We start from the raw sequence: 54,727 nt of genomic DNA, 5'->3' as shown, positions 1-54,727 counted from the left end.
CGTCGCCACGCTGGACGATCTTTCGGAGGTCGGATCGCTGCCGCTGATCGCGGGGGAGGGCGCGGACCGGCAGGTGCCCGAGGCGCTGGCGCTGATCGAGGCGGCGGCGCCCATCGCCGATCGGCTCGTGGGCCTCACCCGGGTCGGCAACCGGCGCTGGGACGTGATCCTGACCGGCGACCGGCGCATCGCCCTGCCGGAAGAAGCCCCCGCCGCCGCGCTCGACCGGGCGCTGGCCATGCATGCGGCGAAGGACGTGCTGAACCGCGACGTGACGGTGGTCGACCTGCGGCTGCCGCACCGCCCTGTCCTGCGGCTTTCGGAGCCTGCCCGCACGGAGCTTCGCCAGATCCGGGATCTCGAACGCCTGTCCTACGCCGAGAGGAAAGAATGAGCCGATTGTTCCGAGCCCAGCGGGCGATGCGCCGCACCCGTCAGGCCGCGCTCCAGCGCGGCGTCGTCGCCATCCTCGACGTGGGAACGTTCAAGACCTCCTGCCTCGTCCTGCGCTTCGAGGAGAACACGCCGCAGGGCGAGGGCGTGGGCCACATGGCGGGGCAGTCGAACTTCCGCGTGATCGGCGCGGCCACGACCCGCTCGCGCGGAATAAGGCAGGGCGAGGTCGACGCCATGCCCGAGACGGAGCGCGCGATCCGCACCGCGGTGCAGGGCGCGCAACGGATGGCGAACATGCGCGTCGATCATGTGATCGCCTGCTTCTCCGGCGGGCGGCCCGCCTCGTTCCCGCTCTCGGGCGAGGTGATGCTCGAGGCGGGGCCCTGCACCGTGCACGACGTGGGCCGGGTTCTCTCCTCGATCGACACGCCCGATCTCGGGGCCGGGCGGGAGGTCCTGCACGCCCAGCCGGTCAATTTCGGCATCGACCACCGCACGACCCTGCGCGACCCGCGCGGCCAGACCGGCGAGATGCTGCGCGCCGACATGCATCTTCTTTCGGTTGACGCGCACGCGATCGAGAGCCTGCTGACCTGCATCCATCGCTGCGACCTGGAGCTCGCCGGGCTCGCCAACGCGTCCTACGCGGCGGCGACGAGCGCGCTGGTCGAGGACGAGAAGGAGCTCGGTGCGGCCTGCATCGACATGGGCGGCGGCACGACCGGGATCTCGATCTGGATGCGCAAGCACATGGTCTATGCCGAGACGGTGCCCTTCGGCGGCGCGCAGGTGACCTCCGACATCAGCCAGGGCCTGCGGATTCCGTCGGTTGCGGCGGAGACGATCAAGACGCGCTACGGCGGCGTGCACGCGACCGGCGTCGACGATCGCGAGATGATCTCGCTGGAGGGCGATACCGGCGACTGGCACCACGACCGGCGGGAGGTCACGCGGACGGAGCTGATCGGCATCATCCGGCCCCGCGTGGAGGAAATCCTCGTGGAGGTCCGCACGGCGCTCGACGCTGCCGGCTTCGGCGAGTTGCCGAGTCAGCGGATCGTGCTGACCGGCGGCGCCTCGCAGTTGCCCGGGCTCGACCAGATGGCGCAGCGCATCCTCGGCAGTCAGGTCCGGCTCGGACGTCCGCTCCGCGTGCACGGTTTGCCCGAAGCGGCCAAGGGTCCGGCCTTCGCTGCGGCGGTCGGCCTCTGCATGCAGGGCGCGGAGCCGCAGGACGAGTTCTGGGATTTCGACCCCGCGCCGCAATACACGTCCGGCCGCTCGCTGTCCCGCGCGCTGCGGTGGTTCCGGGACAATTGGTGAGCGCCGCCGTATTTTCGCCGCAATCGGCGCAAGGCGTCGTTTTTATGATGACGGCTTGGCGCAAAGCCGTTACCTTTCGACAACAACAAGCGGAAAACGCGGCAGATGGCCGAGCAGGCCGAACAGTACAGGTGGACCAAGCACATGACATTGAATCTGACGACGCCGGCCGTGACCGGAGAAGTTGACCTGCGCCCGCGCATCACCGTCTTCGGTGTCGGCGGGGCCGGAGGCAACGCGGTCAACAACATGATCCAGAAGGATCTCGAGGGCGTCGAGTTCGTCGTAGCGAACACCGATGCGCAGGCGCTGCAGCAGAACCACGCGCAGGCCAAGGTCCAGCTCGGCGTGCGCGTGACGGAAGGTCTCGGCGCCGGGGCGCGTCCGTCGATCGGCGCCAGCGCCGCCGAGGAGACGATCGAGGAGATCGTGGACCGGCTGGCCGGCGCGCATATGTGCTTCATCACCGCCGGCATGGGCGGCGGGACCGGCACCGGCGCGGCGCCGATCATCGCGCAGGCCGCGCGCGAGCTCGGCATCCTAACCGTCGGCGTCGTGACCAAGCCGTTCCAGTTCGAGGGCACCAAGCGGATGCGGCAGGCCGAGGAGGGCGTCGACGCGCTCCAGCGGGTGGTCGACACGCTCATCGTCATCCCGAACCAGAACCTGTTCCGGCTCGCCAACGAGAAGACGACCTTCACCGAGGCGTTCTCGCTGGCCGACGACGTACTCTACCAGGGCGTGAAGGGCGTGACCGACCTGATGGTCCGGCCGGGCATGATCAACCTCGACTTCGCCGACGTCCGGTCCGTGATGGACGAGATGGGCAAGGCGATGATGGGCACCGGCGAGGCCGAGGGCGAGGATCGCGCCGTCGAAGCCGCCGAGAAGGCCATCGCCAACCCGCTTCTGGACGAGCTCAGCCTCTCTGGCGCGAAGGGCGTCCTCATCAACATCACCGGCGGGCACGATCTCACGCTGTTCGAGATGGACGAGGCCGCGAACCGGATCCGCAAGGAAGTGGACGAGGACGCGAACATCATCGTCGGCTCCACGCTCGACCCGTCGATGGAGGGCGTCATGCGCGTCTCCGTGGTCGCGACCGGCATCGACGCCATTGCCTCGCGCGATGCCGATCCGCTGCCGCGTCGGCGCATGTCCGAGCCGACCTCCCGCAGGGAGGCGAGGGCCGAGCAGGCCCCGGCGCCCGAGCCGGAGATCCCCGCCGTCGCGGCCTCCGTCGCGCCCGAGCCGTCGAGCCCCAGCTTCTTCGACGCCGCCGATCAACAGAAGGCCGAAGATTCCGACGCCGCCGAGGCGTTCATCTCCGACGAGAGCGACGATTTGCCGGCCCCGGCCTACCGGCCCGCGGCGGTCGCCCCCATGGCGGAGGCGGCCGAGTCGGCGGTGCCGTTCCGGCCCTCGCGCCCGGCGGCGACACCGTCGCCCGAGACGATGGAGCGTCTGCGCGCCGCCGTCCTCAACGGAGAGCGTCGCCCGGCGCCCGAGCCACGGCCGGCGCCGGCCGAGCACCATGCCCGCTTCGGCTTTGGGTCGCTCATTCACCGGATGACCGGAAGCGGCGCCGACATGCCCGTCGAGCGTCCCGCGGCCGCGGCGCCCGAGCCGAAGGCGGACCCCGATGACGAGCGTATCGAGATCCCGGCCTTCCTGCGGCGGCAGGCGAACTGATCCGCGCCGATTCTCGGCGATCACTGGACGAGCGGCGGCCTCCCGGGGCCGCCGTTTTCGGTTTCAAGCCCCGTGCGACCTGACGGGTCGATCACAAGGTTGCCCCTGAAAAATGCCGTCGCGTGCAATGTCGGGCACGCGCAGGGCCCTGCGCCGCTGAGGGAATCGCCGGATTGCGGACCCGTCGGCGTGATTTCGCCACACGGCGCCCAATCCCTGTTTCACTCCGTAACCACCGTTGAATTGAACGGACGCGGGGGCGTGCGTAGCTCACCATCAGGAAAGCGTCCTCGAAGCGGCGCGATGGCAACGATACGGAGCAGTCTCATGCAAACGACGGTCAGGAACGTGATCCGCTTCTCGGGCGTCGGTCTCCATTCGGGCCGAAGCGCGCGCCTGTCGATCCATCCCGCCCCCGCCCATCACGGCATCTGGTTCCGTCGCACCGATTTCGACGGCAACAACATGATCGCCGCGCGCCACGACGCGGTGGAGCTTTCCCCGCTCTGCACGATGCTGGTGAACGAGGCCGGCGTGTCTGTCTCGACCGTCGAGCATGTGATGGCCGCGCTGACCGGTTGCGGCGTGCATAATGCCATCCTCGAGATCGACGGTCCCGAAGTGCCGATCCTCGACGGCTCGGCCGCCGATTTCGTGCGCGCCATCCTGCGGACCGGAACCCGACGTCTCGATGCACCCGTTCATGCGATCGAGGTGCTTCGCCGCGTCCAGGTCACCGACGGTTCGGCCAGCGCCATGCTCACGCCCGCCGAGGAGCTCGAGATCGACGTGTCGATCGATTTCGCCGATTCCGCGATCGGGCATCAGCACAAGGTGCTGCGCCTTTCGAACGGCACCTTTGTCCGCGAACTTTGCGACAGCCGCACCTTCTGCCGCCGCGCGGACGTCGACGCGATGCAGGCGGCGGGCAAGGCGCTCGGCGGATCGCTCCTGAATGCGGTCGTCGTCAACGGCGAGCGGGTCGAGAACCCCGAAGGGTTCCGGCATGCCGACGAGGCGGTGCGCCACAAGATGCTCGACGCCCTGGGCGATCTGGCGCTGGCCGGCGCCCCGATCCTCGGCCGCTACACCGGCATCCGGTCCGGCCACGCGACGACGAACCGGCTGCTGCGCGCGCTCTTCGCGGATCCGCTGGCCTACCGCATCCGCACGCTCGCCCCCCACGAGGCGCGCCTCCTGCCGGGGGCCGGTCTGGAGAAGGACGTCTTCGCGCACCTCTAACCCCGTGGCGCCCTGCGGATTGTGGCGCCCCGCGCTTCACAGCCTCGGGCGGCTCGACTATGGTGCCGCGAGGCCCGCACCGGGCGCGGGCAAGGAAGTGGACGGATGACGGAACGGCGCGTGGCGCGGCTTGGCAAATCTCTGACGGCGCTCGCGACTCTCGCATTCCTCGCGGCCTGCGGTGGCGGCGATACGCTGGCGCTCGAGGATACGGCGCCGGACGCGATCTACCAGCAGGCGGAACTGGCGCTCGCCCAGGGCGATCCCGAGGATGCGGCGCGGCTCTTCGCCGAGGTGGAGCGGCTCTATCCGTATTCCGACTTCGCCAAGCGCGGCCTCATCATGCAGGCCTTCGCCTATCACCGGAACCGCGACTACGAGAACGCCCGCGCGGCCGCGCAGCGCTTCATCGACTTCTATCCGGCCGACGAGGATGCGGCCTACGCGCAATACCTTCTGGCGCTCAGCTACTACGATCAGATCGACCAGGTCGGTCGCGACCAGGGCCTTACCTTCCAGGCGCTGCAATCGCTGCGCACCGTGATCGAGCAATATCCCGACAGCGAATATGCCCGGTCGAGCATCCTGAAGTTCGACCTCGCCTTCGACCATCTTGCCGCGAAGGAGATGGAGATCGGGCGGTACTACCTCAAGCGCAAGCACTATCCCGCGGCCATCAATCGGTTCCGCGCGGTGGTCGAGGAGTTCCAGACCACGACCCATACGCCCGAAGCGCTGATGCGTCTGGTGGAGGCCTACCTGTCGCTCGGCCTGACCGAGGAGGCGCAGACGGCGGGCGCGATCCTGGGCTACAACTTCCAGTCCTCGCCCTTCTACGACGACGCCTACCGTCAACTCACCGGTCGGGGGCTCTCGCCCGAGGCGAAGGGCAGCGGCTGGCTCGTCGACATCTATCGCCGCACCGTCCGGGGAAGCTGGCTCTAGCTGGCACGGTCAGGATGACGCGCGACGCGCACTGGCGGAACGGGCGCGGCCGGATGTAGTTAACGGCCATGCTCCGATCCCTCGACATCCGCGACATGCTCATCATCGACCGCCTCTCGCTCGAATTCGGGGCGGGGCTCAACGTGCTTACGGGCGAGACGGGGGCGGGCAAGTCCATCCTGCTCGACTCGCTCGGTTTCGTCCTGGGCTGGCGCGGACGCGCTGAACTTGTGCGGCAGGGCGCGGCGCAGGGCGAGGTCACGGCGGCCTTCGACCTCCCCCGGGATCATGCCGCCCGGGAGGTGCTCGACCGGCACGGGCTCGGCGCGGAGGATGACGAACTCCTCCTGCGGCGGATCAATACCCCGGACGGGCGCAAGACCGCCTGGGTCAACGGCACGCGGGTCTCGGGCGAGGTCCTGCGCGCGCTGTCCGACACGCTCCTCGAACTGCACGGCCAGCACGACGACCGGGGATTGCTCGACGTGAACGGCCACCGCGCGCTCCTCGACGCCTTCGCCGGGGCCGATCCGTCGGCAGTTCGCCGCGCCTGGTCCGGCCTCGCCGCTGCCCGCAGGGCGCTCCGGGAGGCGGAGGCGCAGCGCGACGCGGCGCGCGCCGAAGAGGACTTCCTGCGCCACGCCGTCGACGAGCTCGAACGGCTCGACCCCAAGCCCAGGGAAGAGGAGGAACTCGACACCCGAAGACGCGTCATGCAGGGCGCCGAGCGCATACGCGAAGACGTGGCCCGGGCGTTGCAGGCGATCGGGCCGCAGGGCGCGGAGGGTCAGATGATGGACGCGACCCGCTGGCTCGACGGCGCGGCGGAAGGGGCGGGCGAGACCCTGAACGACGCGCTCGAAGCGCTGAACCGTGCGATGATCGAGCTCGGCGAGGCGCAGGCTGGCGTCGAGAGCTGCCTCGACGCGCTGACCTTCGACCCTTCCGAGCTGGAGGCGGCGGAGGAGCGCCTCTTCGCGATCCGGGCGCTTGCGCGCAAGCATGGCGTCTTCGCCGACGACCTGCCGGCGCTCGCGATCGAGCTGCGCGGGCGCCTCGATCTGCTCGACGCGTCGGAGGGCGGGCTCGCCAGGCTCGCGCAGGCGGAGAAGGCCGCGGCGGCCGAGTACGATGCGGCGGCGGCCGAGCTGTCGGACCTGCGGCGCGCGGCGGCGACACGGCTCGATGCGGCGATGCAGGCCGAGCTCGCGCCGCTCCGGATGGAGCGGGCGACCTTCAAGACGAAGGTCGCCAACGCCGCGGCCGGGCCCGACGGCGCCGATACCGTGGCCTTCGAGGTCGCCACGAATCCCGGCGCACCGTCCGGCCCGCTCGACAAGATCGCGTCGGGGGGTGAGCTCAGCCGGTTCCTGCTCGCGCTGAAGGTCTGTCTCACGGGCGGCGACCGCTCGCGCACGCTGATCTTCGACGAGATCGACCGGGGCGTCGGCGGCGCGACGGCGGACGCGGTCGGGCGGCGGCTCAAGGCGCTGGCCGATGGCGGCCAGGTTCTCGTCGTCACCCACTCGCCGCAGGTCGCGGCGCTCGGCGCACATCACTGGCGGGTCGAGAAGAAGGTCGCGAACGACGCGACGCTCTCCACCGTCACGCCGGTCGCGGCGACCGACCGGATCGACGAGATCGCCCGCATGCTCGCCGGCGACAGCATCACCGACGCGGCGCGCGGCGCGGCGCGGGCGCTATTGGACGCGGCGGCCTAGAGCAGCCAGAGCGCGGCGAGACCGAGGAAGGCGAAGAAGCCGACGACGTCCGTCACCGTGGTCACGAAGGCGCCCGAGGCCAGCGCCGGGTCCACGCCCACGCGCTCGAGGATCACCGGGATGCCGACGCCGGCGAGCCCCGCGATGACGAGGTTGATGACCATCGCCACCGCGATCACCGCGCCCAGCATCGGCGAGCCGAACCAGACGAGTCCCACGCCCGCCATGATCACGGCGAAGGCGGCGCCGTTGATCGCGCCCGCCGAGACCTCCCGCCGGATGACGCGCCACAAGTTCGCGCCGGTGAGGTCGCGCGTGGCGAGCGCGCGGACGGCGACGGTGAGAGATTGCGTCCCCGCATTGCCGCCCATCGAGGCGACGATCGGCATCAGCACGGCCAGCGCGACGATCTCCGTGATGACGCCTTCGAACTGGGAGATGACCATCGAGGCGAGGATCGCGGTCACGAGGTTCACCGCGAGCCAGGGGAAGCGCCGCCGGACGACGCCGAAGGTCCGGTTCGACAGCGATTCCTCCGCATCGACGCCGGCGAGCCGGAGGATGTCCTCCTCCGCCTCTTCGTCGAGGATGCGAATCGCGTCGTCGATGGTGATGATGCCGAGCAGTCGGTCGTCCGCGTCGACCACGGGCGCGGAGATCAGGTGGTACTGGTTGAACGCGTAGGCCACGTCCTTTTCCGGGTCGGTCGCCTCGAAGGTGCGGAAGCTCTCCTCCTCGATCTCCGACAGCGGCGTTTCGCGCGTCGCGCCGAGCAGCTTGCCCAGCGTGACGTAGCCCACGGGCCGCATCCGCGGATCGGTGAGGATGACGTGGTAGAACTGCTCCGGCAGCTCCTCGGTGCCGCGCAGATGGTCGATGGCCTGGCCGACGTTCCAGAAGGACGGCGCGATGACCACCTCCCGCTGCATCAGGCGACCGGCGGAATATTCCGGATAGGTCAGCGCCTGCTGCACCGCGACGCGGTCGCTGTCGGTCAGCGAGGCGAGGATCGCGTCGGCGCGGCTCTCGTCCTCGAGGTTCTCGATGAGATCGACCACGTCGTCGGTCTCGAGCTCGCGGACGGCCTCGGCCACGTCCTCGCTGGAAAGCTCGCGCAGGATCTCCTCGCGCACGCCCTCGTCGAGCTCCGACAGGATCTCGCCGTCGATGCCGCCCGACCACAGGCGCAGCAATTCGCGCCGCGGCCCCTCGTCGAGTTGTTCGAGAAGGTCCGCGATGTCGGCCCCGTGCAGCGGCTCGATGAGTGCGTCGACGGCGGACGCGTCCTCGTCCTCGATCGCCTCCCGGACGAGCCGAAGCCGGTTCTGGTCGAGCGCGGCCTCTTCCTCGACCTCCTCCTCGGGGCGGGTCGCGAGATCGGCCTCGGTCTGCGGCTCGGTCATGGCATGTCCTCGATCGGGGGGTGTCGGGCCGTCGATAGCGTGCGGGCGGCGCGAGGGGTAGCAGCCTTTTCCGGCGCGGGATAGGGGAAGCCATGACCACGTTGATCCTCGGCCGGACGTTGGCCTTCGATGCCGATCCCTTCGCCGTTCCGCCGGGCGATGCCGCGACCTTCGAGCACCGCGGCGCGGTCGTCGTGGAACGGGGGCGGATCGTCGCGGTCGGCTCGGCCGACGCCCTCCGCGCGGCCCACCCGCAGGCGGATCGGATCGACCACGGCGAGGCGTTGATCCTGCCGGGGTTCGTCGACGCGCATGTGCACTACCCGCAGACGGCGATCATCGCGTCCTGGGGCAAGCGCCTGATCGACTGGCTCGAGACCTACACGTTCCCCGAGGAGGCGCGGTTCGGCGATCCGGCCTACGCGGCCGGGATCGCCGCGCGCTACCTCGACCTTGCGCTGGCCCACGGGACCACATCGGTCTGCAGCTTCTGCACGATCCATCCCGAAAGCGTGGAGGCATTCTTCGCGGCGGCATCGGCACGGAACATGGCCGTCTGGGCGGGCAAGACCTGCATGGACCGCAACGCGCCGGCGAATTTGCGGGACACGCCCCGATCGGCCTACGACGACAGCCGCGCGCTGCTCGAACGCTGGCACGGGCGGAGGCGGGCATCCTACGTCGTCACGCCGCGCTTCTCGCCGACCTCGACGCCCGATCAGCTCGACGCGCTCGGCGCGCTCTGGTCGGAGCACCCCGATTGCCTGATGCAGACGCATCTGAACGAGCAGACCGATGAGATCGCCTGGGTGCGGAGCCTCTATCCGCAGGCGCGGGACTACCTCGACACCTACGAGGCGCATGGCCTGCTCGGGGAACGCGGCCTCTACGGCCACGCCATCCACCTGACGGCGCGGGAGCGGGACCGGCTGGCGGAGATCGGGGCGGCGGCGATCCATTGCCCGACCTCCAACACCTTCATCGGTTCGGGTCTCTTCGACATGGGGCTGGCCGCGCGGATGCGGGTGGGGCTCGCGACCGATACGGGCGGTGGGTCGAACTTCTCGATGCTGCGCACGATGGCCGCGGCCTACGAGATCGCGCAGCTTCGCGGGACGGCGCTTCACCCGGCGCAGCTTCTCTGGCTGGCGACGGAGGGATCGGCGCGGGCGCTGCATGCGGGCGATATCGGCCGGCTTGCGCCGGGCGGCGCGGCCGATCTCGTCGTGCTCGATCTGGCCTCGACGCCCGCCATCGCGCAACGGGTCGCATGCGCCGAGGATGTCTGGGAAGCCGTGTTCCCGACGATCATGATGGGCGACGACCGGGCCGTCGCCCAGACTTACGTCGCAGGGCAGGCGATGCTGCCCCGCGGCTGACTCAGCTCGTGGTCTCGGCTACGCAGGACCCGGTCGACGTATCGAGCGTCGTGCCGGGCGCGCAGGTCACGGTCGCCTCGCGGTGGCCGCTGTAGTCGCAGGCGGCCATGGCGAAGGCCGGCGTCCCGGCGAGGATGGCGGCCGCGAGAAGGGTCTTGGTCGTCTTCATGTCGTCTCCTTTCGATCCCAGGTTCCTCAAAGGTAGCGCAAAGGCCGGCGTTCACGAAGTCACGATCCCGCCTCGCGGCATCGGGTGGCAATCGGTCGCAGACAGCCTTGCGGCAGCCCGCAAGCCTGCTCGCGACGGCGACACGTCGCCTGCGCCGGCGGCCGCATGTATAAAAGAAGCTTTACCTTAACTCTTTGGTAACTTTAATTTTTGATTAAATATGGGACGGAGGGCTGGACGTGTTTGGATACTGGATTTTCATATCGGAAGCCGTGTCGCGGTTTCGCTCGGTCGAGGACGGATTGATCTATCTCTCCGCCAGGTCGAGGAACAGGAAGCTCGGATTGACGGGCTACCTCCATCGCGTGGGGTGGCACTACGCGCAATATACCGAAGGGCCGGTCGGCAACCTCGAGAAGATCGAGGCGCGGATACGCGCCGACTGGCGTCACCGCGACATCCGCACGCTCGAGCGGGGCACGCGCCGGTCCCGGCTGTTCGACGGGTGGGACATGGCCTTCGCCGAGATCACCGAATCCACGATCGGAGGCGCCGGCGAGATCGGCACGTTGCACGCGCCGCTGATGCAGCTCGACGCGGAGGGATTGATCGACATGATGGCCGACGCCATCGAACACCAGAGCGAGCGTCCCGGCCTACAGCCGAAGTTGGCCGTCAACGGAACGCTCGTGGATGCGGAGGCCTATGGCGGCGCGCCCCGCGACTTCGGATCGACCCGCGACCCGCAGACCTCCGGGGAGCGCCCGGCCTGAACGCCTGAGCACTAGCCCTCGGCCGAGCCGAAGACGCGGGCGAAGATCGTGTCGACGTGCTTCGTATGATACCCGAGATCGAACTTCTCCCGGATCTCCGCCTCCGACAGGACCGCGCGGACATCCGCGTCCTCCAGAAGTTCGGTCTGGAAGTCGGCGCCCGCCTCCCAGACCTTCATCGCGTTGCGCTGCACCAGAGCGTAGGCGTCCTCCCGGCTGACCCCGACCTGGGTCAGGGCGAGCAGGACGCGCTGGCTCATCACCAGGCCGCGGAAGCGGTTCATATTGGCGAGCATGTTCTCGGGATAGACGACGAGCTTGTCGATCACCCCGGTGAGCCGCGCCAGCGCGAAATCGAGGGTGATGGTCGCGTCCGGTCCGATCATCCGCTCGACGCTCGAATGGCTGATGTCCCGCTCGTGCCAGAGCGCGACGTTCTCGAGCGCCGGCGTGACCGCGGAGCGCACCAGCCGGGCGAGGCCCGTCAGGTTCTCGGTGAGGACGGGGTTGCGCTTGTGCGGCATCGCCGAGGAGCCCTTCTGGCCCTTGGAGAAGAATTCCTCCGCCTCCAGCACCTCGGTCCGCTGCATGTGCCGGATCTCGGTCGCGATGTTCTCGACCGAGGAGGCGACGATGCCGAGCGCCGCGAAGAAGGCCGCGTGCCGGTCGCGGGGGATGACCTGCGTGCTGATCGGCTCGGGGTAGAGGCCCATCTTCTCGCAGACATAGGCCTCCACGGCCGGATCGATATTGGCGAAGGTGCCGACCGCGCCGGAGATGGCGCCGGTCGCGACCTCCGCCTTCGCGGTCTTCAGCCGTCGCAGGTTGCGATCCATCTCCGCGTAGAATCGCGCGAAGGTCAGGCCCATCGTCGTGGGTTCGGCGTGGATGCCGTGGCTGCGGCCGATGCGGACCGTGTCCTTGTGCTCGAGCGCCCGCCGCTTCAGCGCCGCGAGCAGCGCCTCTGTATCCGCGATGAGCAGGTCGGCCGCGCGGACGAGCTGCAGGTTGAACGTCGTGTCGAGCACGTCCGAGGACGTCATCCCCTGATGGACGAACCGCGCCGCGTCGGCGCCCACGATCTCCGACAGGTGCGTGAGGAAGGCGATCACGTCGTGCTTCGTCACCGCTTCGATCTCGTCGATGCGCGCCACGTCGAACTCGACGTCCTGCGCCTTCCAGACCGCCTCGGCGTTCTCGCGCGGGATCGTGCCCATCTCCGCCATCGCATCGCAGGCATGCGCCTCGATCTCGAACCAGATGCGGAACTTCGTCTCGGGGGACCAGATCGCGACCATCTCGGGCCGGGAATAGCGGGGGATCATGGCGGACCTTCTCAGTGAACGGGCGGCTGGCGACGCCGCCGCGGGCGTCATAGGATGCGGCAGCCGCCCCCGCAAGGAAGCCCGAATGACCCCAGCCTCCCGTCTCGCCGCGCTGGCCGGAACCTGGCGGACGCGGCGCGTGCTGCGGCACGCCGATGGAACCTGGGCGCGGTTCGAAGGCAAAAGCGTCTGGTTCCCCGACGGCGCGCTTCTGCGCTACGTGGAAGCGGGGACGCTCAGTCAGGGCGGGCAGAGGTTCATGGCCCGGCGGGAGACGCTCTGGCGGGCCTCTCCGGGTGGAATCGAAGTGCTGTTCGCGGATGGCCGGCCCTTCCACTGCATCACTGATGACGCCTGGGCCCGCCACGACTGCCCGCCCGACCTCTACTGGCTGCGCTACGATTTCCGGGCTTGGCCCCGCTGGTCGGTGCGCTGGCGCGTGACGGGGCCGCGCAAGGCATACCGGGCTCTGACGCGCTACGACCGGCCCGCAATTCCATGACCTCACCCGAGCGGGCAGGCCTCCCCGGTGTCACGCCAGATCGGCACGTTGAGCGACATCGCGCAGAGCGCCACGAAGGCCCGCCCGCCGACGGACAAACAGATCCGCTCCCCCATCTCCACGCGCCCGCCGGTCGAGTCGGTGCAGTAGCACTCGATCGTTCGCCCGGACGGGGCGGTCGTGTCCGCGACGGCGGGCAGGGCGGCAAGACAGAGCGCGAGCGCGAAGGGTCTCATCGACGGAACCTCCAGACCCTATCCTAGCAGAAAGGGCGGCCTTGACCTAGTCCCGCCCCGGCACCATCACGCCGCCATGACAGCACCCGCCATCCCCGAGGACCGCCTCGACCAGATCCTCGCCCGGTTCGACTATCTCGAGGCGCGGCTGAATGCCGGACCCTCGGCCGAAGAGATCGGCACGCTCACCCGGGAATACGCCGAGATGCGGGAAATCGCCGACCGCGTCCGCGCGTTCCGCGCGCTCGACGGGCAGATCGCAGAAGCCCGCGTGATGCTCGCCGATCCGGAGATGCGCGAACTGGCCGAGGCGGAGCTCGCCGAGCTCGAAGCGGCACGGGCGGCGGGGCAGGCGGCGCTGCAACTCGCGCTCTTGCCGAGGGACGAAGCCGATGCCCGTCCCGCGATCCTCGAGATCCGGCCCGGCACCGGCGGCGAGGAGGCCGCGCTATTCGCCGGCAATCTCGAGGCGATGTATCGCCGCTATGCCGAGGCGCGTGGCTGGCGCATGGAAACCGTCGAGCGTCAGGAGACCGATCTCGGCGGCATCCGCGAGCTCGTCGTCCGGATCGAGGGCGACAACGTCTTCGCCCGACTCAAGTTCGAGAGTGGCGTGCATCGCGTCCAGCGCGTCCCCGCGACCGAATCCGGCGGCCGCATCCACACTTCCGCCGCGACCGTCGCCGTCCTTCCCGAAGCGGAGGCCGTCGATATCGACATCCCCGCCGCCGACATCCGCATCGACACGATGCGCGCGAGCGGAGCGGGCGGACAGCACGTCAACACGACCGACTCGGCCGTGCGCATCACCCACCTGCCGACCGGCATGGTCGTCACCTCGTCGGAGAAGTCCCAGCACCGCAACCGCGAGATCGCGATGAACGTGCTGCGCGCCCGGCTCTACGAGGCGCAGCGCGCCGCCGCCGATGCCGAACGTGCCTCCGACCGCCGCGCGCAGGTCGGCAGCGGCGACCGCAGCGAGCGCATCCGCACCTACAACTTCCCCCAGGGCCGGATGACCGACCATCGGATCAACCTGACGCTCTACCGGCTCGACGCGGTGATGCAGGGCGATCTCGACGAGGTGATCGACGCGCTGACCGCGGACCTGCAGGCGCAGCTTCTGGCCGAGATGTCGGCGTGACCGAAGCCGAGGCGCGTGCGTCGCTGCGGGCGGCCGGCGTTCCCGACCCGGCCCGCGACGCGCAGGTGCTCGCCCGCGCCGCACCCGATGCAGGGACCTTCGCGGTCTGGATCGCGCGACGCTCGGCGCGGGAACCGGTCTCCCACATCCTCGGTCGTCGCGCCTTCTGGAACCATGAGTTCCGCGTGACGGCCGATGTCCTCGACCCCCGTCCGGAGACCGAGACGCTGGTCGAGCAGGCGCTCGCCGCCCCCTTCGACCGCGTCCTCGATCTCGGCACGGGCTCCGGCTGCATCCTCCTGTCCCTCCTCGCCGAACGCCCCGAGGCGTCCGGCCTCGGCACCGATCTGTCCGAGGCCGCGCTCGACGTCGCACGGGGCAACGCCGTGGCGCTCGGCCTCGCGGAACGCGCGGCCTTCCAGCAGGCCGACTGGCTGACGGGGATCGACGAGACCTTCGACCTCGTCGTCGCGAACCCGCCCTACATCGCCGCCGCGGAGATGCCCGGACTCGCACCCGAACTGCGCCGATGGGAACCCGGCCTCGCGCTCAGTCCCGGTGGCGACGGGCTCGACGCTTACCGGACGATCACGCGCGACGTGCCGGCGCATCTGGGCCCCGGCGGGCGGCTGATGGTCGAGATCGGCGCGACGCAGGCCGCGGCGGTGACGGCGCTCTTCGCGGCGGCGGGCCTGACGAATATCGGCGTCCATCCTGACCTCGACGGGCGGGATCGCGTGGTTTCCGGCGAAAAAGCGGCGATGTGACGAGAATCGGCTTGTAACTCCTCGCCCGGGCACCCATAACCGACAGGCATCCAGCGGTTGACGGGCTCCGGCCCGCCCCCGGACGCGACGCCCGACCGATACCGGACCATGACGACCCGCGGGGCGGGTCCGGTTCCCGGCCATGAGACGCCCCCTGCAGATGACCAGCGGAACCTCCCACGCATGAGAAGCAGCAAGTCCCGTTCGCGGAACAAGAATCGCAATCGTCCCCAGGGCGGAAACATCGTCAATCGTGTCTTCGACAGTTCCGGACCCGAGGGAAAGGTCCGGGGCACGCCGGCGCAGGTGATCGAGAAGTACAACCAGCTCGCCCGCGACGCGCAGCTCTCCGGCGACCGTGTCGCGCTCGAGAACTTCCAGCAGCATGCCGAGCACTACACCCGCATGCTCGCCGCCGCCCAGAAGGAGATGGACGCCCGCCAGCAGAATCAGCAGGGCAACCAGCAGGGCGGCAATCAGCAGGCGAACCAGCACGGCGGCAACCAGCAGGGCGGCAACCAGAACGACCGGCAGGGATCGTCGCAGGGCGGCCAGCCAAGCCAGACCGACCGGCAGAACGACCGCCAGCCCGTCGAGGCGCAAAGCGCCGACCGTCAATCCGAGGCGCGCAGGGACGACGAGCGCGCGCCGCGTGCCGATACGCGCGAGAACGCCAGGACGGAACGGCAGGCCATCCAGTCGGACGTCGCGCCCGCGGACACGCCGACCGAGGAGGCAGCGCCGGCCCCGAGCGAGCCGCGCAATCGGCGAAAGCCGGGTCGGCCGCGCAAGACTCAGCCACCCGCGGAACCGGCGAACGCCGCCGACGTCATCGATACGCCGGGCGCCGAGACCGGTCCGGTCGAAACCCCGGAATCCCAAGCCGTCGAGGAGGCGCCGAAGCCCGAGAAGCCGAAGCGCGGCCGGCCGCGGAAGAAGGCCCCCGCTGCCGAAGCACCGGCTGCCGAGGGGGAGACCCCGAGCGCGGCGACGTCGGACAGCTAGGCTTCAGCCGAGCGTCCGGGCGAGCGCGCACCAACCCTCGATCGGCACCTGCTCGGCCCGCTCGGTCGGGTCCAGTCCGGCGGCGCGCAGCCGATCCTCGATATCCGGCGCCAGCCCCTTCAGCGCGGCGCGCAGCATCTTGCGACGCTGGTTGAACCCCTTGGCCACCATGCGCTCCAGCACGTCCGCGTCGGCCGGGAACCGTGGTTCGGGTAGCGCGGTCAGGTGGATCACGGCGGAGGCGACCTTCGGCGGCGGGGCGAAGGCCTCGGGCGGCAGCGTCAGCACGATCCGCACCTCCGACCGCCATTGCGCCAGAACGGCAAGCCGCCCGTAGGCCTTGGAACCCGGCGCGGCGACGATGCGCTCCGCCACTTCCTTCTGGAACATCAGGGTCAGGCTCTCCCAGGCCGGCGGCCAGTCCCGCGGCGTGAGCCAGCGCACGAGAAGTTCGGTCCCGATATTGTAGGGCAGGTTCGCGACGACGCGCCACGGCCGGTCGAGCCGGGCGGTGACGTCCACGTCGAGCGCGTCGCCGGACAGGACCTCGAGCCGCCCGGGATAGGCCGCCGCGATTTCCGCCAAAGCGGGCAGGCAGCGTTCGTCCTTTTCCACCGCGAGCACCCGGCGCGCGCCTTCGGCCAGAAGGCCGCGCGTCAGACCGCCCGGACCCGGACCCACCTCCAGCACGGAAGCGCCGGCGAGCGGCCCCGAGGCGCGGGCGATCCGCGAGGTCAGGTTGAGGTCGAGCAGGAAGTTCTGTCCCATCGACTTCTTCGCCCGAAGCCCGTGCGCGGCGATCACGTCGCGCAGCGGCGGCAGGTCGTCGATCCGGCTCATGTCCGAACCCGCGACCGGCCGCCCGGAGCCGGCGGATCGCTGTGAGTACTTATACCAAGAAGAGGCCTCGTCTTCTTCCTGGCCCGAATACTCATTGTACGGCGGCCTCGCGGGAAAGCCGTTCCTGGCGTCGCCCCGCCATGTCCCACGCCATCCGCAGCGCCGCGACCATCGACGTCGGGTCGGCGCGCCCGCTGCCGGCGATGTCGAAGGCGGTGCCGTGATCGGGCGAAGTCCGGATGAACGGCAGGCCGAGCGTCACGTTGACGCCGCCCGCGAAGTCGATCGTCTTGATCGGGATGAGCGCCTGATCATGATACATGGCGACGGCGGCGTCGTAGGTCGTCCGCGCACCGGCATGGAACATCGTGTCGGCGGGGAACGGGCCGACGCAGCCGAGCTCGGGGGCGAGCCGCGCCACCAGCGCCGCGATCCAGTCCGTTTCCTCCCGCCCCATCGTGCCGCCCTCGCCGGCATGCGGGTTCAGTCCGGCAACGGCGATGCGCGGCCTCTCGACGCCGAAATCACGGCGCAACCCGGCATGGGTGACGCGAAGGACCGTCTCGAGCAAGTCCGGCGTCAGGCAGGCGGGCACGTCCGCGAGCGCGACATGGATGGTCGCGGGCACGACCCGCAGCTCGGGGCAGGCCAGCATCATCACCACGTCCGCGCCACCGGCCAGTGCGGCGAGGTACTCGGTATGCCCGGGATAAGCGAAGGCCGCCCCGTCCTTGAGCGCCTTCTTGTGGATCGGCGCCGTCACGATCCCGCCGGCCTCGCCGGCCTTCGCAAGGTCCACTGCCTGCGCGATGGCGGAGATCACGCCTTCCGCCTGCGCGGGATCGGGACGACCGGGCCGGGCGGGGCCGGGGATGTCATGCGGGAGGATGCAGAGCGCGTCCGTGCCGGCCTCCGCGACGGACGCGACGATCCGCGTCGCGACGCCGAAGCCCGCGAAGTGATCGGGATTGCCGATCACGACGAATGGCAGGTCAGGGACCAATGCGCGCGCCTTGGCGACGACCTCCGGCCCGATCCCCGCAGGCTCGCCGCAGGTCACGACGAGCGGAGCGGGCCCGTCAGCGGATGACGACGGCATCGGCGCGGAGCTCGGCGAGATAGCCGTCGGCAAGGTCTGTCAGGCGCTGGCTCAGGATCTGCTGGCCGATCCGCTCGAACGCCCCCTCCGGCACCGTCGCGTTCCGGCTGCACAACATCACGAAGCGCAGGTGGTCGCCGCGCGTGAGCAGGGTGGACACCTCCCCCGGATCGAGCTTTGCGAGCTCCTGACGCAGATCCGCCGGCAATGTCTCGGGCGCGGCGTCCTGCCGGGTGAGCGTACCCTCCGGCGCGTTCCGGGCCTCCCCGTAAAGATCGTCGCAGACATCGACCCGGGCACGGAGCTCGGCGGCCGCGCGAAGCGCCGTCTCGCTGCGCCCGCCGGGGATCAGATACTCGGCGTAATCCACGCGCTCGATCGCGGGGGCGGCCGCCTGATCGTCGAGATCGCGGAGCAGGAACAGGCCGAAGAAGGTACCCAGATTGATCGGCTCGGTCACCTCGCCGGGCGCGAGCGTGAGCACCTGGCTCGCGATCGGCGGGGCCAGACCGGCCAGCGGAAGCCAGTCGATCCGTCCGCCGGTCCGGGCCGAGCTGGCCCGGGAATAGGTCCGCGCCGCCTCCTCGAAGGCGGCCTGCCCGCGCAGACTGGCCGCAAGCCGCTCCGCCAGGGCTTCCACTTCGGCGCGGTTCTCGGGCGTGTAGGGAAGCGCGATCTCCGACAGCAGGACGCGGATCTCGCCCTGCGGACCGCGATCGACGATGCGCTGCACCTCGCGGTCCTGCGGGCGGGCGAGGTCGCCGAACCGGGCCTGGACGAGGCGGCGCCAGTAGAGGCCGTTGCGCACGAAATCCCGGAACGTCTCGGGGGCGACGCCTGCGCCACCGAGCTCGGCGACGAACGCATCGGACGACAGGTCCGCCCGGGCGGCGAACTCGGTCATGCCCTCGGCAACCTCCTCCTCGGACAGGTCGATCCCCGCGAGCCGGGCCGCCTGCACCTGCAATGCCTCGTCCACCAGCGTATCGGTCACGCTGGCCCGATCGGTGTCGGGCGAGCCGAGGAGCGACAGGAACTGCGACCGCTGATCGACGTCGTAATTGGTCACGGCAATCCCGTTCACGGTCGCGGCCGCGGCGAAGGGTTGCTGCGCGGCGCCGGGGCCGGCTGCCGTCCATAGGGCGACCAGCATCGCCGTCAGAAGTCTCGTCATCGCCCGCTCCCTCAAATGCCGCAGCGCCGCCGTCTCGTGCGGTCGCCATCCGCGCCGAACCCCGCCAGATCCACGCCGAATCCGAACCGGGTGGACGTGTCCAGATCGTCGTTCGAGGTGAAACGCCGCTCCACGTCGAACGCCACGGTCACGCAATCCGACCGGTAGGTCAGCCCGAACCCGGCGCGGCTGGCCTCGTTCGTGACGGCTTCATATCGCCAGTTCACCCGGCCCGTCCAGTCGCGGGTCAGGTCGTAGGCCGCGTCCAGCTCCCATTCGGAGGTGGCGTCCGGCCGGCCGGCGGTCGCGTCTTCCTCGAGCCAGGTATAGCGCGTCTCGAGCAGGTATCTCGCGCCCTGCCAGCCGAGGATCGTCTCGGATTGGGTGAAGTCGAGGGCGTCGTCGAAAAGCGCCCGGCTCTCGACGCCGAAGCGGTCGCCGTCTTCGGCGGAGATCGCAAGGAGCCAGTCGGACGCCGTGCCGTCGAGCCCCGTCCCGTCGCGGAACGGTTCGTTGTCGCGGTCGCGCCAGACCCGGCCGAGCGTCGCCCCCGTCTGCCAGCCCGACGGGTCGAACCGGGTGTAGCTCAACCCGACGTTCAGCCGGTTGCCGAGCTCGCGGCGGTCGCGTCCGGCGAAGCGGGAGACGGCGAACAGGTTCCCCTCGTCGAATTCGGGCGTCAGGCTGTCCTCGTCGGGCGTGCGCTTCACGTCGCTCGGCACGAACAGGGCCTGCGCCACCGGCTCGAACACGTGGCGCGCGCCGGACCGGGACCCCTTGCCGAGCGGCAGGCGCAGTTCCAGTCCGGCATGCGGCACGACGCGGGCGAAGGTCGTGTCGTCCGCGAAGTCGGGATCCTGGCGAACCGAATAGGCGTCGAGGTCGAGCCCGGCGAGCCCGGTCAGGACGAGCCCTTCCGGGGTGATGTGCGTGCGTTGCCAAGCGAGCGCGGCCGACATCCGCTCGACGTCCCGCGCCGCGTCGTCCGGCCCGCCCTCGGGCACGGTGCTGGCCTTGCGCCGCCGGGCATGGGCCTGAAGCGTCCAGACCAGATCGCCCCCGAGCACGGCGCGGGGCTCCCGCCGCTGTCGCTCGATCGTGATGACGGGCGTCGGCTGGAACCGGTTCCGTTCCCCTTCGCGCAGCGTGTCGAAGGTGATGATCTCGGCGAGGAGCCGGTCCTCCCGGTCGATCCGGGTGATCGCGGCCCGGCTGTCGAGCCGGTCCTTCTCGGTGATGTCGTAGTTCAGCAGGTAATTGTCGTCGGACACGCCCTCGAGGTCGAATTCCAGCCGGTAGTCGCGGGGCAGGTCGAAGACCCCTTCGGCGAAGACGTAGCCGCGCGTCTCGCCCGGCCGCACCTCGTCGCGCGAGACGGCACCGGTGACGACGAGGTTCCCCGCATCGAAGGCCTGCCGGTAACGGAAGCCCAGGCTGCGCGTCTCCTGGTTGGTCACGAAGGGCCGCAGCGTCAGATCCCGCGAGGGGCCGAGCGTGATGAAGTAGGGGACCTCGATGCCCGTCCCGAGCAGGTCGTCGGCGGAGAAGCGCGGTGCGAGCACGCCGGTCGTCCGTTCGAGCGTCGGGTCGGGCAGGCGGAGCCGGGGGAACCACGCGACGGGCACGCCGGCGACCTCGAAGCGGGCGTTCTCGAAATAGAGCTGCCGTTCCTCGCGGTCGTGGACGACGCGGCGGGCGCGGATCTGCCAGATCGGCACCGGATAGGCGGCGCAGACCTCGCAGGAGGAGGCGACGGTCTGGTAGAGCTGCGTGTAGCGCCCTTCGGCCCCGGTCGCGACCTCGGTCGCGGCGATCTGGAGCTGCTGGTCGAGGACGAGGCGCGCGCCCGCGACGACCGAGCCGCGCAGGTCGGCGCCGAGTTCGGCGTAATCGGCCACGAGGATGCGGTCCGGCCCGTCGAGGAGGGTGAGCGGCCCCTCAACCGTGATCCGGTCCGTGCTGCGGTCGTAGGTCACCCGCCGGGCGCGCAGGACGCGGCCCTGCGCGAAGATCTCGACATTGCCCTCGGCCGTCAGCGTCGCCGCGTCGAAGGCGATGCGGTCGGCGACCAGCGTCGCCGGGCCGTCCTGCGCCAGTGCGTCCTGCGACAGTCCGGCGAACGGCAGGCAGGCGAGGATCGCGAGAAGCAGCCAGCGCATCATCCGTCCTCCAGAAACAGGATGATCCCGACGGACAGCAGGATCGCGGCGACCGGCGGCGCCCAGGCCGCGAGCATGACCGGCAGCTGCCCGTTCTCGCCAAGGACCTGCGCGAAGTTGCGCAGGAAGAAGATGCCGAAGCCGAGCAATAGCGCCGAGAGGACCATGACCCCCGTCCGTCCCGCCCGAACCTGCCGCATCGAGAAGGCCGCGCCGATCAGGACCATCGCCGTCAGCATCAGCGGGTTGGCGAGCTCGGTCTGCAGCCAGACGCGGTGGGTGAGGCCCGAGAACCCGGCCGCGTCGAGCTGCGCGATGAAGCCCGGCAGCTGGAAGATGGGGATCGAGGAGGGCACGCCAAAGCTGTCGCGGATCTGCGCACGGGTGAGCGATGAGGGTGTCGTGGCCTGAAGCTTTACCCGGGCGTCGCGCTCGGGGTTGTCCGAGGTGCCCAGCGGCCAGGTCTTGGCGTTCCGCAAGAGCCATTCGCCGTCCGACAGGGCCGCGCGCTCGGCGTCGATCCGCTCCACCGGGGAGCCTTCGGCGTCGAAGGCGATGAAGGTCGCCTCGAACAACACGGTCCCGTCGAGCGATGCGCGCCCGGCCCGGATCACCGTCTGCCCCGCCCCGTCGCCCTGCCGCAGCCAGACGCCTTCCTCGCTGACCGACAGCACGCTGCTGATGCCGGTGCGGAATCCGGCAATCTCGCGCTCGTAGGCGGTCTGCGTGGCGGCGACGATCGGGTTGACGATCGCCAGCGCCGCGGCCCCGAGGAGGAGCGCCGTCGCCGCCGGCGCGGCCGCCGCCCGGAGGGCCGAGCGTCCCGCCGCCCGGATCACCACGAGCTCCGAGGAGCGCGACAGCGACAGGAACAGCGCCAGCGTCGACAGGATCACGATCAGCGGCAGGATCTGGTAGAGCGCTGCCGGCAGGTTGAGCGCCGCGAGGCGCAGCCCGTCGCCGATCCCCGCGCCGTCGTCGCTCAGGCGGCGCAGCTGCTCCATCAGGTCGATCGGCACCAGCAGCCCGGTGAAGACCAGCGACACGATCAGCACGAGCCACAGGAACCGCCGCGCGATGTAGTATTGCAGCGTCACGCGGGCACCCCCCGTGGCCGGATCAGGCGCGGTCCGTACGTGCTGCGCCAGACCAGCGCCGCGCCGAGGGCGACCGTCAGGAACGCCGGCACATACAGCATCCACCAGAGTTCCGCATCGTCGCGGGCGGTCGTCTCCGCGACGTTGCCGAGCATCCTCAGCAGGATCGCCGCGACGACGGCGCCGAGGATCTGTCGCCACAGGCCAAGCCGCGAATACCCGCCCAGCATCAGGCAGCCGAGCGCCAAGAGCGGCAGCCCGAAGGCGAAGATCGCCTCGGTGACGCGCACGTGCCCCTCGGCGCGCAGCTCGGCCACATCCGCGCGCGTCACCGCCTGCGTCGCCGCGTCCGCCCGCAGCAGCGCCGCCGTCGGCATCTCCCGCGGGTCGCGCCGGCGGGCATCGCTTTCGCCGCCGGCGAGCCCCGCGAGGTCGTAGGCGAAATCGTCGAAGGTCGTCACGACGAGGCTGCGCGTCTCCACCTCGAGTGTCTGCGCCATGCCGTCGAACATCACGAGCCGCGTCTGCCCGTCCACCCGCACGAGGAAGGCGCGCTCCGCGGTGTAGGAGGTGCGGACCGCGGGGCTGCGCCGGTCCTGCAGGAACAGGCCCAGAAGCTCCCCCTCCGGCGTCACGGCCCGGACATAGACTGTCACGCCGCGCCCGGGATGCAGGAACTCGCCCTCCTTCAGGAACCGCGCGGTGACGTCCTGCGACAGCGCCTCGCCCCGCTCGGCCAGCGCGGTGCGCGACAGCGGTACGAGGACGTGTCCCAGCACCGACACCATCGCCGCGACCGCGAGCCCGAAGATCAGCACCGGCCGCGCGAGCCGCCAGGGCGAGATCCCCGTCGTCTGCGCCACCACCATCTCGCTGTCCGTCGAAAGCCGGTTGAGCCCGTAGAGCGTCGCCACGAGCGCCGAGACCGGCAGGACGGCGTGGATCACGTTGGGCAGGGCGAGCGCGGTGAACTCGAGGAAGGTCAGCACGTTCGAGCCGCCCGCGATCAGGCGGTCGAACAGGCCGATCGCCCGATTGACCCAGTAGACCGCGACGAGGACGAGGCTGAAGAACCCGAAATAGGCCAGGAGCTGTCCCGCGAGATATCGGTCGAAAAGTGTCAACGGGCCCCCGGATGCCGCCCCTGCCATTCTCGCCGGGCGCAGGTGCGAGTTTCCTAGCGGGGTTGGCGCGATGCATCAAACCTTGATCTCGCGCATCGGCTGGAATGTCCCGGGTCGCGGGCATAGGGTCACACCGAACGCCATGTCGAACATGCCAGCCCCCAGCCGAGGATGCCCATGACCACGCCCGCCACAGTCAACTTCGCCCCGACCGATCTCGACGCGCTCGCCTCCGCCGAGGGGGTGATCGCCTGCATCGTGCCCGAAGGCGGCAAGCTCGGCACCGAGGCGCGGCGTCTGAACCGTCTCACCAAGGGCGCGGTGCAGCGCGCCGTCGAGTCGGAGGCGTTCGGCAAGCTGTCCGACGGCGACATGCTCGATCTGGGCTTTCCCGCCGGGCTCGCCGCCAGTGCGGTCGCCATCCTGCGCCTCGGCCCCCGCCCGGACCCGAAGGACGCGCGCAAGGCCGGCGCGGCGCTGGCGCGGCTGCGCGCGAAGCGCCCGCTCACGATCCTCGGCGGCGGACACCGGCGGCTGACCGACATCGCGCTCGGCGCGACGCTGCGCGGCTATGCCTTCGACGCGCACAAGACGTCGAAGGACGGGGAGGGGGACGACCCGTCCGCGCCGGCCCCGATCACCGTGATGGCCACGAAGCCCGAGGAGGCGGAGGCCGCCTTCGCCGATGCCCGCGCCGTGGCCGAGGGCGTGTTCCTGACCCGCGACCTGGTGAACGAGCCCGCCAACGTCCTGACCACGACGGAATTCGCCGAGCGCCTGAAGAAGCTTGGCGAGCTCGGCGTCGAGGTGGAGGTGCTCGACGAGGCGGAGCTCGAGCGGCTCGGCATGCGCACGCTCCTCGCCGTGGGGCAGGGCTCGGAGAGCCCGTCCTACGTCGTCGTCATGCGCTGGAACGGTGGCGGCGAGGAGAACCCGCTCGCCCTCGTCGGCAAGGGCGTCGTCTTCGACACCGGCGGCATCAGCCTCAAGCCCGCCGCCGGCATGGAGGACATGACGATGGACATGGGCGGCGCCGGCACGGTCGCGGGCGTCATGCACGCCATCGCCGCCCGCAAGGCCCGCGCCAACGTGGTGGGCCTCGTCGGCCTCGTCGAGAACATGCCGGACGGACGGGCGCAGCGGCCGGGCGACGTCGTGACCTCGATGAAGGGCGACACGGTGGAGGTCATCAACACCGACGCCGAGGGCCGCCTCGTCCTGTGCGACGTGATGTGGTACACGCAGGAGCGGTTCGAACCCGCGGGCATGATCGACCTCGCCACGCTGACCGGCGCCATCATCATCGGCCTCGGCCACGAGAATGCGGGCGTCTTCTCCAACCACGACGCCTTTGCCGACGCGTTCCTCGCCGCCGCGAAGAACGCGGGCGAGGGGGCGTGGCGCATGCCGCTCGGCAAGGGCTACGACGAAATGCTGAAATCCCGCGTCGCCGACGTGAAGAACGTCGGCGGGCGGCCCGCGGGCTCGATCACCGCGGCGCAGTTCCTCAAGCGCTTCGTCAAGGACGAGACGCCGTGGATCCATCTCGACATCGCCGGCGTGGCCTCCCTCAAGTCGGCCTCCGACCTCGCGCCCGCCGGCGCGACCGGCTGGGGCGTGCGGGCGCTCGACCGGCTGATCCGCGACGGCTACGAGAAGGGCGATGGGTGAGGTCTATTTCTACCACCTGACCCGCAACCCGGTCGAGACGACGCTCGCCACGCTTCTCGCCCGCGCGCTCGCGCAGGGCTGGCGGATCGCCGTCCGGGGGCGGGAGCGGGCGCGGCTCGAACGCCTCGACGCGCGGCTCTGGGAGGGGCCGCCCGAATCCTTCCTGCCGCACGGGCTCGCCGGCGGACCGCACGATGCGCGGCAGCCGATCCTGCTCACGACGGGGGCGGGCGCGAACCGGCCGGACTGCCTGATGTCCGTCGACGGCGCCGAGGTCGCGGCGAGCGAACTGCCCGACCTCAAGCGCGCCTGCATCCTCTTCGACGGCTTCGACGGCGCGGCGCTGGGCCGCGCGCGCGAGCAGTGGAAGATCCTCACCGACCGGGGCTGCGCCGCGCGCTACTGGTCGGAGGAGTCGGGCAAATGGGCGGAGAAGGCGTCGAAGAACGTCTCGTAAGTCGTTTAAGCTCTGGGAAAATTCGCACCCTTTCCAAAAGTATTCCCAAAGGGTCTGAGATCGAGAGGGCAGCCCCCGGCCGCGGGTGGGGGCAAAGCCCCCGCGCATGGGGGCGGTCGGGGGTTGCCCGACGTCCCGTCGGGCGGAACGTTCAATTGCAAGGCGTCGTCCGCTGTGCGACGGATCAAGTCTGCCACCGGCTCCCGCGCCACCGGTTCCTCAACAGCCCGTCACCGCACCAGCTGCAAATGCCCGTCCTCGATCACGATGCGCCCGAAATGCTGCAGGTAGCTCATCCCGAGCAGGCTCTGGAACAGGTCGCCCTCGGTCACCACGGCGCGCACGTCGCGGTCGGTGAGATCGCCGAGCCTGACCTCCTCCAGCGTCACGTCGGCCGTGCCCACCGTGCCGTTCGCCGTATAGGCCTGTCCGTAGAAGCGCAGCTCCGCCGGATCGAACCCGACGCGCGCCGCGTCGTCGCGGCTGAGCACCAGATCGGACGCCCCGGTATCGACGACGAAATCAACCGGCTCCCCGTTGACGGCCAGCCGCATGTAGTAATGCCCGTCGCGGCTCTGCGGCACGTCGATCACCACGCCCTGCTCGTTCGACACGATGCTCTGCCGCGGCAGGGCGGCGCGTTGCACCGCGTCCCAGTTGCCGAAGACGAGGACGGCGCCGACGAAGATGAAGAACCAGATCGCCGCCTGCTGCATCGCCTGGCTGAGCCGCCCGCGGAACCCGAACAGGACCGAGCCAAGGAGCACCACGCCGAGAAGCGTCAGGTAGAAGAGCTGTGCGGTATCGTCGCCGGTCATGCCGGATATCTAGGCATGGCCGCCGGATTTACCACTCACGGATTTGCCAGCCTCTTGCGTCGGTGCCGCCACGCGGCCCCGCTCACACCATGAAATCGTAGCTGCTGTCATCGGTCACGAAGTTCCGGGCCGTGAGGTCGGTGCGTCCGCCGAAATCCAGCACCGGCCGGTCGGACCAGTAGAGGATCCCCGCGCGGTTATCCATCGTCCAAGCGTTCGTATACGGATCGTCCGCGTTCTTCTTGGCGAAGACCAGGTCGGCGGCCCCGATATCGGCGATCAGGACCGTGTCGCGACGGGTGTTGAAGTCGAGGACCTGCCCTTGCCCCGCGATCGCGTAGAGGTTGCTCGTCACGACGATCGTGTCCTTGCCCGACCCGGTGGCGATCGTGTCGATGGCCTGCTGTCCGATGGACCCGTTGACGGCCAGGATCGTGTCGTCCCCGGAGCCGGCCAGGATCCGTTCGGACGCGACCCTGCCGCCGAAGATGAAGTCGTCGCCCTTGCCGCCCTTGATCCGCGCGCCGTGGGCGGACTGGCTGAGCATCACGGTATCGTCGCCGGCCCCGAGATCGATCCTGATGGACCCGAATCCGGAATTGATCGTGTCGGTCCGGAACACGTCGTCGCCGCCCTTCAGGTTGACGTTCAGCGACCGCATGTCGTGAACCTTGAGGTAATTGTCGAGGACGACCATCTCGTCGCGCGCCGAACCGACGATCCGCCCCGTTTCGGAGTGAAAGCCGATCTCGTAGGCGCTCTGCTCGACCGAGACCGTCCGCGTGCCGAACTGGCCGAGCTTGATCTTCGAGGTGTGGACGTCGATCTCGAAGGCGATCGTGTCGATCCCCTTGCCGCCGTTGTAGGTGATGTCGTTGCGGCTGAAACTTGGCCCGGAGGCATCGATGTCGAACCTGATCCCGCCGAGGTGGTCGTCTCCGCCGCCGCCGAGGAACTTGTCGCCGCGACCGAAGGCGTGGAAGACGAAGGCGTCATCTCCGGCCTTGCCGTAGAGGATCTCGTTCTTCCGGCTCGACGCCGTCAACGTATCGTCGAAACGGGTTCCACGCACTTTGGGCATAATCAACTCTCACGTCCTGGAATGCGGGTCTTCTGCATCGAAACCGACGCGTTACCAAACGTTTCTTTCCATGACGCGGCGTTAGCCCGCGCCCGAAATCCCGGCGAGCCCGTCGAGTACGAACTGCACCGCGAGCGCGGCGAGCAGCATGCCGAGAAGGCGGGTCACGACGTTGATGCCCGTGGGCTTCAAAAGCCGCTCCATCGGCGCGGCGAGCTCGAACAGGACGAAGACGACGGCGATCACCGTGAGCATCACGCCGATCGCCTGCGCCGCACCGAGCGGTGCCGCCTCGTCGGTGAGCAGGATCATCGTCGCGATCGCGCCCGGCCCGGCGATGAGCGGGATCGCGAGGGGGAAGACCGACGGGTCGCTGACCAGCCCCTCCGCCTGACCCTCGCGCCGCTGGGTGCGCTTCTCGAACAGCATCTCGAGCGCGGTCAAAAACAGCAGCAGGCCGCCCGCGATCCGGAAGGCGGGCATCGAGATGCCGAGGAAGGCGAGCACCGCTTCGCCCGCGAGCGCGAACAGGATGAGGATGGCCGCACCGACGACGCAGGCACGGATCGCCATGCCCCGGCGGGCGCGCCGCGACATCCCGGCGGTCAGCGCGACGAAGATCGGGGCGAGCCCGATCGGGTCGATGATGACGAAGAGCGCGGTGAACGCGGTGACGAGCTCGGTCGGCGTCATGGCCGCGTCCCACAGCCGTAACACAGCCGTAACACGGCCGTAACACGCGGGTCACACGCCGGGCGGCTCACGCCTCCGCCTTCTCCAGGTTCTCCATCACGTTCATCCAGATCGCCTCCGCCCGGTCGGCCGCCTCCATCACCTCGGCGTATTTCTTGTTCCACGTCTCCAGTTCGTTCGTCCGGCCCTCTTCGTACAATTGCGGATCGGCGAGCTTCTTGGCGAGCTTGTTGCGCATCTCGTCGATCTTCTTCACCCGGGCCTCCGCCTTGCGCGCCTCGGATCGAAGCTCGAGGATGCGGTCGCGGCTGACCGGCACCACTTTCTTCTTTTCCTTTTCGGACTTTGCGGGCCGTTCCTCACCCTGCAGCAACATCTTGCGATACTGCTCCAGATCGCCGTCATAGGGTCCGACCGTCCCGCCCTTTACCAGCCAGAGCCGGTCGGCGACGAGGCTGAGGAGGTGCATGTCGTGGCTCACCAGCACGACCGCGCCGGTATAGGCGGTCAACGCCTCCACCAGCGCCTCCCGGCTCTCGATGTCGAGGTGGTTCGTCGGCTCGTCGAGGATCAGCATGTGCGGCGCGTCGAGCGTCGCCAGCAGCAGCGACAGCCGCGCCTTCTGCCCCCCGGACAACCTGCCCACGAGCGTGTCGGCCTGATCGACGCCGAGCCCGAAGGAGGCCAGCCGCGCGCGCAGCTTCGGCGGCGCGTCGTCGGGACGCTCCCGCCGGATGTGGTCGAGCGGCGTCTCGTCCACGTGCAGCTCATCCACCTGATGCTGCGCGAAGTAGCCGACGCGCAGTTTGCCCGAGGCGATCTTGCTGCCCCCGCAGGCCTGAAGCTTGTCTGCCAACAATTTGGAGAACGTGGATTTTCCCTCGCCGTTGCGTCCCAGCAGCGCGATCCGGTCGTCCTGGTCGATCCGCACGTTGAGACGTTTCAGTACCGGATCGCCCCCGTAGCCCACGGCCGCGCTCTCGAGGCGGACGATGGGGGGCGACAACTCCTCGGGGGCAGGAAAGGTGAACACCACGCGCGCCGCGTCCTCGGGCGCGGTGATCGTCTCCATCCGTTCCAGCATCTTCACGCGCGACTGCGCCTGCTTGGCCTTCGACGCCTTGGCCTTGAAGCGGTCGACGAAGCTCTGCAGGTGCTTGCGCCGCGCCTCCTGCTTGGCGGCCTCTGCGGCGAGCCCGGCGCGTTTCTCGGCCCGCATCCGCACGAAGCTGTCGTAGGGGCCGGTGTAGTAGGTCAGCCCCTTGTCCTCGAGATGCAGGATGCCGCCGACCGCGCGGTTCAGGAGGCCCCGGTCGTGGCTGATGATGATGACGGTATGCGGGTATCGCGCGAGGTAGCTCTCGAGCCAGAGCGCGCCTTCGAGGTCGAGATAGTTCGTCGGCTCGTCGAGGAGCAGCAGGTCGGGCTCGGCGAAGAGAACGCCGGCCAGCGCCACGCGCATCCGCCAGCCGCCGCTATAGGCCGAGCAGGGGCGCGATTGCTCGTCAACCTCGAAGCCCAACCCCTTGAGAATGCTGGAGGCGCGCGCCTCGCCGGACCAGGCATCGATGTCCTGCAGCCGGGTCTGGATCTCGGCGATGCGTGTCGGGTCGGTAGCCGTCTCCGCTTCCGCCATCAGGCTCGCACGTTCGGTATCGGCGTCGAGCACGGTCTGCAGGACGGTCGTCTCCGAAGACGGAACCTCCTGCGCGACACCGCCGATCCGGGCGCGGGACGGTAGGCCGATCTCGCCCGCATCCGGCGCGAGCTCGCCCCGGATCAGGCGGAACAGCGTCGTCTTGCCGGTGCCGTTTCGCCCCACCAGGCCAACCTTGTGGCCTTCGGGAATGGTGGCGCTCGCGCCGTCGAAGAGGGGACGGCCCGCGACGGAATAGGACAGGTCTGTGATCTGCAGCATGGCGGAGCCCATGCGGGGCCTCCGCCCCCTTGTCAACATGCGGTTCCCTTCGTCCGGCGGCGCTGGTAGAGGCCCGCCGGACATTCACGCACGGAGCATACGCATGGCCCTCGAACGCACCTTCTCGATCATCAAGCCCGACGCCACGCGGCGCAATCTGACGGGCGCCATCACCGCCAAGCTCGAAGAGGCCGGCCTGCGCGTGGTCGCCTCCAAGCGCATCCACCTGACGAAGGCGCAGGCTGGCACGTTCTACGAAGTCCACAAGGAGCGTCCGTTCTACGACGAGCTCTGCGAGTTCATGTCGTCCGAGCCGATCGTGGTGCAGGTCCTCGAGGGCGAGGACGCCATCGCGAAGAACCGCGAGGTGATGGGCGCGACCAATCCCGAGGAGGCCGACGCCGGCACGATCCGCAAGGAATTCGCCCTTTCGATCGGCGAGAACTCGGTGCATGGCTCGGACGGACCGGATACGGCGAAGGACGAGATCGCGTACTTCTTCTCGGGCCTCGAACTCGTCGGCTGAATCGCGCGTGGACCAGGAACGGTCAACAAACTGTTAACGCGATTCGATTTCTTTCCGGTCGGGAACGCGGAACCCGGCACTTTGCAGTGTGTTCAGCCCTGCAAGAGGAGCCGTGCGATGACCGATTCAGCGTCGCCGCCTCGTATGGCGGCAGCTATCATGACCGTTCGAAGAGCGGCCGGCAGCGAGGGTTCGCGCCTGCCGGTGGCCGGCACGATCCGGCGGCTGAAACGTGTCCAGTCGGTCGCCTGCGATGCGGTGCACCGGATCGACGTGGATCGCGTGGCCGATCGCGACGTCGCCCTGCTCGTTACGTGGCACGACACGTTGATGGTCCTTCTGGCCGGGCTGGCCGACATGCTTCGGGATCGCAACGCGCGGTCCCGTCCGGAGGTCACCGTTACGACGGCGCTGCGCAGCGAACTTCGTGACCTGACGCAGGGGACGGGTCTGGTCGCCGTGATCGCCGACGGCAGACGATTGCTCGGTGCGATCGACGCGACGGTGGAGGTCATCCGCTGCCCGGCCGACCGCCGGATGCTCCTGCTGGCGCGCGACGCGGTCGAGGAGATCGTCGAAGACGCGCAAGAGCGCCGCTGCGGCTGAGCCGATTGCGTCGGGACGGGCGCTCGCGTACCGCCCGCGCATGCCCGAAACCCTCGCCCGACATCTCTACAGGACCATCGTGCTGGGTCTGCCGCTGGTGGGCAGTCAGGTGGCGCAGATCCTCATCGGCCTGACCGACACGCTGATGCTCGGGCGCTATTCGGTCGAGGCGTTGGCCGCGGGCACGATGGGGCACACGTTCTTCTTCTCGCTCTTTGTTCTCGGCTCGGGATTCGCGGTCGCCTGCATGCCGATGGCCGCCAGCGCGCTCGGTCAGGGGGACGAAGTCTCGGTCCGGCGGGTCGCGCGGATGGGAATCTGGCTCTCGACCCTGACCGCGCTGGCGATGCTGCCGGCCTTCCTGTTCTCGGAGGCGATCCTGCTGGCGCTCGGGCAGAACGCGCAGGTCGCCGGCGACGGGCAGGCCTATCTGCGGATCGCCGGCTGGGGGATGCTGCCGGCGTTGCTGACGGCCACGTTCCGCAGCCATCTCTCGGTGCTCGAACACACCCGGATCGTGCTCTGGGCGACGCTCGCGGCCGTGGCGCTGAACGTGGGCGTTAACTGGCTGCTGATCTTCGGCAATCTGGGCCTTCCGGAGCTCGGCATCCGCGGCGCCGCGATCGCCTCGGTCGCGGTGCAGACGCTGTCGGTCGCGGTCCTCGCGATATACGCCGCGCGCGGGCCGGGCATGGCGCGGTTCGACCTGTTCCGGAACCTGCACCGGCCCGACTGGCCGATCTTCGGCGCGATCTTCCGTATGGGCTGGCCGATCGGGCTGACGCATGTCTCCGAGTCCGGCCTGTTCGCGGCTTCGGCGCTGATGATGGGGGCGCTCGGGACGGTGGCGCTCGCGGCGCACGGCATCGCCATCGGGATCGCCGCACTGACCTTCATGGTGCATATGGGCCTGAGCCAAGCCGCGACGGTGCGGGTCGGACGCGCCTGGGGGCAGGGGGACGCGACGGGATTGCGCCGCGCCGCGGTCGCCGCGCTCCTGCTGTCGGGGGGCGCGGTGTTTCTCGCCATCCTGCTCTATCTCGGTGCGGGCGGAGCGCTGGTCGATCTGTTCCTCGACGCGGACGACGCGGACGCGCCCGTGATCCGCACGCTCGGCATCCGGCTCCTGATGCTGGCCGCATTGTTTCAGCTCGTCGATGCCGGACAGGTCATGGCATTGGGGCTGCTGCGTGGGGTGCAGGACACGCGTCGGCCGATGGTCTACGCGATCGGTGCCTATTGGGGTCTCGGCATCCCGGCGAGCTACCTGCTCGGCTTCCCGCTCGGACTCGGCCCGGAGGGGGTGTGGCTCGGCCTGGTCGTCGGGCTCGCGGCCGCGACGGTGATGCTCATGGCGCGCTTCGCCCGGCTGACGACGGGCGTGCCGCTCACATCGCGAAGCTGACCCCGCAGCCGCAGCTCGACGCGGCGTTCGGGTTGTCGATCGTGAACCGCGCGCCGATCAGCTCCTCGGTGAAGTCGATCACCGCGTTGGACAGGAACGGCAGAGACACCTCGTCCACCACGACCTTCTCGCCGGAACTCTCGAGGATCAGATCGCCCTCGGCCGGCGCGTCGAGCTCGATCTGGTACTGGAAGCCCGAACAGCCGCCGCCCTCGACCGCGACGCGGAGCGCCTTGCCCTGACCGGCGGCGCCGATTTCCGACAGGCGCTCGAAGGCGCGGGGGGTGACCTTGGGGGGCAGCGCGAGATCCATGGGTGAGCCTCCGAGGCACGTGCATCTTCGTTACGATGGGATATATGGGCGGCTGAGCCGCCTGCCAAGAGAGGCCCCGTGCCGTCTGCCACCGTCCCGTTCGCCTGCGACCCCGCCGCGACCCGCGGCCGGCTTCACCCGGAGGCGGAGAGCGCGTTCCGCTCTCCGTTCCAGCGCGACCGCGACCGGATCATCCATGCGAGCGCGTTCCGGCGATTGAAGCACAAGACGCAGGTCTTCATCGAGCACGAGGGCGACTACTTCCGCACCCGGCTCACCCATTCCATCGAGGTCGCGCAGGTGGCGCGCACGATCGCCAAGCATCTGGGCCTCGACATCGAGCTGACAGAGGCGGTGGCACTGGCGCACGATCTGGGCCATCCGCCCTTCGGCCATACCGGCGAGGACGCGCTCGGACGGCTGATGGCGCCCTATGGGGGGTTCGACCACAACGCGCAGGCGATCCGCATCGTCACCCGGCTGGAGCGGCACTACGCCGAATGGGACGGGCTGAACCTGACCTGGGAGACGCTGGAGGGGATCGCCAAGCACAACGGCCCCGTCCTGCCACCGGTCCCCTACGCGCTCGCCGAATACGACGCCGTGCACGGGCTGGAGCTCGAGACGCATGCCAGCGCGGAGGCGCAGGTCGCGGCACTGTCCGACGACATCGCCTACAATAACCACGACCTGCACGACGGCTTGCGGGCCGAGCTGTTCTCGACGGACGAGCTGGCCGAGCTGCCGATCCTGCGGGATTGCTTCGCGGAGGTGGACGCGACCTATCCCGGGCTGAACTACTACCGCCGCCGGCACGAGGCGCTGCGCCGCTTCTTCGGCGTGCTGGTCGAGGACGTGATCGCCGTGACGGAGGCGAACCTGCGTGACCTCGACCCGCGCTCGCCCGAGGACATCCGCCATGCGGGCCGCATGATGGCGCAGTTCACGCCGGCGCTCTGGTCCGACCTGAAGGTGATCCGCCGGTTCCTGTTCGAGCGGATGTACCGCGCCCCTTCCGTCGTGGTCGTCCGCAGGGAGGTGACGCGGGTGATCGAGGAGCTGTTCCCGTTCTTCCTGACCCATCCCGAGGAACTGCCCAAGCAGTGGCGCAAGGACGTGGCCGAGGCGGCGGACGAGGTGGCGCTGGCGCGGATCGTGTCGGACTACATCGCCGGCATGACCGACCGCTTCGCGCTGCAGAGCCACGACAGGCTGATCGGGGGCGTGCAGGACGCGCTGCGCGAGCGGGCGGCCCGCTCGTCGTAACGCCGCGCAGCCCGTCCACCGGCCGCGTTGATCCCGCCCCGCGCCTTCATTAAGGAAGCGGAGCCTCGAAGAACGGACCGATCCCATGAACCTCTTTGCCGATATCCGCGCCCTGACCCTCGATGCGATCGACGGGCTCGTGCGCGACGGCGTGCTGCCCGCGGGGCTCGACACGGCCAACGTGACGGTCGAGCCGCCCCGCGACGCCGCGCACGGGGACATGGCGACGAATGCCGCGATGGTGCTGGCCAAGCCCGCCGGCAAGAAGCCGCGCGACATCGCCGAGCCGCTGGCCGCCCGGCTCGCCGCCGATCCCCGCATCGCGACGGCCGAAGTGGCCGGTCCCGGGTTCCTCAACATCCGCCTCGCGCCCGCCGTCTGGCAGGAGGTGGTCGCCGCCGTGCTCGTCGCCGGGACCGGGTTCGGCCGCTCCGAGATGGGCGCGGGCAGCCGGGTGAATGTGGAGTACGTCAGCGCGAATCCGACTGGACCGTTGCATGTGGGGCACACGCGCGGCGCGGTCTTCGGCGACGCGCTGGCCGCGCTTCTGGAGTTCTCCGGGCACGACGTGACGCGGGAATACGTCATCAACGACGGCGGCAGCCAGATCGACACGCTCGCCCGCTCCGTCTACCTCCGCTACCTCGAGGCGCACGGCCGAGAAGTCGCGTTCCCCGACGGCGTCTATCCGGGCGACTATCTCGTCCCCGTGGGCGCGGCGCTGAAGGAGGAGGTTGGCGCGGACTACGTGGACCAGCCCGAGGATGTCTGGCTCGCCCCGATCCGGGACTTCGCGACCGACGCGATGATGGCGCTGATCCGCGCGGATCTCCTGAGACTCGGCGTGGAGATGGACGTCTTCTTCTCGGAGAAATCGCTCTACGGGACCGGCCGGATCGAGGCCGCGATCGAGGCGCTCCGTGCCAAGGGCCTGATCTACCGCGGCACGCTCGAGCCGCCCAAGGGCAAGCTGCCCGAGGACTGGGAGGCGCGGGAGCAGACGCTCTTCAAATCCACCGAATACGGCGACGACGTCGACCGCCCGATCCAGAAATCGGACGGGAGCTGGACCTATTTCGCCCCCGACATCGCCTATCACTACGACAAGGTGGAGCGGGGATTCGACCAGCTTATCAACGTGTTCGGTGCCGACCACGGTGGCTACGTCAAGCGGATGAAGGCCGCCGTCGCCGCGCTCACCGACGGGCGCGTGCCGCTCGACATCAAGCTCACGCAGCTCGTCCGGCTGACGCGCGACGGCGCGGAGCTGAAGATGTCGAAGCGCGCGGGCACCTTCGTCACGCTGGCCGACGTGATCGAGATGGTGGGCGCCGACGTGACCCGGTTCGTGATGCTGACGCGCAAGAACGACGCGCCGCTCGATTTCGACGTCTCCAAGGTGCTCGAGCAGTCGAAGGACAACCCGGTCTATTACGTGCAATACGCCCATGCCCGCGTGATGTCGGTCCTGCGCAAGGCTGCCGAAGCGGGGACCGACGTCGCCGACGCGCGGCTGCGCGAGGCGGATCTCGGACAGCTCGATCACCCGGCGGAGCAGGCGCTCGCCGCCAAGCTCGCCGAATGGCCGCGCCTGGTGGAGATTGCCGCCCGCACGCACGAGCCGCACCGGATCGCCTTCTACCTCTACGACCTGGCGTCCGGGCTGCATGCGCTGTGGAACCGCGGTCACGACGAGCCGAATCTCCGCTTCCTGCAGGACGACCCGGATACGAGCCGCGCGAAGATCGCGTTGGCCCGCGCCGTTTCCATTGTAATCGCTGGTGGTTTGGGTATCCTCGGGGTCGAACCTGCAAACGAGATGCGTTGAAGACCCAGAAGGGGCGCGGCGCGCAGGTCAGAGCGGTAAAAGGGCAGCGTCGGTTTAACGGCGCGTCCGTCGAGGCGGATACGGGGGGCAGCCCCGGTCCAGAGCAGTGATCACGACCCGCCGGGCTTCGCCGTCCGGCCGGTGGAGGGCAGGCAAATGGCGGATTTCGACTATTTTGGTGCGGATTACGGGGCCGAGGCGCCCTCGCGTCTGGCGGACGCGATCCGCGGTTTCGGGCTGATGAACTGGGCCGGGGCCGTGACTTCGATCGGCCTCAGCGCGGGACTCGCGACCTGGGCGATCGACCTGACGTTTCGCGACGTCTCGACTGTCCCGGTCATCATGGCGCTGGAAGGCCCAATGCGCGTCGCGCCGGAGGATCCGGGCGGCACGGTCGCCCCGCATCAGGGCATGGCGCTCTCCGACATCACCGGTGGCGGCGCGGCCACGCCCGCCCCGGAGGAAATTGTGCTGGCCCCGCCTCCGGTCGCGCTGAACGCGCCCGCGCTGACCGAGCGCGTGGCGGCGGTCGAGGAAGCGATCGAGGATTCGCCTGCCGAGCAGATTGCAATCGTGGAAGACCCGGGCATCGAAATCGCAGGCGTCGAGGATTCGGGCTTGTCGGAGCCGGACGCTGCGGTCACGTCCGACCACGCCGCGTCCAATGTCGAAATGGCCTCCCTCGAGATGATCGAGGCGCCGGACGACGTGGCGTCGGCCGGGACGGAGACGCCCACCCCCGGCGCCATCGAAAGCTCCGTCCAGGCCGCGTTGATGGAGGCGCTCGGCGAGACCGGCGGCTCGGCCACCGAGGCGAGCGGCCACGGCATCTCGACGTCCATCCGTCCGGTCCGTCGGCCGACGAATCTGCGCAGCGCGCTCGCCGCACCGGCCTCCCTGCCGACCGATGCGCCGGCTGCCGGGATGGGCGTGCAGGTCGCCTCGATCGAACCGATGCGTCCGGCCGCGATCGAGGTCGACCCCGCGACGATTTCGGCCGGCACCAGCGTTGTGCAACTCGGCGCCTTCGACAGCGCGAGCGGCGCGCGGGCCGAATGGGACCGTCTCGCCCCACGCTTCCGCGACTATTTCGACGGCAAGAAGCGCGCGATCCAGAGGGCGGGCTCCGACGGCCGCGCCTTCTGGCGCCTGCGCGTCGTGGGCTTCGCGGATGGCGACGAGGCGCGCCGCTTCTGCGCCGAGCTTTCGGCACAGGACTCGACCTGCATCCCGGTGACGGCGCGCTGAGCGGATGGCCGGGGCCTTCATCCTCGGTTGCGAAGGCCCCGACCTGTCGCCGCGCGAGGCGGCGTTCTTCCGCGACGCCGACCCCTGGGGATTCATTCTCTTCGCCCGCAACGTCGATACGCCCGACCGTCTGCGGGCGCTGACGCGCGCGCTACGGGACGCCGTAGGACGTGACGCGCCCGTACTGATCGACCAGGAAGGCGGGCGGGTCCAGCGCATGGGGCCGCCCTTCTGGACACGCTGGCCCCGGCCGCTGACGCAGATGTGCCGCGCGCGCGATCCCGAGCGGGCGATGTTCCTGCGCGCGCGCCTGATTGCCGGTGAGCTTCGCGACGTGGGCATCGACGTCAACTGCACGCCCACGGCCGACATCGCCTGCGACGTCACTCATCCGTTCCTGCTCTCCCGGCTGTACGGCGACAGCGTCGAGACCGTTGCCGCGCGCGCCCGGGCCAATGCCGAAGGGTGCCGCGCCGGTGGCGTGCTGCCGGTGCTCAAGCACATTCCCGGCCACGGACGCGGCAATGTCGACAGCCATCTCGGCCTGCCGCGCGTTGACGCCTCGCTGGAGGAGCTGCGGGCGAGCGATTTCGAGGTGTTCCGCCGCCTTGCCGATCTGCCGCTCGGGATGAGCGCGCATGTCGTCTATTCCGCGCTCGACGACGCGGCGGGCACGGTCTCGCCCGCGGTGATCGCGGAGGTGCGGGGCTGGATCGGGTTCGACGGCCTCATGATGACCGACGACATCAGCATGGGCGCGCTCGGCGGCGACGTGGCCACGCGTGCGGCGCGGGCGCTCGCGGCGGGCTGCGACGTGGTCCTGCATTGCAACGGCGAATGGGACGACATGCAGGCGCTCGCGGAGGCTTGCCCGGCGATGACCAAGGCGGCGGCGGCGCGGGCGGCGCGGGCCCTCGCATTGCGCGCCCGGCCGGAGGCGCTTGACACCGCGGCGGCCCACGCGGAACTTGACGCCCTCACCGCCTGAGGGGGCGTCCGTGGCCGACGAATTCACCGAAGGACCGGCGCGGGACACGGTGGCCGACCGGCTCGCCGCGGAGGCTCTCATCGTCGACGTGGAGGGGTTCGAGGGGCCCCTCGATCTCCTTCTGAAGCTGGCGCAGACGCAGAAGGTCGACCTGCGCCGGATTTCCGTCACCGACCTCGCGAAGCAGTATCTCGACTTCGTGGCGCGGGCGGGCGCGATGCGGATCGAGCTCGCGGCCGACTATCTCGTCATGGCCGCCTGGCTCGCCTTCCTGAAATCCCGCCTGCTGCTCCCGCCCGACCCGGAGGAGGAGGGACCCTCGGCGGAGGAACAGGCCGCGCATCTGGCCTTTCAGCTCGAACGGCTCGAGGCGATGCGCAGGGCCGCGGCGGCGCTGATGGCGCGCGACCGGCTGGGCCGCGACGTCTTCGCCCGCGGTGCGCCGCAGGGCGTCGCGCGCGTGCGCCGCGTGACGCGCACGGCGACGCTTCTCGATCTGATGCAGGCCTATGCGCGCACCCGCACCCGCGACGAGTTCCGCCCCTTCGTGATGGATCGCGATGGCGTCTGGACCATGGAGGAGGCGCTCGACCGCCTGCGCCCGCTGATCGGAAGCCTCGCGAGCTGGGTCGAACTCGCGGCCTTCCTGCCCGAAGGGTGGAACCGCGACCCGGCTCGCCGCCGCTCGGCCACCGCGTCGACCTTCGCGGCGGCACTGGAACTGGCGCGGAACGGCCGGCTGGATCTCGAGCAATCCGATCCGTTCGGCCCGATCCGGATCCGGGGCCGGACATGAGCGACGGCACGCTCTTCGATGCCCCGGACCCGGCGGCACAGGAGCGGATGGTGGAGGCCATCCTCTTCGCCTCGGCCACGCCGCTCACTGTGGCCGAGCTGCAGGCCCGGCTACCGCATGGCTGCGACGCGGCAGCGGCCCTCGGGCGCCTGACCGCGCATTACGCGGGTCGGGGCGTGGAAGTGCGGAAGCTGGGCGAGGCCTGGGCGATCCGGACGGCGCCCGACCTCTCCCACCTGATGACCCGCGAGATCGTCGAGACCCGCAAGCTCAGCCGTGCGGCGATCGAGACGCTGGCCATCATCGCCTACCACCAGCCGGCGACGCGGGCCGAGATCGAGGAGATCCGGGGCGTCGCGGTCTCGAAGGGTGTCGTGGAGCAGCTGATGGAGCTCGACTGGATCCGCCTCGGGCGCCGTCGCGACACGCCCGGCCGGCCTGTCACCTTCGTGGTCACGCGCGGCTTCATGGACCATTTCGGCCTCGCCTCGCCGCGCGACCTGCCGGGCCTGAAGGAGCTCCGCGCCGCGGGCCTCCTCGACGGAACGCTGCCCGCGGATGCCGAGAAGGGCGCGGCAGACCTGTTCGAGAGCGCCGCCGAGGAGTGACGTCAGGCCTTCGGATCGGTGCGCGAGATCAGCGCCTTCGCGTTCGGGACCACCAGGAAGGTGATGATCGGCACGGTCAGGAGCGTCGTGAGGAACGTCCGGACGAAGGTCGGGACGTCGAGATCCGAGGTCAGATAGGTCAGGAGGGTCACGGCCGGGTAGACGGCGAGCCAGATGAGGACCAGCATCATGATCTGGTGCCGCCGCTGGTGCGGATCGCGCCCGGTGTTCACGTCGTCCTGTTCGGTCACGGCTGCGCCCCTGTTCGTCTCTCCGGGGCCAAGATGGGGCGGCGGATCGACGGGACCAGTCCGCAGCATGGCGTCACTTCTCCGACGGCTGCCCCTCGGCGTGGAAGCCCGCGCGGCGAAGCTCCCCGGTCGCGACGCGGCCCAACCAGATGATGATGGCGCCGAAACCCAGCAGTCCGATCACGGCGAGGACCACGCGCATCCGTGTCGCGCCGACCGAGGCGAGCCCTCCGACCTCGCCGATCCAGACCATCGCCAGCGTCCCGGGCGCGAGTCCGATGATCGTCGCGATGACGTAGGGAACCGTCCGGACGGAGGTGAGTCCGAGCAGCCAGTTCTGCGCGGTGAACGGCAGGATCGGCGTGAGCCGCAGCAGCGTGACGAACACCATCGCGTTCCGCCCGATCGCCCGGTCCGCGGCCATCAGCCGCGCCCCGTGCACCCGCCGCAGCAGCATGTTCCGCAGCCAGTGGCGCCCGATCAGGTAAGGCGGGATCGCGCCGAGCACGCTGCCCGCCATCGCCAGCGGAAAGCCCCACCACCCGTAAGCGAGTCCGCCGACCACCGACATCGCGGCCGCCGGCAGGGGCAGGATCACGACGATGATGTAGGCGATCAGATAGGCCAGCACGCCCCAGGCCCCGTGGCTGTCGACCCAATCGCGCAGGAGCGGCACCCACTGGCCCCAGGGCAGCAGCCACATGGCGAAGGCGAGGCCGACGAGGATCGCGGGCCAGAGCCACAGCTGCCAGGCGGGCACGGGAGATGCGGGGGAGGGGGCCATCGCGCGCCCCTATGGTGCGCCCCGATGGTCACCGCAAGGGGCGGCAACGGCTCGGAATTGTATCCGCCCGCCGGACGGCCCATGTTGACGTCGACGAAACCGGTTCGGGGAATGCGCATGTTCGGAGGAAAGGCCAGCCGGAACCGGTTCGATCCGGGCCTCGACACCTTTCCCGACATCATGGTGGACGCGATGGCCGCCGAGATGGCGCTCGACCGCCGCGGCGGCGCCGATGGCCGTGCGGGCGTGCCGCCCCCGGATGCCGCGACGCTGAGCGCGGCCGAGCTCGAGGCGGTGGACGCGGTCCGCTCCGTCCGCCGGCGGGCGCTCGGGCAATACGAGATGGAGCTGCAATCCTACGCCGCGCGCGTGGCCGAGGCGGGCGCCGCACGCGAGCGGGTGCAGATGATGGTGGGCGAGGCGGAGAACCAGCTGCGCAACCTCACGCGGGAGGAGGAGAACCGGCTCGAGAATGCCCGCGCCCACGTCACCGGCATGCAGGCCAAGCTCGACGCCTTCCGCGCGCGCAACCGGCTGGTGGGTCCGCCCCGGGCGGCGGGCTCCGTCGTGCTTGCCGTGGGGCTCATCCTGATCGTCGCCTTGATCGAGACGGGCGCGAACGGCTACTTCTTCGCCGCACAGAACACGCTCGGATATCTCGGCGGGATCGTCGCGGCGGCGATCATCTCGGCGGTGAACATCGCCTTCTCGTTCCTCGCCGGCCATTTCACCCGTTATCTCAACCGCAGGCAGATCGGCTGGAAGCTCTTCGGTCTCCTCGTGTTCGCGGCCTTCCTCGCCTTCGCGGTGACGTTGAACCTCGCCGTGGCGCATTTCCGCGACGCGCTGGCCACGCTCGGCTGGGAGGCGGCGCTCGTCGCGGCCATCGACGGTCTGCGCGCCGATCCGCTCGGCCTGCGCAGCTTCGAATCCTGGCTCGTCGTGGGCTTCGGCGCGCTCGTCTCCATCACCGCCTTCCTCAAGGGGCTGACGCTCCATGACCCCTATCCCGGCTTCAACCGCGTCCACGACGATTACGAGGACGCGATCGACGACTACGCCGAAGCCTATTCCGAGGCGCAGGAGGCGCTCGACGCGGCCTTCGAGGCGGCGCGCGACAAGCTCGAGGACGAAGCCGCGAAGCGGCGGATCGAGCTCAAGTCGGCGGTCGATGCGGTGTTCGCCCGCGGGACGCTGACGCGGAACCTGACGGCTTTCCTCGAGGTCTGCGACGAGGCGGGACGACGGCTTCTGCGGGTCTATCGCGATGCAAACCTGCGCGTCCGCAAGGATACGGGGCCGGCCTATTTCAACGCGCCCTTCGCCTTTCCGGACTACGCCCCGCCCGATTTCGAACAGGGCGACCGCGCCGAGGCGCTGCGCGAGATCGAACGGATCGACGAGGTCGTCCATACCGGCACCGATCGCCTGCTCGCCGCGCGTGAGTGCGCGCTCGATGCCTATCCGACGGTGCGCGAGATCAAGGCGGGCGATGCCGTCCCGCGCCCGCGCGTCGTGCCAGCGGAGCGCAGACGGCAGGGGGCGGCCTGACATGGCGCGGCGGCGGCGGCGCGGCCGGCGGGGGCGGGGGTTCGGGCCGGTCGTCCTCGGCCTGTCGCTCGCCATCGTCGCGATCGCCGCGTTCGGTGCGATCGGCTGGGTCGTGTTCCGCGAATCCGCGCGGCCCGGCCTCGACGCGGCGAGCCTCTGCCCCGAGGACGGCCCTGCCGGCCATCTCGCCGTGCTTCTCGACACGACCGATCCCGTCTCCACGACGCAGCTGTAGGCCGCACGCGCGCGGATCGACGCGATGATCGCCGAGGCGCCGGACTTCACCCGCGTGAGCTTCGCCACCGTGTCGCCCGATGCGGGCCTGCGTGCCGACAGCATCCGTTCGCTCTGCAAGCCGCCCGCCGACGTCTCCGCGCTGACCGGCAATCCACGCCTCGTCGCGGCCCGCTACCGGGACGAGTTCCTCGCGCCGGTCGAGGGGCATCTCGACGGTCTGCTCGCCATCCCCGAAGCCGGGGCCTCGCCGATCATGGAGGCGCTCGCCGAATTCCTGACCGCGATTCCGGGTTTCGCCACGGACGAGATTCCGCACCGCGTCGTTCTCGTCACCGATCTCGTACAGCATTCCGACGCGTTCAGCTTCTATCGCGGCGGCGACTGGCAGAGCTTCGAGGCGGCGGGCGGGACTGCGCGCCTCGGCCGCGCGCTCGACGGCGCGGAGGTGGATGTGCTGCGCTTGCCGCGCGTCGCCGCGCCGCGGGAGGTCGTGGACGATTTCTGGGTCCGGTACTTCGACGCGCAGGGCGTGGCGCGCGTCCGCACCGCGACCCTCGGGGATCTCTGATGCCGCGCGGAACGACACCCTCCTACGGGATCGACCGCTGGCTTCTCGCGCTGGCCTTCGGCGCGGGGACGGGCGGGACGATCGCGCTCAAGCTCCTCGACGCGCCGCAATGGGCGCCCGCCGCCTTCGCCGCCGCCGTGATCCTGGGCTACGCGGCGCTGACATCCTCGCTGCGGACTGCGCGGCTCGAACCCGAGCAGATCGGCGACAACGCCTATTACCTCGGGTTCGTCCTCACCCTCTGTTCGCTTGCCTACACGCTCTGGTCGCTCGGCACGCTCGACGCGGAGACGGCCTTCATCGCGGAGGTCATCTCCGGCTTCGGCGTGGCGCTGACCTCCACCGTCGTCGGCGTGGCGGTGCGCGTGTTCCTGATGCAGTTCCGCGTCGACCTCGTGGCCCGCGAGCGCGAGGCGCAGGCGGCGCTCGCGGACGGACTCGCCACCTTCCGGTCGGAGATCGCCGACGTGATCCGCGGGACGCGCTATCTCGGCGTCGAGATCCGGCAGACGCTGGCCGACCACCATGCGGAGATCGCGGCTGCCGACGCGAAGCGGATGACCGAAGTGACGGAGCGGCTGATCCGTCTGATGGACGAGGCGATGGCCGGCTATGCGGTGCGCACGGGCGAGGTGCAGGCCGGGATCGCGCGGCAGGGCGAGGCCGTGGTGGCCGACACCGCGGCCCGGCTCGAGGCGCTCGCGACACGGACCGACCACGCGACGCGGATGCGGGCCGCGGACGCGACGGAGCGGATGGACGAGGCCACGGCCCGCGCGCTCGACGCCGCCGAGGCGCGGCTCGTCCGGGCCGTCACCCGGTTCGAGAACACCGCGAACGCCGCCGCGACCCGCCTTCGCGCGGCGAGCGACAGGGCGGGGCAAGCGACGGTGGAGGAGCTGCGCGCCCACCGGGCCGACCTGCGCCGGATGCTCGACGCGGAGGGAACCGAGGCCGCCCGCGCCGAGGCCCTCCGCGCCATCGAAGGGGGGCGCTGACATGCCACGTCCCGCCTACGACCGCGCATCGGGCTACCGGCGCGGCACAATCATGGGCCTCACCGTCGCGGAGGCGTTCATGCTGATCGCCTTCGTCCTTCTGATGCTGCTCGGCGTCTGGATGGCGACCGCGCGCGACCGGATCGTCGCGCTGGAAACCCGGCTTGCCGAAGCGGAGCGCTTCGCCGATGCCTTCACCGAGGAGGAGCGCGCCGCTGCGTTGGCGCACCGGGAACAGCTCGCGCTGCTGGGCAAGGATCTCCAGAGGCTCGACAATATCCGCGAACTGACGGCAACGGGGGCCTCGACCAGCGATGCCGTCCGCGCGTTGCAGCTCCTGCCCGCGCTGGCGGAGGGGCACAGCCCGGAGGAGCTGCTCGACCGCGCCCGACTGCTCGACGAGGCGCTGCTGGAGACGCTGGTGGAGGCCGCCGTGGCGTTGCCGCCCGAGGCGCGCGCGGCGCTGACCGATCTCGCCCGGCTCGAGGACTTCCCCGAGCTCGCCGAACGACTGGCCGGACTCGACACCGACACGCTGGCCGCCGATCTTTCCGAGCTCGCGGCCTACCGCGCGACCGGGCAGGCGCCGGAGGCGGTCGGCCGCCTGACCGTGGCGATCAGCGATGTGGCACAGGCCCGGATCGCCGCGGCCGAGGCGCAGGAGACGCTCGCGGCGGCGGTGGTGCGATCGACCGGCCCCGTCGTGGCGAGCCTCGGCGGCGCGGTGCGCGGCGACGGCTCGATCGTGTTCCCCGACACGCTCCTCTTCGAAGCCGGCTCCGCGACGATCACGCCGGCGTTCGACGGCGCGCTCGCGCGGATCTGCCGGCCCTGGATCGAGACCCTGCATGCGCAGCGCGAGGCCCTGTCCGCCGTACGGATCGAAGGTCATGCCTCCTCGGAATGGACCGGGGCCGCCGCCCCGCGGGCCTTCGAGCGCAACCTCGACCTGAGCCAAGCGCGCGCGGCCGCCGTCTTCAAGCGATGCCTCGCGCTCGCCGGCGACGATGCGGTCGCGGAATGGGCGCGGACGCGGATGAGCGCAGTCGGCTTCTCCTCCTCGCGCCCTGTCCTGACCGGCGGGGCCGAGGATCGCGCCGCCTCCCGCCGGGTGGTCTTCGCCATCGATGCCGCGACGCCCGAACTTCCGGAGGCGACGATCGGAAACTAGCGGTTGGCGGGCCTGTTCCTCACTCGTGCCGCGCCGCCCGGCGTGCCGTTACACAAGCAACGTCATCGGCAATCGCCGTGGCGCCTAGCGGGGCAGCCAGTCGCGCAGTGCCGCCGCCTCGGCCGGCAGCCGTTCCGCCAGGTCGCCGGCGAAGGCCATGAGTGCCTCGAGGTTCATCCGGTTGACGCCCACCAGCACGTCCGTCCCCGCCTCGAGCGCGGCCGCGATCACCGGGCGGAAGCCATGCCCACCCGCCTCCTGCTTGCCGAATTTGTTGACGAGTAGGAGATCCGCGCCGGCCGCCAGCCGTGCCTCGGCGACCGCGACGGCGGTTTCGAGCCCCTCCGGGTCGAGCCGGCAGCCGCGCGCTTCGCGGCCGAGCGACTGGCTGATCCGGATCACGGGACCGTCGGGCAGCACGATCGCGTCCATGTCGCAGCGCGCGCAACCCGGACGGTCGCGGTTCACCTGCACGATGCCCGCGACGCGCAGGCCGCGCGCCATCGCCTCCTGCGCGAGGTCGTGAAGGAGCGGGTCGAGTTCGCCACGCCCCTCGGTCATCGTATAGGCCAGCCGCATGACGCTCCCGTTCCATGGCGATGCGCCGCGTGCAAGCCTTGACGCGCCCGTCCGCCCGGGCGACCCCATTCCCATGACCGAGACCTTTCCCCGGATCGAGCCCTTGGGCGAGGCCGCGCTTCTGGTGCGCTTCGCCGCCCGCCTCGACGACGCCGCCAACCGCGCCTGCGTCGCCTTCCGCGCGGCGCTGGAGGCGGAGCCGCTGCCGGGCGTGGTTGAGACCGCCTCCTCGCTTGGCTCCGTGCTCGTGCGCGTCGAGGGCGATCCCGGAACGGTGGATGCGGCACTCCGCGACCGGCTTGCGGCCATGGACTGGGCGCGCGTGCCGCCGCCGCCGCGCCGTCTCTGGACGATCCCGTGCAGCTACGGCGGCGAGGACGGGCCGCAGCTCGCGGAGGCGGCCGGGCTGGCCGGCTTGTCGCCCGAGGACGCCGTCGCCGCCCTGTCCTCGGCACGGGTTCGCGTGCTCGCCTTGGGCTTCGCGCCGGGCATGCCCTATCTCGGCATCCTGCCCGAGGCCTGGGACCTGCCGCGCCAGACCGGGCTGACGCCGAAGGTTCCGGAGGGCGCGCTCGTCGTCGCGGTCCGCCAGCTCGTCCTTTTCGGCACGTCCGCGCCCACGGGCTGGCGGCAGGTCGGACGTACCGCGTTCGGGTGCTTCCGGCCGGACCGCCCCCGCCCCATCGCGCTTTCGCCCGGCGACGAGGTGACGTTTCCCGCCGTGTCGCCCGACGAGCTCCGCACGCGGGCGGAGGCCGATGCGGAGGGCCATGGCGGCGCGAAATGCGAGGTGATGGAATGATGGAGGTCCTGTCCTCCGGCCCGCTCGTCACGGTGCAGGACGACGGGCGGCCGGGCCACCTGGCGCAAGGCCTCGCCCGAGGCGGGGCGGCCGACGCGCTGGCGCGGCTCGAGGCGCGGGCGCTTCTCGACGAGATTGGGGCGGGGATCGAGATTCCGGGTGCGCCGCTTCGTCTTCGGCTGCATGTTCCGGCGCTTATTGCGCTCACGGGGGCGCCGATGCGGGCGGACGCGGCCGGGCGGCGGCTCCTCTGGAACGCGGCGCATGCGCTCGCCGAGGGGGATGTGCTCGACCTCAAGCCGTCGGGCGAGGGCGCCTATTCGTACCTGCACGTCGAGGGCGGGTTCGACACGGATACGGTCATGGGAAGCCGCACCGCACATCTGATCGCCGGGATCGGCATGCCGCTTGCGGCCGGAGACACACTGCCCTGTGCCGCGTCGCGCGGGTCCGACCGGAAGATCGTCCCGATCCCGCGCCTCGGCGGCGGCATGCTGCGCCTCGTGCCGACGCCGCAGACCCGGCTCTTCCCCAAGGGGGAACGGGACCGGTTCGAAGCCACGACCTTCACACGCGATCCGCGCGGCAACCGGCAGGGCGTGCGGCTCGCCTTCGAGGGCGAGGGCTTCGCGACCGAGGGGCAACTCAACCTGCTCTCGGACTTCATCCTGCCCGGCGACGTGCAGATGACCGGCGACGGCGTGCCCTACATTCTCGGCCCCGAATGCCAGACGACGGGCGGCTATCCCCGGATCGGCACGGTGATCGGCGCGGACCTCCCGCGGGCGCTGCAGGCGAGGCCCGGCGCCGCGCTGACCTTTCGCTTCGTGACGGTGGACGAGGCCCGCGCGGCGACGCATCGCCGGCCCGCGGCCACGCCGCTCGTCCGGTCGCCGGCGGAGGTGGCCGATCTGGGCGCGATGCAACTGGTGAGCGGCGTCGTCTCGGCGCGGATGGAGGATGAATGATGCAGGTCGATCTGAACGCGGACATGGGCGAGGGCTACGGCGACTGGCGGATCGGCGACGACATGGCGCTCCTCGACATCGTGACCTCCGCGAACGTCGCCTGCGGAGCGCATGCGGGCGACTGGGACGTGATGGCCGCGACGATGCGCCGGGCCGCCGAGCGCGGGGTCGGGATCGGTGCGCATCCAGGCTTCGCAGACCTGCAGGGTTTCGGCCGCCGGCGGATCGCGATGCCCGAGGACAGCGTGGCGAACCTTGTGGCTTGGCAGCTCGGCGCGGCCCAGGGGGTGGCCGCGTCGGTGGGGGCCGAGGTGCGGCACTTCAAGCTGCACGGGGCGCTGTCCAACATGAGTTGCGAGGACGAGGGGCTGGCGCGGGCGGCCTACGCGGCGGCGCTTCGCGTCGATCCCGGGATCATCCTGCTGGTCCTGGCCGGGACCGTACAGGAGCGGGTGGCGAAGAAACTGGGCGCGGCCTGGGCGGGCGAGATCTTCGCCGACCGCGGCTACAACGACGACGCGACGCTGGTGACGCGCGGCCAGCCCGGCGCGATGATCCATGACCCGCAGGCGGCGGCCGCGCGGATGGTGCGCTTCGTGACGACAGGGGCGATCGAGGCCGCGTCAGGGCGCGCGATCCCGGCGGCGATCGACTCGATCTGCCTGCATGGGGACGGCCCGGAGGCGGTCGCGATTGCCCGGGCAGTGCGGGCGGCTTTGGAGGCGGAGGAGGTCACGCTCGCGCCGATGGTCGCGCGGCGCGGCTAGACGCTCGACGACCGGGCCGATGCGCCGACCGCGACCGGCCAACCGGGCCAGCCGTAATGTCACGGTTTAATTTTCTACCCGCAGCGTCACCGCAGCCGGGGTGGGGCGTCCGGGTCGCGAACCGGTCCGGCGGCAGGCGGGTCCGGCAGGTCGATGCGCAGACCGTGGCGGGCCAGCGTGGCCGCGAAGGGCTGCGACGCCCTCAGGAAGGTCACGTCGAGGCTCCCGGCGTCGAGGCCGGAGAAGACCAGCGCCTCCGACACGGCGCGGGCGAGGTCGGGCTCCGCGCCCGGGACCGGATCGACGATGCCCAGCATGTGCGATCGGGAACGATCGGTGTAGGTCACGCCGACGAGATAGGCCTGCCGCGCAAGGCCGGCCGCGAGGCGCAGCTTCGAATCGAGCGCCACGAGGAGCAGTTCCGGCAGACTGCCCGGCGGCGTGATCGTGGCGATCCGGCGCTCCTCTTCGGCCGGCGCGTGGGAGAGCGTCCGCAGCAGCCATGCGACGGCCTCCGGCGGCAGCAACTGCGCCGACGGGGCATCCTCGAGATTGAGCGCGAGGCCCAGACGTTCGGAAGCCAGCATGCGCGCGAGCTGCCGCCCGGACAGGGTGGCCGTCGCCGCGGCGCCGGCGAACGCTTCGAGCCGTTCGGGCAGGTCGAAGGCGAAGGCGTATTGCGCGCCCTCGAAATCCAGAAGCCGCGGCGACATCCTGTCTCCGTCCGAGGCGTCGAGCAGCAGATGCAGTTCGGCCTCCGCGAGACGTTCGTAGAAGGCCAGACGCGCCTCGTCCGTGCCGGTGGCCTCCGCCCTCCGGTGCGCTTGGTCGATCGGCGTCATGCCAGTGCCTCCCGGATTGCCGCCCGCAGGGCGGGCAGCGTCTCGGCCTCGAAGAACGGGTGCTTCTTCAGCCAGGCCGTGTTTCGCCAGGAGGGATGCGGCAGGCAGAAGACGCGCGGAGCGAGGGCGCGCCAGTTCAGCACCCGGTCGGTGACGCGACCGCGGCCCAGATGCCAGTTCTGCGCGTAGCCGCCGATGAGGAGCGTGACCGGCACGTCCCCGGCATGGGCCAGCGCCCGTTCCCGCCAGGTCGCGGCGCAGACCTTCGGGGGCGGAATGTCGCCGCCGGCGGCATCGTAGCCGGGAAAACAGAACCCCATCGGCACGATGGCGACCTTGTCGCGATCCCAGAATGTCGCGTCGTCCACCTGCATCCATTCGCGCAGTCGCACGCCCGAGGGGTCGTCGAACGGCTTGCCCGAGACGTGGGCGCGCATGCCCGGGGCCTGCGACGCGATCAGGACGCGCGCACCGGGGCGAAACCAGACGACGGGCTGCGGACGGTGCGCGGTGGCCGTGGCGGCGAAGCGCTCGGCGCAGATGCGGCAATCGGCGATCTCGGAGGTGACGGTCATCACGCAAGGAATTAGGTGAGCCACACGGCGGATGGAAGGGTCGGGCGCCAATCAGCAATGCCTTTGCGGAACGTTTGGTCAGGGATTTCAAGAACCGCGGATGCCGGGGGTGATGTCGGACTGGATTGCCGGGGAAGTGCGTGACGCCCAGGCCTTGCCTGCCCTTGCATCCAGCCGCATCGGATGCGAGCCCCGCGTCCGGTCGCACATGTCAGTTCGCACGCGCGAGAGCCGCGACGGCGGGCCAGTGCCGAACCGAGCCGACGGCTTTGGAAATCGTGAACAGGCCGTTGACAGCGCTTTCCACTCCTCCTAACTAGCCGCTCGTTGGCACTCCCTCCGGGTGAGTGACAACGCCCGAAACACTAAGCTGAGAGGCTGATGATGGCTTTCAAACCGCTGCACGACCGCGTTCTGGTCCGTCGCGTCGAATCCGATGAGAAGACCAAGGGTGGTCTGATCATTCCCGACACCGCCAAGGAGAAGCCGGCCGAGGGCGAGATCGTGTCCGTGGGCGACGGCGCCCGCAAGGATTCCGGCGAACTGATCGCGCCGTCCGTGAAGGCCGGCGACCGCATCCTGTTCGGCAAGTGGTCCGGTACGGAAGTGACGCTCGAAGGCGAAGAGCTTCTGATCATGAAGGAGAGCGACATTCTCGGGATCATCGGCTGAACGCCGGCATCACCTGAATATCGCCCCTCAATCCATTCATTCTAGGAGAATAACATGGCCGCCAAGGACGTGAAATTCGACACCGACGCCCGCAATCGCATGCTCAAGGGCGTCAACATCCTCGCCGACGCCGTCAAGGTGACGCTGGGCCCGAAAGGCCGCAACGTCGTCCTCGACAAGTCGTTCGGCGCCCCCCGGATCACCAAGGACGGCGTTTCCGTCGCCAAGGAGATCGAGCTCGAGGACAAGTTCGAGAACATGGGCGCCCAGATGGTGAAGGAAGTCGCTTCCCGCACCAACGACGAAGCGGGCGACGGCACCACCACCGCCACCGTGCTGGCGCAGGCCATCGTCAAGGAAGGCATGAAGGCGGTCGCCGCCGGCATGAACCCGATGGACCTCAAGCGCGGCATCGACATGGCCACGTCGAAGGTCGTCGAGGCGATCCGCGCCGCTGCGCGTGACGTGACCGACAGCGACGAGGTCGCGCAGGTCGGCACCATCTCCGCCAACGGCGAGACCGAGATCGGCCGCCAGATCGCCGACGCGATGCAGAAGGTCGGCAACGAAGGCGTCATCACCGTCGAGGAGAACAAGGGCCTCGAGACCGAGACCGACGTCGTCGAGGGCATGCAGTTCGATCGCGGCTACCTGAGCCCGTACTTCGTGACGAATCCCGAGAAGATGACCGCGGATCTCGAGGATTGCATGATCCTCCTGCACGAGAAGAAACTCTCGTCCCTGCAGCCGATGGTGCCGCTCCTCGAGTCGGTCATCCAGTCGCAGAAGCCGCTCCTCATCATCTCCGAGGACGTTGAAGGCGAAGCGCTCGCCACGCTCGTGGTCAACAAGCTGCGCGGCGGCCTGAAGATCTCCGCCGTCAAAGCACCGGGCTTCGGCGATCGCCGCAAGGCCATGCTGCAGGACATCGCGATCCTGACCGGCGGCCAGGTGATCTCGGAAGATCTCGGCATGAAGCTCGAGAACGTCACGATGGACATGCTCGGCTCGGCCAAGCGCGTGTCGATCACGAAGGACACCACGACCATCGTGGACGGCGCCGGCGAGAAGGCGGAAATCGAGGCCCGCGTCTCGCAAATCCGTCAGCAGATCGAGGAGACAACCTCGGATTACGACCGTGAAAAGCTGCAGGAGCGGGTCGCCAAGCTCGCCGGTGGCGTGGCCGTCATCCGCGTCGGCGGCATGACCGAGACCGAGGTGAAGGAGCGCAAGGACCGCGTCGACGACGCGCTCAACGCGACCCGCGCCGCGGTTCAGGAAGGTGTCGTCGTCGGCGGCGGTGTCGCTCTGGTCCAGGCGGGCAAGTCGCTCGACGGAATGGAAGGCGCGAACTCCGACCAGACGGCGGGCATCGCCATCGTGCGCAAGGCGCTCGAGGCCCCGCTGCGCCAGATCGCCGAGAATTCGGGCGTCGACGGCTCCGTCGTGGCCGGCAAGGTCCGCGAATCGACCGATCCCAAGTTCGGCTTCAACGCGCAGACGGAAGAATATGGCGACATGTTCTCATTCGGCGTCATCGACCCGGCCAAGGTCGTTCGTCACGCTCTAGAGGATGCTTCCTCGATCGCCGGTCTGCTCATCACGACCGAGGCGATGATCGCCGACAAGCCCGAGCCGAAGGGCCAGGGCGGCGGTGGCGGCATGCCCGACATGGGCGGCATGGGCGGCATGATGTAAGGCACGTCCTGTACAAGGATTGCGGACCGATGCGTTCGCCGAGAAGGGCTCCTGCGGGGGCCCTTTTTCGTCGAGAGGAAGTTGTCGCGCAGCGCGCCGATCGAAGTCTGGACGCGGCTGGTTCCGGCCGATGTCGCACGCGAAATTCAAACCGATCCGGAACGCGGGTGGATGCGCCGCGTTGACTACCCAACAGCCCGACGTGGCTGTAACATGAGAGTGGAGGAAGACGATGACCCATGACAGTGCGAACCTTGTCGCCGCGGGCGACGTTTCCGGTACCGCCGTCTACGGCGTGGATGACGAACGGGTCGGAACGATCGACCGCGTCATGATCGACAAGCAATCGGGCAAAGTGGCCTACGCGGTGATGAATTTCGGCGGTATCCTCGGCATCGGCGGCGACGAGCGCCCGGTTCCGTGGAACACCCTGACCTACGACACCTCGCTCGGCGGGTTCCGAACTTCGATCACCGAGGCGCAACTCAATCAGGCCCCCGAGGTCGAGCAGGGCTGGGAATCCAACCGCGATTGGGAATCCCGGACCTACGAGAATTACGGCGTCGCGCCCTATTGGATCTGATCGATCCGACGCGATGCGGTTTGGGGCACCCTTCGGGGTGCCCCGTTTCGTTGTACCGGTCGTGATGACGCGGATCCTACCTCGCGCGATCATGTTTCGAAATTGTCGGGTCCGTGCAGCACAGCCCAAGGCGGCGCGACTGCTTGTCTTGCGACAGCTGTTTCAGACCCTTGATCGTCCAAATACACCGCTTCCGGGAGACAATCTTGGCACGCGTCCGGTAAAATACGCAACGCGTTAACGATCCGTGCAATTCGGACGCATAACAACGCATGGAATATCAATCGATTCGGATTTGCCCGGCCAGATGATCGAGTTCGAGAATGTCTCAAAGTCCTTCTGGACGGGAACTCAGCGGAAGGTGATCCTCGATCGGGCCGCGTTCCGGGTGGAGCTCGGTCGTTCCATGGGCATCCTCGCGTCGAACGGGGCCGGCAAGACGACCATCGTCAACATGATGGCCGGTCTCGAGAAACCCGACGAGGGCGAGATCCGCCGCACCTGCCGCGTAAGTTTTCCGCTGGGCTTCATGGGCGGCGTCGTGAACCGCAACACGGCGACCGAGAACGCCCGCTACATCGCGACGCTCTACGGTCTCGACGCGGATTACGTCGAAGCATTCTGTCGCTATCTGTGCGGGATCGAGGAATATTTCGACCGGCCCGTCGGGACCTTCTCGCAGGGGATGCGCGCCCGGTTCGCCTTCGCCCTGATGCTCGCGCTCGAATTCGACGTCTACCTGATCGACGAGGGCATGCCGACCACGACCGATGCCGAATTCAACCGCAAGGCCGGGTCGATCCTCAAGGATCGTCTGCGCGAGGCGACCGTGGTGATCGTCAGTCACCAGCCGCAGGTGCTCGAACGGTTCGCGACGACCGCTGCCGTCCTCCGCGACGGAAAGCTGCATCATTTCGACACGCTCGACGAAGCGCGGAGGCTTTATGAGTACGATGCCTAGGGCCCGCAAGTACCGCATCCGGCCGGACGACGGCTTCAACCGTCCGGGAGCGACGGTTCCGGAGGCCTTGCCGGAGGCACCCGCCGCCGCCCCGCAGGAGGACGCGGAAAGCCCCATGCTGCTGGAGACCCGAGCCCCCGCACGGAACGATCCGCAGCCAGCAGACGAGACCCGCCCGACAGGGCGGCAATTGCGCATGGCCCGGCGCATCGCGCTCCGGCACGGCATCAAGGCGGCCACGGACCAGCAGGCGGTCGAGGCGTTGCGCAAACGCGGGATCGACCCGTTCGAACGCGCGAACATGCTGCAACTCGTGCCGGGCGAGTCGGCGGGCGACGCTGCGGACCTGCCCGTGCCGCACCGTGCCGCGCCGCCGCCGCCGCAGCCCGTCGTTCCCGTCTCGTCCGACGATCAGCGGGCCGGCGAGATCATCCGGATCCAGCGCGACATCGCCCGGCGCCGACGCCGCCGACTGATGCTTCTCGCGACGCGCCTGCTGTTCTTCATCGGCCTGCCGACGCTTCTGGCGGGCCTGTACTACTATCGCATCGCCACGCCGATGTACGCGACGAAGTCCCAGCTGATCATCCAGCAGGCCAGCCCCGCCGAGGGCAGCATCGGGGGGCTCGGCGGCCTGTTCTCCAGCACCGGCATCGCCACGCAGGAAGACATGACAACCGTGCAGGCCTACCTGCTCTCGCGGGCCGCGTTTCGACGGCTCGACGAGGATCTCGACTTCAGAGGTCATTTTGCCGCCGAGGACGTCGACCCCCTCCAGAGGCTCGAAGTCGACGGTTCGCAGGAACAGGCCTACCGGCTCTACAAGCGCAAGGTGAAGATCGGGTTCGATCCGACCGAAGGCTTCATCAAGATGGAGGTGATCGCGGCCGATCCCGAGGTCTCGCTCGCCTTTTCCGAAGCGCTGATCGGCTATGCCGAGGAATGGGTCGATCAGCTCACCGGCCGCCTGCGGCGCGATCAGA

The 54,727-nt window shown here is 69.7% G+C and carries 56 protein-coding genes (2 of these 56 only partly in view); 36 read left to right on the top strand and 20 right to left on the bottom strand.

The genetic code is table 11. The features are described 5' to 3' along the window. The 6 genes from Q1A87_RS03360 to recN all read left to right on the top strand — a co-directional run. On the top strand, nt 1–394 hold the final stretch of the coding sequence (locus Q1A87_RS03360) for a cell division protein FtsQ/DivIB (protein WP_299647031.1). 503 nt of this gene lie to the left of the window's left edge; 394 of the gene's 897 nt are visible here — the last part of the coding sequence; its start codon lies beyond the left edge, outside the window; it ends in the stop codon at nt 392–394. After that, nucleotides 391–1,719: a cell division protein FtsA gene (gene ftsA, locus Q1A87_RS03355; RefSeq protein ID WP_299647029.1), complete on the top strand. Its 1,329-nt coding sequence runs from the start codon at nt 391–393 to the stop codon at nt 1,717–1,719. Before Q1A87_RS03360 ends, ftsA begins: the two co-directional genes overlap by 4 nt. A gap of 144 nt (nt 1,720–1,863) precedes the next feature. Next, complete coding sequence (ftsZ, locus tag Q1A87_RS03350) at nt 1,864–3,411, top strand: cell division protein FtsZ (RefSeq protein WP_299647027.1); 1,548 nt, start codon at nt 1,864–1,866, stop codon at nt 3,409–3,411. A gap of 327 nt (nt 3,412–3,738) precedes the next feature. Beyond that, entirely contained in the window at nt 3,739–4,653 is a 915-nt protein-coding gene (gene lpxC / locus Q1A87_RS03345; RefSeq protein WP_299647025.1) for a UDP-3-O-acyl-N-acetylglucosamine deacetylase, read from the top strand. Nucleotides 4,654–4,758: 105 nt separating this feature from the next. After that, the gene (locus Q1A87_RS03340; protein WP_299647023.1) at nt 4,759–5,598 is read left to right on the top strand and encodes an outer membrane protein assembly factor BamD; all 840 of its coding nucleotides are present in this window, start codon (nt 4,759–4,761) and stop codon (nt 5,596–5,598) included. A gap of 68 nt (nt 5,599–5,666) precedes the next feature. Then, complete coding sequence (gene recN, locus Q1A87_RS03335) at nt 5,667–7,319, top strand: DNA repair protein RecN (RefSeq protein ID WP_299647021.1); 1,653 nt, start codon at nt 5,667–5,669, stop codon at nt 7,317–7,319. On the opposite strand, the gene mgtE is transcribed toward recN, so the two are convergent. Beyond that, nucleotides 7,316–8,722, bottom strand: coding sequence for a magnesium transporter (gene mgtE / locus Q1A87_RS03330; protein WP_299647019.1), 1,407 nt, complete (start codon nt 8,720–8,722; stop codon nt 7,316–7,318). The two genes, recN and mgtE, sit on opposite strands and share 4 nt — an antisense overlap. Before the next feature lie 92 nt (nt 8,723–8,814). Between mgtE and guaD the strand changes: the two genes are divergently transcribed. After that, nucleotides 8,815–10,101: a guanine deaminase gene (gene guaD / locus Q1A87_RS03325; protein WP_299647017.1), complete on the top strand. Its 1,287-nt coding sequence runs from the start codon at nt 8,815–8,817 to the stop codon at nt 10,099–10,101. Between the two features lies 1 nt (nt 10,102). Here the strand turns inward: guaD and Q1A87_RS03320 are convergent, their stop codons facing one another. Further along, a complete protein-coding gene (locus tag Q1A87_RS03320) occupies nt 10,103–10,270 on the bottom strand; it encodes an adenylosuccinate lyase (protein WP_299647015.1) in 168 nt (55 codons plus the stop codon). A 239-nt stretch (nt 10,271–10,509) separates the two neighbouring features. Between Q1A87_RS03320 and Q1A87_RS03315 the strand changes: the two genes are divergently transcribed. Beyond that, complete coding sequence (locus tag Q1A87_RS03315; RefSeq protein WP_299647013.1) at nt 10,510–11,043, top strand: BLUF domain-containing protein; 534 nt, start codon at nt 10,510–10,512, stop codon at nt 11,041–11,043. Nucleotides 11,044–11,054: 11 nt separating this feature from the next. Here Q1A87_RS03315 and purB read toward each other — a convergent pair whose 3' ends face one another. Further along, nucleotides 11,055–12,368: an adenylosuccinate lyase gene (gene purB / locus Q1A87_RS03310; protein ID WP_299647011.1), complete on the bottom strand. Its 1,314-nt coding sequence runs from the start codon at nt 12,366–12,368 to the stop codon at nt 11,055–11,057. Nucleotides 12,369–12,453: 85 nt separating this feature from the next. On the opposite strand from purB, the gene Q1A87_RS03305 reads away from it, so the two are divergent. Beyond that, complete coding sequence (locus tag Q1A87_RS03305; RefSeq protein WP_299647009.1) at nt 12,454–12,870, top strand: DUF6314 family protein; 417 nt, start codon at nt 12,454–12,456, stop codon at nt 12,868–12,870. Nucleotides 12,871–12,872: 2 nt separating this feature from the next. On the opposite strand, the gene Q1A87_RS03300 is transcribed toward Q1A87_RS03305, so the two are convergent. After that, nucleotides 12,873–13,106 (bottom strand): hypothetical protein, encoded by a 234-nt coding sequence (locus tag Q1A87_RS03300; protein ID WP_299647007.1) that lies wholly within the window; start codon nt 13,104–13,106, stop codon nt 12,873–12,875. A gap of 76 nt (nt 13,107–13,182) precedes the next feature. Between Q1A87_RS03300 and prfA the strand changes: the two genes are divergently transcribed. From prfA to Q1A87_RS03285, 3 genes are all read left to right on the top strand, one after another. Then, nucleotides 13,183–14,250 carry a peptide chain release factor 1 gene (gene prfA, locus Q1A87_RS03295; RefSeq protein WP_299647005.1) on the top strand — a complete coding sequence of 356 codons (1,068 nt, stop codon included), beginning with the start codon at nt 13,183–13,185 and terminating at the stop codon, nt 14,248–14,250. Further along, nucleotides 14,247–15,017, top strand: coding sequence for a peptide chain release factor N(5)-glutamine methyltransferase (prmC, locus tag Q1A87_RS03290; protein WP_299647003.1), 771 nt, complete (start codon nt 14,247–14,249; stop codon nt 15,015–15,017). Before prfA ends, prmC begins: the two co-directional genes overlap by 4 nt. A 183-nt stretch (nt 15,018–15,200) precedes the next feature. Continuing rightward, nucleotides 15,201–16,022, top strand: coding sequence for a DUF4167 domain-containing protein (locus tag Q1A87_RS03285; protein WP_299647001.1), 822 nt, complete (start codon nt 15,201–15,203; stop codon nt 16,020–16,022). A gap of 3 nt (nt 16,023–16,025) precedes the next feature. Here the strand turns inward: Q1A87_RS03285 and rsmA are convergent, their stop codons facing one another. The 6 genes from rsmA to lptF form a co-directional block, all read right to left on the bottom strand. Then, nucleotides 16,026–16,862: a 16S rRNA (adenine(1518)-N(6)/adenine(1519)-N(6))-dimethyltransferase RsmA gene (gene rsmA / locus Q1A87_RS03280; protein ID WP_299646999.1), complete on the bottom strand. Its 837-nt coding sequence runs from the start codon at nt 16,860–16,862 to the stop codon at nt 16,026–16,028. Nucleotides 16,863–16,953: 91 nt separating this feature from the next. Continuing rightward, nucleotides 16,954–17,961, bottom strand: a complete 1,008-nt coding sequence (pdxA, locus tag Q1A87_RS03275) for a 4-hydroxythreonine-4-phosphate dehydrogenase PdxA (RefSeq protein ID WP_299646997.1) — start codon at nt 17,959–17,961, stop codon at nt 16,954–16,956. Further along, nucleotides 17,942–19,135: a peptidylprolyl isomerase gene (locus tag Q1A87_RS03270; RefSeq protein ID WP_299646995.1), complete on the bottom strand. Its 1,194-nt coding sequence runs from the start codon at nt 19,133–19,135 to the stop codon at nt 17,942–17,944. The genes pdxA and Q1A87_RS03270 overlap by 20 nt, the downstream gene beginning before the upstream one ends. 11 nt (nt 19,136–19,146) lie before the next feature. Continuing rightward, nucleotides 19,147–21,294 carry an LPS assembly protein LptD gene (lptD, locus tag Q1A87_RS03265; protein ID WP_299646993.1) on the bottom strand — a complete coding sequence of 716 codons (2,148 nt, stop codon included), beginning with the start codon at nt 21,292–21,294 and terminating at the stop codon, nt 19,147–19,149. Beyond that, on the bottom strand, nt 21,294–22,391 hold the full coding sequence (gene lptG, locus Q1A87_RS03260) for an LPS export ABC transporter permease LptG (protein ID WP_299646991.1): 1,098 nt from the start codon (nt 22,389–22,391) through the stop codon (nt 21,294–21,296). Before lptG ends, lptD begins: the two co-directional genes overlap by 1 nt. Next, on the bottom strand, nt 22,388–23,515 hold the full coding sequence (gene lptF, locus Q1A87_RS03255) for an LPS export ABC transporter permease LptF (protein WP_299646989.1): 1,128 nt from the start codon (nt 23,513–23,515) through the stop codon (nt 22,388–22,390). The genes lptG and lptF overlap by 4 nt, the downstream gene beginning before the upstream one ends. Nucleotides 23,516–23,692: 177 nt before the next feature. Here lptF and Q1A87_RS03250 point away from each other — a divergent pair, with 177 nt between their 5' ends. Both Q1A87_RS03250 and Q1A87_RS03245 read left to right on the top strand, forming a co-directional pair. Then, nucleotides 23,693–25,186: a leucyl aminopeptidase gene (locus Q1A87_RS03250; protein WP_299646987.1), complete on the top strand. Its 1,494-nt coding sequence runs from the start codon at nt 23,693–23,695 to the stop codon at nt 25,184–25,186. Further along, nucleotides 25,179–25,643: a DNA polymerase III subunit chi gene (locus Q1A87_RS03245; protein ID WP_299646985.1), complete on the top strand. Its 465-nt coding sequence runs from the start codon at nt 25,179–25,181 to the stop codon at nt 25,641–25,643. Before Q1A87_RS03250 ends, Q1A87_RS03245 begins: the two co-directional genes overlap by 8 nt. Before the next feature lie 230 nt (nt 25,644–25,873). Here the strand turns inward: Q1A87_RS03245 and Q1A87_RS03240 are convergent, their stop codons facing one another. The 4 genes from Q1A87_RS03240 to Q1A87_RS03225 form a co-directional block, all read right to left on the bottom strand. Then, entirely contained in the window at nt 25,874–26,461 is a 588-nt protein-coding gene (locus Q1A87_RS03240) for a TIGR02281 family clan AA aspartic protease (protein WP_299646983.1), read from the bottom strand. An 82-nt stretch (nt 26,462–26,543) separates the two neighbouring features. Next, the gene (locus tag Q1A87_RS03235; RefSeq protein WP_299646981.1) at nt 26,544–27,548 is read right to left on the bottom strand and encodes a hypothetical protein; all 1,005 of its coding nucleotides are present in this window, start codon (nt 27,546–27,548) and stop codon (nt 26,544–26,546) included. 75 nt (nt 27,549–27,623) lie between these two features. Further along, nucleotides 27,624–28,235: a MarC family protein gene (locus Q1A87_RS03230; protein WP_299646979.1), complete on the bottom strand. Its 612-nt coding sequence runs from the start codon at nt 28,233–28,235 to the stop codon at nt 27,624–27,626. Between the two features lie 67 nt (nt 28,236–28,302). Then, nucleotides 28,303–30,153 carry an ABC-F family ATP-binding cassette domain-containing protein gene (locus tag Q1A87_RS03225; RefSeq protein ID WP_299647116.1) on the bottom strand — a complete coding sequence of 617 codons (1,851 nt, stop codon included), beginning with the start codon at nt 30,151–30,153 and terminating at the stop codon, nt 28,303–28,305. 103 nt (nt 30,154–30,256) lie between these two features. On the opposite strand from Q1A87_RS03225, the gene ndk reads away from it, so the two are divergent. The 3 genes from ndk to Q1A87_RS03210 all read left to right on the top strand — a co-directional run bounded on the left by ndk (nt 30,257) and on the right by Q1A87_RS03210 (nt 32,690). Then, nucleotides 30,257–30,679 carry a nucleoside-diphosphate kinase gene (ndk, locus tag Q1A87_RS03220; protein ID WP_299646977.1) on the top strand — a complete coding sequence of 141 codons (423 nt, stop codon included), beginning with the start codon at nt 30,257–30,259 and terminating at the stop codon, nt 30,677–30,679. Between the two features lie 159 nt (nt 30,680–30,838). Continuing rightward, nucleotides 30,839–31,285: a hypothetical protein gene (locus tag Q1A87_RS03215; protein ID WP_299646975.1), complete on the top strand. Its 447-nt coding sequence runs from the start codon at nt 30,839–30,841 to the stop codon at nt 31,283–31,285. Nucleotides 31,286–31,325: 40 nt separating this feature from the next. Next, complete coding sequence (locus tag Q1A87_RS03210) at nt 31,326–32,690, top strand: MATE family efflux transporter (protein WP_299646973.1); 1,365 nt, start codon at nt 31,326–31,328, stop codon at nt 32,688–32,690. Here the strand turns inward: Q1A87_RS03210 and Q1A87_RS03205 are convergent. Further along, complete coding sequence (locus tag Q1A87_RS03205) at nt 32,674–33,003, bottom strand: iron-sulfur cluster assembly accessory protein (RefSeq protein WP_299646971.1); 330 nt, start codon at nt 33,001–33,003, stop codon at nt 32,674–32,676. The two genes, Q1A87_RS03210 and Q1A87_RS03205, sit on opposite strands and share 17 nt — an antisense overlap. Nucleotides 33,004–33,081: 78 nt before the next feature. On the opposite strand from Q1A87_RS03205, the gene Q1A87_RS03200 reads away from it, so the two are divergent. The 6 genes from Q1A87_RS03200 to scpB all read left to right on the top strand — a co-directional run bounded on the left by Q1A87_RS03200 (nt 33,082) and on the right by scpB (nt 39,737). Then, entirely contained in the window at nt 33,082–34,269 is a 1,188-nt protein-coding gene (locus Q1A87_RS03200) for a deoxyguanosinetriphosphate triphosphohydrolase (RefSeq protein WP_299646969.1), read from the top strand. 85 nt (nt 34,270–34,354) lie between these two features. After that, nucleotides 34,355–36,097 carry an arginine--tRNA ligase gene (argS, locus tag Q1A87_RS03195; RefSeq protein ID WP_299646967.1) on the top strand — a complete coding sequence of 581 codons (1,743 nt, stop codon included), beginning with the start codon at nt 34,355–34,357 and terminating at the stop codon, nt 36,095–36,097. 156 nt (nt 36,098–36,253) lie between these two features. After that, nucleotides 36,254–37,345 carry an SPOR domain-containing protein gene (locus Q1A87_RS03190; protein WP_299646964.1) on the top strand — a complete coding sequence of 364 codons (1,092 nt, stop codon included), beginning with the start codon at nt 36,254–36,256 and terminating at the stop codon, nt 37,343–37,345. A gap of 4 nt (nt 37,346–37,349) precedes the next feature. Continuing rightward, entirely contained in the window at nt 37,350–38,333 is a 984-nt protein-coding gene (locus Q1A87_RS03185) for a glycoside hydrolase family 3 N-terminal domain-containing protein (RefSeq protein ID WP_299646962.1), read from the top strand. Nucleotides 38,334–38,343: 10 nt separating this feature from the next. Further along, a complete protein-coding gene (locus tag Q1A87_RS03180) occupies nt 38,344–39,129 on the top strand; it encodes a ScpA family protein (protein ID WP_299646960.1) in 786 nt (261 codons plus the stop codon). After that, on the top strand, nt 39,126–39,737 hold the full coding sequence (gene scpB / locus Q1A87_RS03175) for an SMC-Scp complex subunit ScpB (RefSeq protein ID WP_299646958.1): 612 nt from the start codon (nt 39,126–39,128) through the stop codon (nt 39,735–39,737). Before Q1A87_RS03180 ends, scpB begins: the two co-directional genes overlap by 4 nt. Nucleotides 39,738–39,739: 2 nt before the next feature. On the opposite strand, the gene Q1A87_RS03170 is transcribed toward scpB, so the two are convergent. Together Q1A87_RS03170 and Q1A87_RS03165 are read right to left on the bottom strand one after the other, a co-directional pair. Then, complete coding sequence (locus Q1A87_RS03170) at nt 39,740–39,988, bottom strand: hypothetical protein (RefSeq protein ID WP_299646956.1); 249 nt, start codon at nt 39,986–39,988, stop codon at nt 39,740–39,742. Nucleotides 39,989–40,061: 73 nt separating this feature from the next. Beyond that, entirely contained in the window at nt 40,062–40,772 is a 711-nt protein-coding gene (locus tag Q1A87_RS03165; protein ID WP_299646954.1) for a TVP38/TMEM64 family protein, read from the bottom strand. 117 nt (nt 40,773–40,889) lie between these two features. On the opposite strand from Q1A87_RS03165, the gene Q1A87_RS03160 reads away from it, so the two are divergent. From Q1A87_RS03160 to Q1A87_RS03140, 5 genes are read left to right on the top strand one after another with little or no spacing between them, the layout of a single operon-like run. Then, nucleotides 40,890–42,323, top strand: a complete 1,434-nt coding sequence (locus tag Q1A87_RS03160; RefSeq protein ID WP_299646952.1) for a hypothetical protein — start codon at nt 40,890–40,892, stop codon at nt 42,321–42,323. 1 nt (nt 42,324) lies between these two features. Then, nucleotides 42,325–42,558 (top strand): hypothetical protein, encoded by a 234-nt coding sequence (locus Q1A87_RS03155; protein WP_299646950.1) that lies wholly within the window; start codon nt 42,325–42,327, stop codon nt 42,556–42,558. Between the two features lie 24 nt (nt 42,559–42,582). After that, on the top strand, nt 42,583–43,128 hold the full coding sequence (locus tag Q1A87_RS03150; RefSeq protein WP_299646949.1) for a hypothetical protein: 546 nt from the start codon (nt 42,583–42,585) through the stop codon (nt 43,126–43,128). After that, the gene (locus Q1A87_RS03145) at nt 43,128–44,126 is read left to right on the top strand and encodes a hypothetical protein (protein ID WP_299646947.1); all 999 of its coding nucleotides are present in this window, start codon (nt 43,128–43,130) and stop codon (nt 44,124–44,126) included. Before Q1A87_RS03150 ends, Q1A87_RS03145 begins: the two co-directional genes overlap by 1 nt. A gap of 1 nt (nt 44,127) precedes the next feature. Continuing rightward, on the top strand, nt 44,128–45,297 hold the full coding sequence (locus Q1A87_RS03140; protein WP_299646945.1) for an OmpA family protein: 1,170 nt from the start codon (nt 44,128–44,130) through the stop codon (nt 45,295–45,297). A gap of 84 nt (nt 45,298–45,381) precedes the next feature. On the opposite strand, the gene Q1A87_RS03135 is transcribed toward Q1A87_RS03140, so the two are convergent. Further along, nucleotides 45,382–45,876 (bottom strand): DUF2478 domain-containing protein, encoded by a 495-nt coding sequence (locus Q1A87_RS03135; RefSeq protein WP_299646943.1) that lies wholly within the window; start codon nt 45,874–45,876, stop codon nt 45,382–45,384. Between Q1A87_RS03135 and Q1A87_RS03130 the strand changes: the two genes are divergently transcribed. From Q1A87_RS03130 to Q1A87_RS03120, 3 genes are read left to right on the top strand one after another with little or no spacing between them, the layout of a single operon-like run. After that, nucleotides 45,875–46,678: an allophanate hydrolase subunit 1 gene (locus tag Q1A87_RS03130; protein ID WP_299646941.1), complete on the top strand. Its 804-nt coding sequence runs from the start codon at nt 45,875–45,877 to the stop codon at nt 46,676–46,678. The genes Q1A87_RS03135 and Q1A87_RS03130 overlap by 2 nt on opposite strands. Then, nucleotides 46,675–47,646, top strand: coding sequence for an urea amidolyase (locus Q1A87_RS03125; protein ID WP_299646939.1), 972 nt, complete (start codon nt 46,675–46,677; stop codon nt 47,644–47,646). Before Q1A87_RS03130 ends, Q1A87_RS03125 begins: the two co-directional genes overlap by 4 nt. After that, nucleotides 47,643–48,413, top strand: coding sequence for a 5-oxoprolinase subunit PxpA (locus Q1A87_RS03120; protein ID WP_299646937.1), 771 nt, complete (start codon nt 47,643–47,645; stop codon nt 48,411–48,413). The genes Q1A87_RS03125 and Q1A87_RS03120 overlap by 4 nt, the downstream gene beginning before the upstream one ends. 86 nt (nt 48,414–48,499) lie before the next feature. On the opposite strand, the gene Q1A87_RS03115 is transcribed toward Q1A87_RS03120, so the two are convergent. Together Q1A87_RS03115 and Q1A87_RS03110 are read right to left on the bottom strand one after the other, a co-directional pair. Continuing rightward, complete coding sequence (locus tag Q1A87_RS03115; RefSeq protein ID WP_299646935.1) at nt 48,500–49,255, bottom strand: SseB family protein; 756 nt, start codon at nt 49,253–49,255, stop codon at nt 48,500–48,502. After that, nucleotides 49,252–49,830: a uracil-DNA glycosylase family protein gene (locus Q1A87_RS03110; RefSeq protein ID WP_299646933.1), complete on the bottom strand. Its 579-nt coding sequence runs from the start codon at nt 49,828–49,830 to the stop codon at nt 49,252–49,254. Before Q1A87_RS03110 ends, Q1A87_RS03115 begins: the two co-directional genes overlap by 4 nt. A 384-nt stretch (nt 49,831–50,214) precedes the next feature. Between Q1A87_RS03110 and Q1A87_RS03105 the strand changes: the two genes are divergently transcribed. The 5 genes from Q1A87_RS03105 to Q1A87_RS03085 form a co-directional block, all read left to right on the top strand. Further along, on the top strand, nt 50,215–50,502 hold the full coding sequence (locus Q1A87_RS03105; RefSeq protein ID WP_299647114.1) for a co-chaperone GroES: 288 nt from the start codon (nt 50,215–50,217) through the stop codon (nt 50,500–50,502). Between the two features lie 54 nt (nt 50,503–50,556). Further along, complete coding sequence (gene groL / locus Q1A87_RS03100; RefSeq protein ID WP_299646931.1) at nt 50,557–52,200, top strand: chaperonin GroEL; 1,644 nt, start codon at nt 50,557–50,559, stop codon at nt 52,198–52,200. Between the two features lie 232 nt (nt 52,201–52,432). Continuing rightward, nucleotides 52,433–52,783, top strand: coding sequence for a PRC-barrel domain-containing protein (locus Q1A87_RS03095; RefSeq protein ID WP_299646929.1), 351 nt, complete (start codon nt 52,433–52,435; stop codon nt 52,781–52,783). Nucleotides 52,784–53,090: 307 nt separating this feature from the next. Next, nucleotides 53,091–53,744, top strand: a complete 654-nt coding sequence (locus Q1A87_RS03090) for an ATP-binding cassette domain-containing protein (RefSeq protein ID WP_299646927.1) — start codon at nt 53,091–53,093, stop codon at nt 53,742–53,744. Continuing rightward, a protein-coding gene (locus Q1A87_RS03085; protein ID WP_299646925.1) for a capsule biosynthesis protein crosses the window boundary here: on the top strand, nt 53,728–54,727 show its 5' portion. Its footprint extends 584 nt past the window's final position; 1,000 of the gene's 1,584 nt are visible here — the first part of the coding sequence; the start codon lies at nt 53,728–53,730; its stop codon lies off the right edge, out of view. The genes Q1A87_RS03090 and Q1A87_RS03085 overlap by 17 nt, the downstream gene beginning before the upstream one ends.

The sequence above is a fragment of the uncultured Jannaschia sp. genome, from assembly GCF_947494055.1.
Lineage (GTDB): Bacteria > Pseudomonadota > Alphaproteobacteria > Rhodobacterales > Rhodobacteraceae > Jannaschia.
This window is presented reverse-complemented; position numbering and strand designations above follow the sequence as displayed.

What these genes read in the sequence shown, in the direction of transcription:
- Q1A87_RS03095 (WP_299646929.1), top strand. Translation starts at nt 52,433, where the DNA reads ATGACCCATGACAGTGCGAACCTTGTCGCCGCGGGCGACGTTTCCGGT.
- Q1A87_RS03230 (WP_299646979.1), bottom strand. Translation starts at nt 28,235, where the DNA reads ATGACGCCGACCGAGCTCGTCACCGCGTTCACCGCGCTCTTCGTCATC.
- Q1A87_RS03110 (WP_299646933.1), bottom strand. Translation starts at nt 49,830, where the DNA reads ATGACCGTCACCTCCGAGATCGCCGATTGCCGCATCTGCGCCGAGCGC.
- Q1A87_RS03305 (WP_299647009.1), top strand. Translation starts at nt 12,454, where the DNA reads ATGACCCCAGCCTCCCGTCTCGCCGCGCTGGCCGGAACCTGGCGGACG.
- groL (WP_299646931.1), top strand. Translation starts at nt 50,557, where the DNA reads ATGGCCGCCAAGGACGTGAAATTCGACACCGACGCCCGCAATCGCATG.
- Q1A87_RS03185 (WP_299646962.1), top strand. Translation starts at nt 37,350, where the DNA reads ATGGCCGGGGCCTTCATCCTCGGTTGCGAAGGCCCCGACCTGTCGCCG.
- Q1A87_RS03270 (WP_299646995.1), bottom strand. Translation starts at nt 19,135, where the DNA reads ATGACGAGACTTCTGACGGCGATGCTGGTCGCCCTATGGACGGCAGCC.
- Q1A87_RS03105 (WP_299647114.1), top strand. Translation starts at nt 50,215, where the DNA reads ATGGCTTTCAAACCGCTGCACGACCGCGTTCTGGTCCGTCGCGTCGAA.
- Q1A87_RS03215 (WP_299646975.1), top strand. Translation starts at nt 30,839, where the DNA reads ATGACCGTTCGAAGAGCGGCCGGCAGCGAGGGTTCGCGCCTGCCGGTG.
- Q1A87_RS03140 (WP_299646945.1), top strand. Translation starts at nt 44,128, where the DNA reads ATGCCACGTCCCGCCTACGACCGCGCATCGGGCTACCGGCGCGGCACA.
- Q1A87_RS03245 (WP_299646985.1), top strand. Translation starts at nt 25,179, where the DNA reads ATGGGTGAGGTCTATTTCTACCACCTGACCCGCAACCCGGTCGAGACG.
- Q1A87_RS03115 (WP_299646935.1), bottom strand. Translation starts at nt 49,255, where the DNA reads ATGACGCCGATCGACCAAGCGCACCGGAGGGCGGAGGCCACCGGCACG.
- Q1A87_RS03225 (WP_299647116.1), bottom strand. Translation starts at nt 30,153, where the DNA reads ATGCTGCAGATCACAGACCTGTCCTATTCCGTCGCGGGCCGTCCCCTC.
- Q1A87_RS03125 (WP_299646939.1), top strand. Translation starts at nt 46,675, where the DNA reads ATGATGGAGGTCCTGTCCTCCGGCCCGCTCGTCACGGTGCAGGACGAC.
- recN (WP_299647021.1), top strand. Translation starts at nt 5,667, where the DNA reads ATGCTCCGATCCCTCGACATCCGCGACATGCTCATCATCGACCGCCTC.
- Q1A87_RS03155 (WP_299646950.1), top strand. Translation starts at nt 42,325, where the DNA reads ATGGCGCGGCGGCGGCGGCGCGGCCGGCGGGGGCGGGGGTTCGGGCCG.
- mgtE (WP_299647019.1), bottom strand. Translation starts at nt 8,722, where the DNA reads ATGACCGAGCCGCAGACCGAGGCCGATCTCGCGACCCGCCCCGAGGAG.
- ftsZ (WP_299647027.1), top strand. Translation starts at nt 1,864, where the DNA reads ATGACATTGAATCTGACGACGCCGGCCGTGACCGGAGAAGTTGACCTG.
- ftsA (WP_299647029.1), top strand. Translation starts at nt 391, where the DNA reads ATGAGCCGATTGTTCCGAGCCCAGCGGGCGATGCGCCGCACCCGTCAG.
- lpxC (WP_299647025.1), top strand. Translation starts at nt 3,739, where the DNA reads ATGCAAACGACGGTCAGGAACGTGATCCGCTTCTCGGGCGTCGGTCTC.
- pdxA (WP_299646997.1), bottom strand. Translation starts at nt 17,961, where the DNA reads ATGCCGTCGTCATCCGCTGACGGGCCCGCTCCGCTCGTCGTGACCTGC.
- Q1A87_RS03250 (WP_299646987.1), top strand. Translation starts at nt 23,693, where the DNA reads ATGACCACGCCCGCCACAGTCAACTTCGCCCCGACCGATCTCGACGCG.
- lptD (WP_299646993.1), bottom strand. Translation starts at nt 21,294, where the DNA reads ATGCGCTGGCTGCTTCTCGCGATCCTCGCCTGCCTGCCGTTCGCCGGA.
- Q1A87_RS03240 (WP_299646983.1), bottom strand. Translation starts at nt 26,461, where the DNA reads ATGACCGGCGACGATACCGCACAGCTCTTCTACCTGACGCTTCTCGGC.
- scpB (WP_299646958.1), top strand. Translation starts at nt 39,126, where the DNA reads ATGAGCGACGGCACGCTCTTCGATGCCCCGGACCCGGCGGCACAGGAG.
- Q1A87_RS03190 (WP_299646964.1), top strand. Translation starts at nt 36,254, where the DNA reads ATGGCGGATTTCGACTATTTTGGTGCGGATTACGGGGCCGAGGCGCCC.
- Q1A87_RS03145 (WP_299646947.1), top strand. Translation starts at nt 43,128, where the DNA reads ATGCCGCGCGGAACGACACCCTCCTACGGGATCGACCGCTGGCTTCTC.
- prfA (WP_299647005.1), top strand. Translation starts at nt 13,183, where the DNA reads ATGACAGCACCCGCCATCCCCGAGGACCGCCTCGACCAGATCCTCGCC.
- guaD (WP_299647017.1), top strand. Translation starts at nt 8,815, where the DNA reads ATGACCACGTTGATCCTCGGCCGGACGTTGGCCTTCGATGCCGATCCC.
- purB (WP_299647011.1), bottom strand. Translation starts at nt 12,368, where the DNA reads ATGATCCCCCGCTATTCCCGGCCCGAGATGGTCGCGATCTGGTCCCCC.
- rsmA (WP_299646999.1), bottom strand. Translation starts at nt 16,862, where the DNA reads ATGAGCCGGATCGACGACCTGCCGCCGCTGCGCGACGTGATCGCCGCG.
- Q1A87_RS03210 (WP_299646973.1), top strand. Translation starts at nt 31,326, where the DNA reads ATGCCCGAAACCCTCGCCCGACATCTCTACAGGACCATCGTGCTGGGT.
- Q1A87_RS03135 (WP_299646943.1), bottom strand. Translation starts at nt 45,876, where the DNA reads ATGCGGCTGGCCTATACGATGACCGAGGGGCGTGGCGAACTCGACCCG.
- Q1A87_RS03320 (WP_299647015.1), bottom strand. Translation starts at nt 10,270, where the DNA reads ATGAAGACGACCAAGACCCTTCTCGCGGCCGCCATCCTCGCCGGGACG.
- argS (WP_299646967.1), top strand. Translation starts at nt 34,355, where the DNA reads ATGAACCTCTTTGCCGATATCCGCGCCCTGACCCTCGATGCGATCGAC.
- Q1A87_RS03205 (WP_299646971.1), bottom strand. Translation starts at nt 33,003, where the DNA reads ATGGATCTCGCGCTGCCCCCCAAGGTCACCCCCCGCGCCTTCGAGCGC.
- Q1A87_RS03090 (WP_299646927.1), top strand. Translation starts at nt 53,091, where the DNA reads ATGATCGAGTTCGAGAATGTCTCAAAGTCCTTCTGGACGGGAACTCAG.
- Q1A87_RS03165 (WP_299646954.1), bottom strand. Translation starts at nt 40,772, where the DNA reads ATGGCCCCCTCCCCCGCATCTCCCGTGCCCGCCTGGCAGCTGTGGCTC.
- Q1A87_RS03300 (WP_299647007.1), bottom strand. Translation starts at nt 13,106, where the DNA reads ATGAGACCCTTCGCGCTCGCGCTCTGTCTTGCCGCCCTGCCCGCCGTC.
- Q1A87_RS03340 (WP_299647023.1), top strand. Translation starts at nt 4,759, where the DNA reads ATGACGGAACGGCGCGTGGCGCGGCTTGGCAAATCTCTGACGGCGCTC.
- Q1A87_RS03160 (WP_299646952.1), top strand. Translation starts at nt 40,890, where the DNA reads ATGTTCGGAGGAAAGGCCAGCCGGAACCGGTTCGATCCGGGCCTCGAC.
- ndk (WP_299646977.1), top strand. Translation starts at nt 30,257, where the DNA reads ATGGCCCTCGAACGCACCTTCTCGATCATCAAGCCCGACGCCACGCGG.
- Q1A87_RS03130 (WP_299646941.1), top strand. Translation starts at nt 45,875, where the DNA reads ATGACGCTCCCGTTCCATGGCGATGCGCCGCGTGCAAGCCTTGACGCG.
- Q1A87_RS03150 (WP_299646949.1), top strand. Translation starts at nt 42,583, where the DNA reads ATGATCGCCGAGGCGCCGGACTTCACCCGCGTGAGCTTCGCCACCGTG.
- Q1A87_RS03285 (WP_299647001.1), top strand. Translation starts at nt 15,201, where the DNA reads ATGAGAAGCAGCAAGTCCCGTTCGCGGAACAAGAATCGCAATCGTCCC.
- Q1A87_RS03120 (WP_299646937.1), top strand. Translation starts at nt 47,643, where the DNA reads ATGATGCAGGTCGATCTGAACGCGGACATGGGCGAGGGCTACGGCGAC.